The organism is Kitasatospora sp. NPDC058444 (assembly GCF_042721415.1).
Lineage (GTDB): Bacteria > Actinomycetota > Actinomycetes > Streptomycetales > Streptomycetaceae > Kitasatospora.
Genome location: NZ_JBHXLL010000001.1, coordinates 451,147 through 506,323, shown reverse-complemented (window position 1 = coordinate 506,323; position 55,177 = coordinate 451,147). Strand labels below are relative to the sequence as shown.

The window sequence follows — 55,177 nt, the reverse complement described above, 5'->3', positions numbered from 1 at the left end:
CGCCGGGGCGTTCGGGTCGTCCTCGTAGTCACGCCTGGGCATGATCCACCGCCTCCATTGCCTGGGGCACCCACACGTCACGCCCGTTCGCCCACATGTCCTCGATGTGGCCGGCGAAGCGATCGAACACACCGTCGTCCCGAGCTCGCCTGAAACGCATCATCGGGGCGTCGCGGCCGAGCCTACGGACAGCAGCGGCGTGACGCTCATGTCGTCATCGAAGCGGAAGACGCTGAGCGAGTCGATACGGGCCAAGGAAATAGGACAGGGCAGCGTGCGACGGTCCGTCCGCGCTCCCGACCCTCTCACGTGTGCACCCGAGCTCCCGAAACAGCAACGGGAAGACCCCACTACCCGTCGGCGGGCAGTGGGGTCTCGGGCATCTCGCACGGCGCGTCAGACGTCGCCGAACTCGCCGGAGCGGACCGCGGCAACGAAGCTCGACCAGGCGTCGACCGGGAAGGCCAGCGCAGGCCCCTCGGGATCCTTGGAGTCACGGACGGGGACGATGCCGGGCATGCTGTCGGATACCTCGATGCACTGTCCGCCATTGCTGCTGTAGCTGGACGTGAACCAGTCGAGGGTCATACTCGCCTCCGTAGCTCGCGGATCATCGCCACCGAGTCCGCCTGTGAAAGGGCATGCGTTTGCAGCTGACAGTAGGCCGCCAACTCGGCTGTCACCGCCTTGATATCCCGCTCCAAGCGCCCTTGGTGTGCACTCTCGGCGTAGGAGACCAGCGACCGGTCCGGCAACGTCAGGATGGACACCGGAAGATCAAACGCCCTGTTCTCGCCGAGCTCGAACGGGGCAATCTGGAGTCGCACAGTAGGGTCGCTGGCAAACTCAACGAGGTGGTCAAGCTGCGCCGCCATCACAGCGCCCCGCCCCCTACTGGACCGCCCTCATCACCGCCGGCGAACTCCTCACCACCGCCCCCAACCCCGACACCCGCCTCAAGTACGCCCTCACCCACTGCCGCACCCAAGCCGCCACTCGCCCGTAAGCGCAGGAAGTCGGCCCCGCCGACTTCCTGCGCACCCCCACAGCCCCGTCGCACGGAAGACCGGCGAGCTTCGACGTCCTGCTGCCCCAAGTCGGCGTGCCTCGCCTCGGCCCGGTTTCACCCCGATCGTCGACGAGCTCGTGGCCCAGCCTGCGGGCGGGCTCCGGCACTGGATCCTGGCTGCCACCGCCGCCCCGGGCGCGGCGATGAAACCGTTCTCGATCCCCTTTGCTTGAGGGCGAGTTGGGGCCTCGGTCGGGTCCGGTCGCGTCCCGGGTTGTCGACGCGCGCGTGGACCGGAGGCGCCGTCCGGCCGACAATTCCCGCGTGCACGCGCGGTTCGTGCACCAGAATGCCCGCATGGAAACGGACACCGTGGCGGAGCTGGTCACCCAGGCACTGGCGGCGGCGCGCACCGTCGCCGACGCGGACGACCCGGACGACCCTCCCGGCTTGGCCGAGTACGCATCGCTGCTGTGGCGGGTGGCCTCCGCCGACGGGGCGGCGGCGCTGCCGCTCGGCCTGGAGCTGATCGGTTCGGCCGATCCGATCGAGCGCGAGGCAGGCTGCGACCTGTTGCGCGACACCAGTTGTCACCACGAAGCAGTCCGCGTCGGGACGGCCACCGCACTGGTCGCCCTCGCACAGCGGGAGACCGAGGCCGGCGTGCTGCGGTCCCTGGCGCGCGCGATCGAGAGGACGTACGACCCGCGCGCCGTCCCTGTCCTCGTGGCCCTTGCCGGGCATCCTGACGCCGAGGTCCGCGAGGAGGTGGCCCGCTCGTTCGCGGAGGTCCTCACCGGCCTGCCGGACGGACCGGACATCCACGCCCTCATCGGGCTGAGCCAGGACCCGGACCCGGAGGTCCGCAACTGGGCGACGTTCACCCTCGGCGTCCAGGCCGAGGTGGACAGTCCCGCGATCCGGTCCGCGCTCTGGGAGCGGACGGCCGACGAGCACGCCGACACCCGTACGGAGGCGATCCGCGGACTGGCCTGTCGGCACGACCCCCGCGCCGTCCCGCTCCTGGCCGAACTGCTCGACAACCCCGCCGGCGCACACCTCCTCACGTTCAGCGCGGCACAGATCACCGATGTCCTCGAACCGCTGCCGGCCCTCCCGGAGTACGAGCCCGGCGACGACTGGGTCACCGACGCCGTGAACGCCTGCAACCCGGCTCGGCAGGCCCGTCTGGACGCCTTCGCCTGGGAGCTGGTCCGCACGCTCGACCGGCTCCGCCCCGACCTGGGCGCCGCGGTCTCCATGGAACGCTTCGGCTGGGGCCGCTCCCTCGACCTTGACGCCGCCTTCGGGTCGTCGAGCTATGACATCGAGGCGCTGCTCGCCCGCGCGGACGGCGACCCCGCGCGCGCTGCCGAGCTGGTCACGGCCGATCTGTCGAGTACGCTGCCCGATTCCCCTCCCGGCCCTCGGTCCCCGTGACCGACCGCGGCCACCGACGAGTGGTTCCGACGTACCGAACCGGACAGCGGCCACAGCGGCGCACGCGGGAAGTCGGCCCCGCCGACTTCCCGCGCCAGGACACCCCGCCCAGGACAGTGAGGACGCCGACCACCACCGCTGCCGACGCCCCGTGGGCCGTTCGGAACTGGCCGCCGTCGGCGTAGAGCTCACGTGCCGGGCTCCACCGCGCCGATCCGGCGTCAGCCCAGCAGGCCCGCCGCGTGCAGGTGGTCGAAGACGAGCCGGTCGACCGGAGAAGTGCGGTGTCTGTCGCCGTACGCGAGCCAGACCACCTCCTCGATCTCGCTGCTCGCCTCCAGGCGCCCCTGGTACGCCGCCGTGCAGCAGGTCATCCGGACGACGACGCCGGCCGGATGACCGTGGGCCTGGGCCTCGAACACGCCCAGCGGTTCCGCCGACTCCGGCGCGATGGCGACGGTGAGTTCCTCCCCGATCTCCCGGACCAGGGTGGCCTCTCGGCGGGCGCCCCGCCACCGGTACCGCGTCAGTGCGTGTGGTTCGGCCAGCCGGGGGTGGGGGTGCCCATCGACTGGCCCGGCCGCAGGATCGGGATGCCGGTCTGGACGGGGCTGCAGGTGATGACCCGGCCGGCCGCGTCGTGGATGCAACCGGCGTCCGGGTCCGGACCCTGCGGCCGGGTCCCGCAGTCGGTGCACGCGACCGGCGGCTCGTTCTGCGGGGCGGTGCCGGACGAGCCCTTGGGCTTCGCGGCCTGGGCGGCACCGCCCTGCGGCTTGGCGGAGGATGCGGCGGGGGCGGCGGGGGCCTTCGTGGCGGGCTTCCGGGTCGCGGTCGGGGCGTCGTTGCCCGGGTCGTCCGCCGCGGGTTCGGCGGCGGCCTGGACGGGCTCCGGGGTCGCGGACGGGCTCGGCGAGGGCTGCGCCTCGGTCGGCGCGGGTGTCGGTGCGGGCGTCACCGGCGGCTGCGCGGTCACCGACGGCTCGGCGCTCGCCGTCGCGCTCGGCGTGGCCGCTGCGGACCCGGCCGAGGCCGTCGGCCCGTCCCCGCCGCCGGAGACCGCCCAGACCGACCCGCCCACCAGCACCAGCGCCGCCAGTGCGGCCGGGACCACCGTCCGGGGCCGCGGAAACCTCTGCGGCCGCGTTCCCTCGCCCGACTCCGCCGACTCCGCCGTCGCCTCGGTCGCCGTTTCCGCCATCGCCGTTCCCCCCTCACAGCCGCGCCCACTGCACGACGGACCGCCAGATCGTAGCGACGGGCGCGGACACTCGTGTGCCCGGGCCCGTTCCGCCTGCTCGCCTCGCCCGGGACCGGCTCCAGCACGGGAAGTCGGCCCCGCCGACTTCCCGCACGGCTACACGGACGCCCACCAGGTCGAGGGCGCCGCGACCGTGTAGCCCAGCGACTCGTACAGCGGCCTGCCGAGCTTCGAGGCGGTGAGGGTGGCGGGCAGCTCCGCCAGGTGGGCGAGGGCGCCGAGCATGACGGCCCGGCCCACGCCGCGCGACCGGAACGCCGACGACGTGCTGATCCAGTAGTGGCTGCCGACGCCGTCGGCCAGGACGCTGACGCCGGCGCCCGCGGTCTCGCCGTCGATCGAGGCGATGAAGACGTCCACGCCCGGCTGTTCGATCAGTGCCGGAGGGAAGAGCTCGCCGGGGCGGTAGGGCTGGAACCCGTCCAGTTCGAAGCCCTCGATCACGACCTGCTCGGCGGTCCGGAGGTCTTCGGGTCGCTGCACCCGGATCACGTCCAGGGCCGGTTCGGCGACGGGCCCGGGCAGGCGCAGCATGATCGGCATCTGCCAGTTGCGCAGGCCCAGGTGGCCCAGGTCGGTCGAGCTGAACGGATCCTCGACGTAGGCCGTCCCCTTGGCCCCGCGGACCAGTTCGCCCACCTCGGCCAGTTCGCCCGGGTCGAGGTCGGCTTCCTGGATCAGGATCCGCAGGCCCGCGCGCTCGTCGCCGTCGACCGCGACGAATCCGCGGCGCCGGATCACCTGGTGCCCCCGGCTCCGGCCGGTCGCGGTCCAGAAGGCGGCGGAGTTGCGGGCCTGGCCGGTCGGCGCCTCGGCGAGGGACATGGGCTGGTCGGTCGAAGTGGATCCCGTTGTCATTGTGCCTACGCTAGTACGAAATTGACCGATCGTAGGGGCCGGTTCCCGGTAACCGGCCCGGGCCGCCCCGGGGGCCGCGAACGACGGCGGGCCCGGACGCTGTACGCGTCCGGGCCCGCCCAGCGAAGCGGCCGTCAGTGTGCGGCGGCCTCCCAGTCGGGGCCGACGCCGACCGAGACGTCCAGCGGGGCGCGCAGCGGGTAGGCGCCCGCCATCTGCTCGCGGACGATGGACTCGACCTGCTCGCGCTCGCCCGGGGCCAGCTCCAGCACGATTTCGTCGTGCACCTGGAGCAGCATCCGGGAGGTGAGGCCGGCCGCGCGCAGCGCGTCGTCCACCCGGAGCATGGCGATCTTGACGATGTCGGCGGCCGAGCCCTGGATCGGGGCGTTGAGGGCCATCCGCTCGGCCATCTCGCGGCGCTGGCGGTTGTCGCTGTTGAGGTCGGGCAGGTAGCGGCGGCGGCCGAGGAGGGTCTCGGTGTAGCCCGTCGCCCGGGCCTCGTCGACGACCCGGCGCAGGTAGTCCCGCACGCCGCCGAAGCGCTCGAAGTAGGTGTCCATCAGGCCCTGGGCCTCGGCCGGCTTGATGCCGAGCTGCTGGGAGAGCCCGTACGCGGACAGCCCGTACGCCAGGCCGTAGGACATCGCCTTGATCTTGCGGCGCATCTCGGCGTCCACGGCGGCGCGCGGCACCTCGAAGACCTGGGAGGCGACGGTGTTGTGGAGGTCCTCGCCGGAGGCGAAGGCCTCGATCAGCGCCTCGTCCTCGGACAGGTGCGCCATGATCCGCAGTTCGATCTGCGAGTAGTCGGCGGTGAGCAGCGACTCGTAGCCCTCGCCGACGACGAAGGCGCGGCGGATGGCCCGGCCCTCCTCGGTGCGGACCGGGATGTTCTGCAGGTTCGGGTCCTGCGAGGAGAGCCGGCCGGTGGCGGCGACCATCTGGTTGAAGGTGGTGTGGATCCGGCCCTTGGGCGAGACGGTCTTGAGCAGGCCCTCGACGGTGGTGCGCAGCTTGGCCTGGTCGCGGTGGCGCAGCAGGATGACCGGCAGTTCGTTGTCGGTCTGGGTGGCCAGCCAGGTGAGCGCGTCGGCGTCGGTGGTGTAGCCGGTCTTGATCTTCTTGGTCTTGGGGAGGGCGAGTTCGCCGAAGAGGATCTCCTGGAGCTGCTTGGGCGAGCCGAGGTTGAACTCGTGCCCGGCGGCGGCGTGCGCCTCCTCCACCACGCGCTGGATCTCGGCGGCGAACTGGGCCTCCAGGCCGGTGAGCCACGCGCGGTCGGCGGCGATGCCGTAGCGCTCCATCCGGGCCAGCAGGGCGGCGATGGGCAGTTCCATGTCGTGCATCAGCCCGGCGGCGCCGACCTCGGCGAGGCGGGTGTCGAAGAGCGCGGCGAGGTCGAGCACGGCGCGGGCCTGGAGCATCAGCGACTGGGCGTGCGCGGTCGGGTCCTCCTCCGGTGCGTCGAAGGCGAGTTGGCCGCTCTCGGTGGCGGGGGCCGGGGTGAGCGAGCGGCCCAGGTACTCCTCGGCGAGCACCTCCAGGGTGAAGGTGCGGCGGCCGGGCTTCTCCAGGTAGGCGGCGAGCGCGGTGTCGGCGACGACGCCCTCGATCGTCCAGCCGCGCTCGGCGAAGGCGCGCATGACCTGCTTGGCGATGTGCAGGGCCTTGGGGGCGGCGGGGTCGGCGAGCCAGGCGGCGAAGGCCCGTTCGTCCTCCTCGGCGAGCAGGGCGGGGTCGAACCAGGCGGCCGTCTCCCCTGCGGCCAGCGCCACTTCGGTGACCTCGCCGGCGCCGAGCGCCCACTGGTAGACGGCGGCGAGTGCGACGGCGGTCTTGCCGTCGGAGGCGTGCTCGGCGAGCCAGGCGGCCAGGGTGCCGGGGTCGGTGAGGAGTTCGCCGTCCACCTCGATGCCGGGGGCGAGTTCCACCTCCCCGGAGGCCTCGCCGGCGGACGGGTCGAGGCCGAAGACGCGGTCGCGGAAGTTGGCGTTGCGGAACTCCAGGGACTCCATCAGGGTGCCGACGGCGTCCTTGTCGAACGGCTTGCGGTCCAGATCGGCGACGCCGAGCGGGAGTTCGACGTCCCGGACCAGCTCGGTGAGCACCCGGTTGCGCTTGACCGAGTCGAGGTTGTCGCGCAGCTTCTCGCCGATCTTGCCCTTGACCTCGTCGGCGCGGGCGACGAGTTCCTCGAAGGAGCCGAACTGGTTGACCCACTTGGCGGCGGTCTTCTCGCCGACGCCCGGGATGCCGGGCAGGTTGTCGGACGGGTCGCCGCGCAGCGCGGCGAGGTCCGGGTACTGGCGCGGGGTGACGCCGTACTTCTCGCTGACCTTCTCCGGGGTGAAGCGGGTGAGCTCGGAGACGCCCTTGGTCGGGTAGAGCACGGTGACGTGGTCGGTGACCAGCTGGAGCGAGTCGCGGTCGCCGGTGACGATGTCGACGTCGTAGCCGGCCGCCTCGGCGGCGGTGGCCAGGGTGGCGATGATGTCGTCGGCCTCGAAGCCCTCGACCGTCAGCCGCGGGATGTGCATGGCGTCGAGCAGTTCGCCGATCAGGCCGACCTGGCTGCGGAACTCGTCCGGTGTCTTGGCGCGGTTGGCCTTGTAGTCGGGGAACTCGACGGAGCGGAAGGTCTGCCGGGAGACGTCGAAGGCGACGGCGAGGTGGGTGGGCTGCTCGTCCCGGACGGTGTTGGCGAGCATCGAGGCGAAGCCGTAGACGGCGTTGGTGGGCTGGCCGGTGGAGGTGTTGAAGTTCTCCACGGGCAGGGCGTAGAAGGCCCGGTAGGCCATCGAGTGCCCGTCGAGCAGCATCAGCCGGGGCCGCGGGCCGGCACCGCCGCCACCCGTCGCGCTCTTGTCCGTACTCTGCGTAGCCACGTCAACGTCCGTTCCTGCCGATTCCACTACCGGCCTCCGATCCTATGGCCCGGCACCGACAAAAAGGACGCCGCGCCGGTTCGGCCGCGGCTGCTACCTCCGAGTAGGACGGTCGTACGATCACAGGCGGCACGTCCCGACACATCCGCCAACTCGTCCCCCCAGCACCTCCCAGCGGCAGGAGTTCCCCCATGACCGACGCCACGCCCAGCACGGCCCCCGCCCCCGCCCCGGCCCCCGACGCCGGGCACGTCCTGAAGGTCCCGCAGGACGTCCTGGACCACTTCGCCAAGCTCGGCGTGAGCCCGGAGACCTTCTCCGGCGGCCACCTCGGCGAGAAGCTCGGCATCCGGATCGTCGAGGCCTCCGGCGACCGCGTGGTCGGCACCATGCCGGTGGAGGGCAACCAGCAGCCGTACGGACTGCTGCACGGCGGCGCGTCGGCGGCGCTGGCGGAGACGCTGGGCTCGATCGGGGCGATGCTGCACGCCGGTCCCGGCCGGTACGCGGTCGGCGTGGACCTCAACGCCACCCACCACCGCTCGGCCACCTCCGGGCTGGTGACCGGGGTGGCGACGGCGGTGTTCAAGGGCCGCACCGCCGCCACCTACGAGATCGCGATCACCGACGACACCGGCCGGCGGATCACCAGCTGCCGGCTGACCTGCATGCTGCGCGACCTCTGACGGCGGCTCGGCCGCGACCTCCCGTCCGACAACGTCCGTACCGCGACCACGAGTTCACTCCGGACAACATCAAGTCCCTTTTCCGCCCCCTTGTTTGACCTTCCGCCACCTTGGGCAGGCGTTGGTCTGGACAAGGGGGCGTCGACATGTCCGGGCGCGGCCGGAGCGGATCCCGTGCCCGGCCGGCGCGAATCCGGCGCCCGACGGGCACGAATCCCGCGCCCGTAACGCTGTGTAACAAGTAGGAAATCCGATCATTTGCCGGTTCCGTGGCCTCCAGGCGCCACGGAACCATCCGGCCGCGCCCTCTCTGTCCGCAATACGGACGCTCAAGGCCGAAAGCAGAGCATCGGACACAGGCGTCCGATAATCGACGCTGCCAGCTGCAACCCCCATTTCTGGCCCTTACATTGCCCTACCAGCGCGTAAACGCCCGCCATCGCGGGATCGATCGAGCCGGAACGACCACATGCTGAGACAAATGCTCCGTGTGCTCATAACAAGAGAATCACAGCCTGCCCTCAGCACTGCCCGAGCCGCCCAACGGCATCTAGAGTCACGGCCAGTCACCGCGCCATTCGATTGGGCCAGGCCCTCCGCGCACTCCGGCTCCCGCCATTCCGGCGCGGGCGCCTCCCGAACCGAAGGGGACCCTCGTGCGTCATCGTTCAGCAGTTGTCGTGAGCATTGCCGTGATCGGCGCCCTCAGCCTCACCGCCTGCGGCTCCCGCGGAGAGAAGAAGAACGCCGACGGCGGCAGCGGCAACTCCGGCTCCACCACCGTCGTCATCGGCGTCGACGCCCCGCTCACCGGCGACCTCTCCGCCCTCGGCCTCGGCATCCGCAACTCCGTCGACCTCGCGGTCAAGAAGGCCAACGAGACCAACGAGGTCCCCGGCGTCAAGTTCGAGATCAAGGCCCTGGACGACACCGGCAAGCCCGCCCCCGGCCAGCAGAACGCCACCCAGCTGGTCGGCGACAGCAAGGTCCTCGGCGTCGTCGGCCCGCTCAACTCCAGCGTGGCGCAGTCGATGCAGCAGATCTTCGACGACGCCGGCCTGGTCGAGGTCTCCCCCGCCAACACCGGCGTCGCCCTCAGCCAGGGCGAGAAGTGGGCCAGCGGCGAGAAGAAGCGCCCCTTCCAGTCCTACTTCCGCACCGCCACCACCGACGCCGTCCAGGGCCCGTTCGCCGCCCAGTTCCTGTACAACGACGCCAAGAAGACCAAGGTCTTCCTCATCGACGACCAGAAGACCTACGGCGCGGGCCTGGCCGGCACCTTCAAGAGCGAGTTCACCAAGCTCGGCGGCCAGCTCGTCGGCGAGGAGCACGTCAACCCCGACGACCGCGACTTCGCCGCCATCGTCACCAAGGTCAAGAGCTCCGGCGCCGAAGCCGTCTACTACGGCGGTGAGTACCCCGCCGCCGGCCCGCTCTCCCTCCAGCTCAAGGAGGCCAACGTCACCATCCCGCTGATGGGCGGCGACGGCATCCAGAGCGGCGACTTCATCAAGCTCAACCCCAAGAGCCAGGGCGACTACGCCACCGCCGTCGGCCTGCCCGTCGAATCCCTCGACACCGCCAAGAAGTACATCGCCGACTACAAGACCGCCGGCTACAAGGACGCCTACGAGACCTACGGCGGCTACTCCTACGACAGCGCCTGGGCCATCATCCAGGGCGTCAAGCAGGCCGTGAAGGACAACAACGGCAAGGTCCCCGACCGCAAGGCCGTCCGCGACGCCGTCCAGAAGGTCACCTTCGACGGCGTGACCGGCAAGGTCTCCTTCGACGAGTTCGGCGACACCACCAACAAGCAGCTCACCGTCTACACCGTCAAGGACGGCAAGTGGGCCGTGGAGAAGTCCGGCACCTTCAAGGGCTGACCCGCCGACCCGGATCCGCATCCGACTGACGCAGAGTCATCACCCGCACCACCGGCGCCACTTCACCACCACCACCGCGCGGGGGCGCCACGAGTGCCCCCGCGCGCACCCACATCCACCACCCACGCGGACACCCCCGAACGCACTACGGAGGCCCAGCGGTGCACGACCTACCGCAGCAGCTGGCCAACGGCCTGATCCTCGGCGCCCTCTACGGGCTCGTCGCGATCGGCTACACGATGGTCTACGGCATCGTCCAGCTCATCAACTTCGCCCACGGCGAGATCGTCATGGTCGGCGGCTTCGGCGCCCTGACCGCCTACCTCGCCCTCCCCGGCGGCACCACCCTGTGGCTGGCCCTGCCGCTCATGCTGATCGCCGGCATCCTGGTCTCCACCCTCACCGCCGTCGCCGCCGAGCGCTTCGCCTACCGCCCCCTGCGCAACGCCCCCCGGCTCGCCCCGCTGATCACCGCGATCGGGCTGTCCATCTTCCTCCAGCAGCTCGTCTTCTCCTTCTACCCCGACGCCAAGAAGGCCCGCGTCTTCCCCAAGCTCCCGGGCGACCCCTTCAGCCTCGGCTCCGTCACCATCCAGCGCAGCGACCTCTTCCTGATCATCGCCGCCCCGCTGTGCATGCTCGCGCTCGGCTGGTTCGTCACCCGCACCCGCTCCGGACGCGCCATGCAGGCCACCAGCCAGGACCCGGACACCGCCAAGCTGATGGGCATCGACACCGACCGCATCATCGTCATGGCCTTCGCCATCGGCGCCGCGTTCGCCGCCGTCGCCGCCGTCGCGTACGGGCTGCGCAGCGGCCAGGTCGACTTCCGGATGGGCTTCATCCTCGGCCTCAAGGCCTTCACCGCCGCCGTCCTCGGCGGCATCGGCAACATCTACGGCGCCATGCTCGGCGGCCTCGCCCTCGGCCTCGCCGAAGCCCTCGCCACCGGCTACATCCAGCACCTGCCCGGCATGCACCTCTTCGGAGGCGGTGCCTGGAAGGACGTCTGGGCGTTCGTTCTCCTCATCCTCGTCCTGCTGATCCGGCCCCAGGGCCTGCTCGGCGAGCGCGTCGCGGACAGGGCGTGACCACCATGACCACCACCCACACCGAGACCACCCCGGTCATCCCGCTGCCGGCCCGCGCCGCCGCGGCCGTCACCGCACTCGGCGCCCTCGCCACCACCGCCTCCGCCGCCATGTCCTGGACCTGGACCTCCGAGTTCCCCGGCGACCTCACCTACTACGGCTCCCCGGCCGGCCTCCAGTGGCTCGCCCTCGCCGCCGGACTGCTCACCCTCGTCCTGCTGCTCGCCGCCCAGGGCGTCCCCGGACTGCGCTGGGCCGCCCCCAGCCGCAGCAACAACGCCGTCCTGCTCGCCGCCACCGGCGCCCTCACCGTCGCCGTCTACTCCGTCGCCGCCGTCTCCACCGAACTCGGCGGCCTCGCCAACCTCGAACCCGGCGGCTGGGTGCTCACCGCCGGCGGCCTCATCGCCGTCCTCGGCGCCCTCGGCCTGCCGCTCGACCGCCGCACCGCCGTCCCGCTGCGGATCCTGGACAAGCGCCTCTTCCTGCTCGTCCCGGTCGCCCCCGCCGCCTGGTTCGGCGCCCACGCCGTCCCCACCGACAAGCCGGTGGCCCCCGTCCTGACCGCCCTGGCCGGCGGCCTCGCCATCGCGGCCGGCGCCGTCCTGCTGCTCCAGCTCGGCCACCTCGCCAACAGCGCACTGCGCCTCGGCCGCGCCGACCGGCCGCTGCCCCCGCCGCGCGCGCTCCCCTCCTGGGCCGAAGTGCTGCTGATCGTCCTCGCCTTCGGGCTCGGCCTGTTCGCCATCACCTTCGGCATCGACACCGAGTACGGCGAACTCTTCACCGGCTACCTGCTGCTCGTCGGCCTCGCCGTCCCCGCCCTCGCCAGGGCCGGCCTGCTCGCCCGGCTGCGCGCGCTGACCGTCAAGCACCGCCCGGTCACCACCGGCGCCGCCTTCGCCGCGGCCGCCAGCTTCCCCTTCACCCAGACCAGCGACCAGTACACCTCCGTCGCCACCAACATCCTGATCTTCGCCACCGTCGCCCTCGGCCTCAACATCGTCGTCGGCCTGGCCGGCCTGCTCGACCTCGGGTACGTCGCCTTCCTCGGCGTCGGCGCCTACGCCGCCGCCCTGGTCTCCGGCTCCCCCGCCTCCCCCATCCACGTCCAGTTCCCGTTCTGGGCCGCGATGCTCACCGGCGCCGTCGTCTCCATGGTCTTCGGCGTCCTGATCGGCGCCCCCACCCTGCGGCTGCGCGGCGACTACCTCGCCATCGTCACCCTCGGGTTCGGCGAGATCTTCCGCATCACCATGCTCAACCTCAACGGCACCACCGGCCCCAAGATCACCAACGGCTCCAACGGCATCCCGCGCATCCCCGACCTGGAGATCCTCGGCTTCGACCTCGGCAAGCCGCACACCGTCCTCGGCGTCGAACTCGGCCGCTTCTCCAACTACTACCTGCTGATGCTGCTCGTCACCGCCGTGGTCGTCCTGGTCTTCGCCCGGGTCGGCAACTCCCGCATCGGCCGCGCCTGGGTCGCCATCCGCGAGGACGAGACCGCCGCCGAGGCCATGGGCATCAACGGCTTCCGGCTCAAGCTGCTCGCCTTCGCCCTCGGCGCCCTGCTGGCCGGCCTGGCCGGCACCGTCCAGGCCCACGTCAGCTACACCGTCACCCCCGACCAGTACACCTTCGCCGAAGCCCTCCCGCCGAACTCCGCCTTCCTGCTCGCCGCGGTCATCCTCGGCGGCATGGGCACCATCAGCGGCCCGCTGGCCGGCGCCACGCTGCTCTTCCTCATCCCGAAGAAGCTCGAATTCCTCGCCGACTACCAGCTCCTCGCCTTCGGCGCCGCCCTCATCGTCCTGATGCGGGTGCGCCCCGAGGGCCTCATCCCCAACCGGCGCCGGCAGCTGGAGTTCCACGAGGCCGCCCTCCCGGCCCAGGCCACCGGCGAGCCGACCGCACTCACCAAGGCAGGGGCGTGACCGACCCGATGACCACCACCGCCGCACCCCTGCTCGAAGTCACCGGCGTCACCATGCGCTTCGGCGGCCTCACCGCCGTCAACGACGTCTCCCTCACCGTCGGCGAAGGCGAGATCATCGGTCTCATCGGCCCCAACGGCGCCGGCAAGACCACCTTCTTCAACTGCCTCACCGGCCTGTACGTCCCCACCGAGGGCACCGTCCGCTACCGCGACACCCTGCTGCCGCCCAAGCCCCACCTGGTCACCCAGGCCGGCATCGCCCGCACCTTCCAGAACATCCGGCTGTTCGCCAACATGACCGTCCTGGAGAACGTCCTGGTCGGCCGGCACACCCGCACCAGGGAAGGCATCTTCTCCGCCATCCTGCGCGGCCCCGGCTACCACCGCGCCGAAGCCGAGAGCCGCGAGAAGGCCATGGAACTCCTGGAGTTCACCGGCCTCGCCGAGAAGGCCGACCACCTCGCCCGCAACCTCCCCTACGGCGAGCAGCGCAAGCTGGAGATCGCCCGCGCCCTCGCCTCCGAACCCGGCCTCCTGCTGCTCGACGAACCCACCGCCGGCATGAACCCCCAGGAGACCCGGGCCGCCGAGGAACTCGTCTTCGCGATCCGCGACAAGGGCGTCTCCATCCTCGTCATCGAGCACGACATGCGCTTCATCTTCAACCTCTGCGACCGCACCGCGGTGCTCGTCCAGGGCCAGAAGATCGTCGAAGGCGACCGCGAGACCGTCCAGAACGACGAACGCGTCATCACCGCCTACCTCGGCGCCCCGCTCGAAGGCACCACCCCGGCCGTTACGGAGACCGACCAGTGACCGCACTCCTCGAGGTCGAGGACCTCCGCGTCGCCTACGGCAAGATCGAAGCCGTCAAGGGCATCAGCTTCACCGTCGAACAGGGCGAGGTCACCACCCTCATCGGCACCAACGGCGCCGGCAAGACCACCACCCTGCGCACCCTGTCCGGCCTGCTCAAGCCCACCGCCGGACGGATCACCTTCGACGGCCGGGACCTCTCGACCGTCCCCGCCCACAAGATCGTCGCCCTCGGCCTCGCCCACTCCCCTGAGGGCCGGCACATCTTCCCCCGGATGACCATCGAGGAGAACCTCCTCCTCGGTGCCTTCCTGCGCACCGACGCCGCCGGCATCACCGCCGACGTCGACCGGGCCTACGGCCTGTTCCCGATCCTCGGCGAACGCCGCCGCCAGGCCGCCGGCACGCTCTCCGGCGGCGAGCAGCAGATGCTCGCGATGGGGCGGGCGCTGATGTCCCAGCCCAAACTGCTCATGCTGGACGAGCCCTCGATGGGGCTCTCCCCGCTGATGATGCAGAAGATCATGTCCACCATCGTGGAGCTGAAGTCCTCCGGAACGACCATCCTGCTGGTCGAGCAGAACGCCCAGGCGGCGCTCTCCCTCTCCGACCGCGGCTACGTCATGGAGACCGGCCGCATCGTCCTCTCGGGGACGGGAGCCGACCTCCTGCACGACGAGTCCGTCCGCAAGGCCTACCTCGGCGAGGACTGACGCCCGGACGCATGCGGAAGGCCCGGCAGAAACGTTCTGCCGGGCCCTTCGCTGTCACGCCCTACTCGCCGTTGGCCTCTTCCGCCTTCTTGCGGTCCTGGGCCTCGCCCTCCTCGATGACCGCCTCGGCCACCGCCGCCATCGTCATCCGACGGTCCATCGAGGTCTTCTGGATCCACCGGAAGGCGGCCGGCTCGTTCAGCCCGAACTTGGTCTGCAGCACGCCCTTCGCCCGGTCCACCAGCTTCCGGGTCTCCAGCCGCTGGCTGAGGTCCCCGATCTCCTTCTCCAGCGCCCGCATCTCCGCGTACCGGGAGACCGCCATCTCGATCGCCGGCACCAGGTCCGACTTCGAGAACGGCTTGACGATGTACGCCATCGCCCCGGCGTCACGCGCCCGGTCCACCAGCTCCCGCTGCGAGAACGCGGTCAGCATCAGCACGGGGGCCAGGTGCTTCTCATGGATCTGCTCGGCGGCCGAGAGCCCGTCCAGGATCGGCATCTTCACGTCGAAGATCGCCAGATCCGGCTTCAGCTCCTCCACCAGCCGCACCGCCGTCTCCCCGTCCCCGGCCTCACCGACGACGGTGTACCCCTCTTCCTCCAGCATCTCCTTCAGATCGAGACGGATCAGCGCCTCGTCCTCGGCGATCACGATCCGGGTGATCTGGGGCGTATCGGTCTCAAGCGGCTGCGCCTGCTCGTCGGCGGTGCTCACGGGGCTCCTAGTTCCGGCGGGGTACTGCATGCACGAGGGTACCCAGACACGGTATGTTTAGGGCATTCAGGGTCGGGGGCCACCTTCGATTCTGCGGTTGGCCCCGATAGCCCAGCGGTAGAGGCAGTGGTCTCAAACACCATCCAGCGTGGGTTCGAATCCCACTCGGGGTACTTTTCCTTCGTTTCGAAGGATTGTCCGCGATGCATGCCTTCACCACTGTGGGTAAAGAGCACCGGTGTGGCTCAGCTCGCCTTGTCCAACGGCTCCAGCTCAACGGTGAGTCGCATGCCGAGCGCTTCGGCGAACCTCTCCAGGACCACGATCGTGGGCATCGTCCCGCCCGCCTCGAAGCGGGCCACGGCCGGCTGCCGCATGCCGATGGCCGCCGCCAACTGAACCTGGGTCATTCCGAGGGCCTCGCGCCGCAGGCGGACGGCCTCACCGAGTTCGAAGCGGATCCGGGCAGCCTCGTACGCGGCACCGGCTCCGGGGCGGTTCATGATCTCCTCGCGCATGGCCCGCCAGGACGTGCGTTCGCTCATCCCACCCACTCCTCGTCCTCATCGACGGTGTGCTGCTCGGCCACGCACCGACGCATCGCCCGCCTCGCCCGGTCGACCTCGCCGAGCTCCCGCATGCGCGTCTTGCGGAACACCGTCAGCAGGATGATCCTCCTACCGGTTGCGATCCAGTAGGTGATGCGCATCTCCAGTTCGTTCAGATGGAAGCGCAGTTCCCTCAGCTTTCCGTCCAACTGCCGGGTGTGCGGCTCTCCGAGCAGCGGCCCGCGGACGGCGAGCAGTTCGATGGAGAACGCGACCGTTTCCTGGTCGTCCTGGCCCAGCCCGAGGATCCAGTCCCGGACCTCCGGTTCGAGCTCCACCTCTCCCCAAGTCATAACACGGATGTTATGGATGCACCAGGCGCCGCCACCGCCGTTCCGACGCCGGACGGGCGGCGTCCCGTCGAATGGGGGACGCCGCCCGCGGACAGCCGTACGAGAGTCGCTCAGGCGTCCAGGGTTCCCACGTGGTGGACGCGGACGAGGTTGGTGGAGCCGGCCAGGCCGGGGGGTGAGCCGGCGGTGATGACGACGATGTCGCCCTTCTGGCAGCGGCCGAGCGAGAGGAGGGCCGCGTCGACCTGTTCGACCATCTGGTCGGTGGTCGGGGCGAACGGGCCGAGGAAGGTCTCCACGCCCCAGGTGAGGGCGAGTTGGCTGCGGACGGCCGGTTCGTAGGTGAAGGCGAGCACCGGGATGGGTGAGCGGTAGCGGGTGAGCCGGCGGGCGGTGTCGCCGGACTGGGTGAAGGCGATCAGGTACTTGGCGTGCAGGAAGTCGCCGATCTCGGCGGCCGCGCGGGCGACGGCGCCGCCCTGGGTCCGCGGCTTGCTGCCGGTGGTCAGGGGCGGCAGCCCGGCCGCCAGGATGTCGTTCTCGGCGGCCTCGACGATCCGGGCCATGGTCTTGACGGTCTCGACCGGGTACTTGCCGACCGAGGTCTCCCCGGAGAGCATCACCGCGTCGGTGCCGTCCAGGACGGCGTTGGCGACGTCGGAGGCCTCGGCGCGGGTCGGCCGGGAGGTGTTGATCATCGAGTCGAGCATCTGGGTCGCGACGATGACCGGCTTGGCGTTGCGGCGGGCGAGCTTGATGGCGCGCTTCTGGACCAGTGGGACCTGTTCGAGGGGCATCTCCACGCCCAGGTCGCCGCGGGCCACCATGATGCCGTCGAAGGCGTCGACGACGGACTCCAGGTTCTCCACCGCCTGCGGCTTCTCGATCTTGGCGATGACCGGGACGCGGCGCCCCTCCTCCGCCATGATCCGGTGGACGTCCTCGACGTCCCGCCCGCTGCGGACGAACGAGAGCGCGACGAGGTCGGCCCCGGTCCGCAGTGCCCACCGCAGGTCGGCGACGTCCTTGTCGCTGAGTGCGGGGACGGAGACGGCGACGCCGGGGAGGTTGAGGCCCTTGTGGTCGGAGACCAGGCCGCCCTCGATGACGAGGCACCGCACGTGCGGCCCGTCGACGGCGACGACCTCCAGGGTGACCCGGCCGTCGTCGACCAGGATGCGCTCGCCGCGGCTGACGTCCCCGGCGAGCCCGGAGTAGGTGGTTCCGCAGCGGTCCTTGTCTCCCACGACGCCCTTGTCGGTGGAGATGGTGAACTCGTCGCCGCGTTCGAGAAGTACGGGACCGTGGGCGAAGGTGTCGAGCCGGATCTTCGGGCCTTGAAGGTCGACGAGGACGCCGACGCTGCGGCCGGTCTCGTCGGCGGCCTTGCGGACGCGGCGGTAGCGTTCCTCGTGCTCGCTGTGCGAGCCGTGACTGAGGTTCAGTCGGGCGATGTCCATCCCGGCGTCGACCAGGGATTTGATCTGGTCGTACGAGTCGGTGGCGGGCCCGAGGGTACAGACGATTTTTGCTCGGCGCATAGTGCTGAGACTAGGCATTACCGGCGCGTAACCACGACGCGGGTCCGGACTGCGGGATGGCCTTTGGGGTAAGGCGAGTTGAACAATCTGACACACCCTCGGACCGCTGTGCGAGCGCCCCGCTCCACGGCGCTCGCGCACGCCTCCCGAACGCCTCCCGCGCCGCCCTCCGATGCGATTCCGTGAAGGGGTGTTCACCCGTGGTTCACCGCCGCGTCCGCCGCCGCTCCCCGCCCGGCGAGACGCTCGTCACCCCCGGGCGGCTGCCCGGGCGCCCCGGGTCACCACCCGGACGAAGGAGCGGACGAGGGGGAGGCGTTCGGCATGCGACGCGCACTGGGGGTGGTTGCGGCCCTGGCCCTGTTGGGTGGGGTCGCCTTCGCACTGATCCCCCACGACGACGGACCGAAGGACACCAAGACGGTCACCGTCACCGGCCTGATCGGCTCGGAGAAGCGCGCCTTCTTCGAGGACGAGGCGGTCAAGGCGGAGTTGGCGAAGAAGGGCCTGGTGGTCCGGGCGGACTCCACCGGCTCCTGGACGATGAGCGACCAGGCGGCCAAGACCCCGGGGCTCGACTTCGCCTTTCCGGCCAGCTCGGCACCGGCACGGGAGATCCAGCGCATCTGGAAGCTCCAGGACTCCCCGCTGGTGCCGTTCTACTCGCCGCTGGTGATCGTGGCCCACGAGCCGGTGGCCAACGTCCTGAGGGACAACAAGCTGGCCGACCTGGACCCGGCCACCGGCGTCTGGACGTTCCGGATGGACGAGTACGTCAACGCCCTGAAGGGCAACCGCAAATGGGAGGAGCTGAGCGGCGCCGCCGCACACCCCGAGCTGTCCGGCCAGCTGTTCGTGACCACCACCGACCCGGAGAGCTCGTCCTCGGGCGCGATGTACCTCGCGCTGCTCTCCTACATCGCCAACGGCCACCAGGTGGTGTCGGACGCCGCCGGCGTCGCCAACGTCAAGGACGTCCTGCACAAGGCGAACGCGCTGCAGGGCATCCAGAAGAGCAGCAGCGACGAGCCGTTCCGGGACTTCGGGGCGGGGATCGGCAGCCCGCTGATCTTCGCGTACGAGTCGCAGGCCGCCGCCCTGCCGCTCCAGGGCAAGCCCACCGGGGACATGGTGGTGATGTACCCGGACACCACGGTCTACTCGGACCACACCGTCGTGGCCCACACCGACAACGGCCGCACGCTCGCCGAGGTCCTCCAGAACGACGACGTGCTGCGCGGCCTGGAGGCCAAGTACGGGCTCCGGCCGCAGGCCAAGCCGGAGGCCTTCGCGAACCTGATGCGGGAGAAGAAGCCGACGTTCGCACCCGATCTGACCGCCGCCAGGATCAAGCAGGCGACCCTGCCCTCGCTGGACAACCTGCGCGAGCTGACCGCCGCGGCGAAGGGGACCAAGTGACCATCCCGATGAAGCGCCGCGGCCTGCTCGCCGCCGCGCTGGCCGCCGCGCTCGCCGCGGTGACCGCCTGCACCTCCGGCGGCTCGGGCCCCGGGCCCGGCCCCGGTCCCAGCGACCCGCCCGCCCAGACGGCCCGTCCCGGGGTGCTGCGCGTCCTGGCCGGCAGTGAACTCCAGGACCTGGCACCGGTCCTGGAGGACGCCCGGAAGGCCACCGGGGTGACCGTGCAGTTCTCCTGGACGGGCACCCTGGACGGCGCGGACACCGTCTCCTCGGGCCGGGCCGACGGCAAGTACGACGCCGTGTGGTTCCCGTCCAACCAGTACCTGCGGCTCGATCCGGCCGGCAAGTCCAAGGTGGTCTCCGAGACCCCGGTGATGGTCTCGCCGGTGGCGATCGGGGTGCGTTCCTCGGCGCTCGGCGAACTCGGCTGGGGCGACGGCTCGAAGGTCACCTGGGCGCAGGTCGGTGCCGCGGCCGCGGCCGGCAAGCTCCCGTACGGGATGGCCGACCCGTCCCGCTCCAACTCGGGCTTCTCCACGCTCGTCGCGGTGGCCTCGGCCTTCTCCGGCGCGGGCGCGGCGCTGACCGACGCGGACGTGCAGAAGGCCACGCCGCAGCTGAAGGAGTTCTTCAAGGGCCAGAAGCTGACCTCCGGTTCCTCCGGCTGGCTTGCGCAGGCGTACACCCGGGCCGAGTCGGGCGTGGTGGGCGCGCTGGTCAACTACGAGTCGGTGCTGCTGTCGCTGAACAGGACGCTGCCGCCGCCGCAGCAGCTGACCGTGGTGCGGCCGGTGGACGGCGTGGTGTCGGCGGACTACCCGCTCTCGCTGATGTCCGCCGCGGCGCCGGAGCAGCGCGACTCCTTCCAGCGGCTGACCGCGTACCTGCTCAAGGAGGACGTGCAGAAACGGATCTCCGAGGTGACGCTGCGCCGCCCGGTGACGGCGGGCGCGGCCCCGGCGGCCGGGCTGCCCGCGGACCGCCGCAAGGAGCTGCCGTTCCCGGGCACCAGGGCGGTCGCGGACGGCCTGCTGGCCGCGTACCAGAACGAGCTGCGCCGCCCGTCCCGGACGGTGTACGTGCTGGACACCTCGGGCTCGATGGAGGGCTCGCGGATCGCCGCGCTGAAGAGCGCGCTGGGCCGGCTGACCGGGGCGGACGACACCCGCGGGGTGCGCCGCTTCCGGGACCGCGAGGAGATCACGCTGCTCTCCTTCGCCTCCGCGGTGAAGTGGACCAAGACCCACGTGGTGCCGCCCACCGGCAGCCAGCCGGGCCCGCAGGCGGAGCTGGCCTCGATCGACGCGGACGTGCAGTCGCTGGCCGCCTCGGGCGGGACGGCGGTGTACTCCTCGCTGGAGGAGGCCTACCGGGTGATCGAGCGCCAGCAGGCGGCGGCCGGCGACGACCGGTTCACCTCGATCGTGCTGATGACGGACGGGGAGAGCAACGCCGGTGCGACGGACGCCGACTTCAAGCGCTTCCACGACGCGCTGCCGGCCGGGGAGAAGGCGATCCCGGTGTTCCCGATCAAGTTCGGGGAGGCGGCGGTGGGCCAGCTCCAGGGGATCGCGGACCTGAGCGGCGGCAAGCTGTTCGACGGTACGGGCTCGCTGGACGGGGTGTTCGAGGAGATCCGTGGCTACCAGTGACGGTGACGGGCTCGGCCCCCGGGTGCTGCGCTACCTGGAATCGGCCCGGAACCTGGTCGGCTGCGCCGGCGGCGCGGTCGGCCTGGGGCTGCACTTCGCCGGGCTGGGCGGGGCCTGGTGGCCGGGGGTCGTGGCCGGGCTGTACGGGGTGGGCGCGCTGCTGACGCCCGCCCCGGGGCCCCGCGGAGGCCGCCGCGGGGTGTCCGGCGGCGGGACGGGGACGGCCCTCGGGGGGATCGGGGGGACGGGAGTCACCGGACCGCGCGCGCCGGAGCGCGAGGGGCCGGGGCACGGCGGGTCGGAACCCGAGCGGCCGGAACGCGGACAGCCGGAGCGCGAGCGGCCGACGCGCCCGGCCCCCGACCCCGGGCTGGTGGCGCTGGCCGCCTACCTGGACACCGTGCCGCTGCCGCCCTCGGCCGGGGTGGACGGCCTGCTGGCGGCGCTGCACGTGGCCGGCCCGAGCAGCCCGGTGGCGGAGCGGATCGTCCGGCACCGGCTGCCGGTCGCGGTGGCCGGCTACCTGCGGGCGCGGGCCTGGCAGCCCTGGGCGGGGCCGGGCGATCCGGACCCGGCGGTCCAGCTGGGCCGCGAGGTGGACCGGCTCGTGGGCGAGCTGTCCTGACCGGACGTCGGTCGGCCCTCCCCACGGCCCGCCCCCACGGCCCCCACGCCCCCCGGCCCCCACGGCCCGCCCCACAGCCCGTCCCCGCCTCCCCGTCACCCCGCTTCTCCCCCGATCCCGTCACGAGCGAGTCGCCAAGATCTCACCTCTTGGACAGGTCAGGGGGCTATTCAGCACCCCGGCCCGCACGGCACACTTCTACGCGCGTCCCTCTACGCGCGTCGACGCGTGCACGCACACTTTTGTTCACGAATACCAGTTGACGGTCCATCCGCCGTCGCCCCACTCGGGAGAGTCGTCCATGCCCCTGAACCGCCGTGACTTCGTCACCCGGTCCGCCGCCACCGCCGCCGGTGCCGCCCTGGCCGGTGGCGCCACCCTGGCCGCCGCCCCCTCCGCCGCGGCCGCCCAGCCGGACACGGCGGCCGCCAAGGGCCAGCAGCGCAAGCCGCGCAAGCAGGCCTTCACCGTCATGGGCACCACCGACCTGCACGGCCGGGTGCTCAACTGGGACTACTTCACCGACGCCGAGTACACCGACAAGGCCCACAACGCGGTCGGCCTCGCCAAGATCTCCACCCTGGCCAACCAGGTGCGCGAGGAGAAGGGCTGGGACCGCTGCCTGCTGATCGACTCCGGCGACACCATCCAGGGCACCCAGCTGTCCTACTACTACGCCCGGATCGAGTCGATCGACACCGAGGCCAACACCGTGCCGGACCACCCGATGGCCGTCGCCATGAACCTCATGGAGTACGACGCAGCCGCGCTCGGCAACCACGAGTTCAACTACGGCATCCCGCTCCTGAAGGCCTACGAGGACCAGCTGGAGTTCCCGCTGCTGGGCGCCAACGCGCTGAACGCGAAGAACGAGAAGCCGGCCTTCAAGCCCTACGTGATCAAGGAGCTGCGCCTGGGCGGGGGCCGCCCGGTGAAGGTCGGCATCCTCGGCCTCACCAACCCGGGCATCGCGATCTGGGACAAGGCCAACGTCAGCGGCAAGATGGTCTTCCCGGGCATCGTCGAGACCGCCGCCACCTGGGTGCCGCGGATGAAGGCCGCGGGCGCGGACGTCATCGTGGTCTCGGCGCACTCCGGCTGCGACGAGGCGACCACCTGGGGCGACCAGCTGCCCTGGGGCGAGAACGTCTCGGTGGCGCTGGCGGAGACCGTCCCCGACATCGACGCGGTGCTGGTGGGCCACGCCCACAAGGAGATCGCGCAGCGCCTGGTCGTCAACAAGAAGACCGGCCGCACCGTCGTCCTCTCCGAGCCACTCTGCTACGGCCAGCGGCTGACCTGCTTCGACTTCGAGGTCGAGTTCGTCGACGGCGTCTGGAAGGTCGCCTCGGTCTCCTCGCGGCTGCTGAACTCCAACACCGTGCCGGAGAACCCGGAGATCACCAACGCGATCGCGGACCAGCACAAGAAGGTCGTCGCGTACGTCAACCAGCAGATCGGCACCAGCAAGATCGAGCTGTCGATCGCCGACGCCCGCTTCAAGGCCACCCCGATCATCGACCTGATCGGCAAGGTCCAGGCCGACGCCGTCAAGGCCGCGCTGGCGGGCGGGCAGTACGCCAAGCTCCCGGTGCTGGCCCAGGCCGCCCCGTTCAACCGCACCGCCCTGATCCCGTCCGGCCAGGTCAAGCTGCGCGACGCCGCGGGCCTCTACATCTACGAGAACACCCTGGAGGCCCGCATCCTGACGGGCGCCCAGCTCAAGGACTACCTGGAGTACTCGGTCAAGTACTACAACCAGCTCGCCCCGGGCGCCCCGGTCGACAAGGAGGCCCTGACCGGCGCCGAGGCCACCCCGGACTACAACTACGACTCGGTCTACGGCCTGAGCTACGACATCGACATCGCCCAGCCGAAGGGCTCGCGGATCGTCAACCTGTCCTTCCAGGGCAAGCCGATCGACCCGGCCGCCGAGTTCGTCCTCGCCGTGAACAACTACCGCGCCAACGGCGGCGGCAACTTCCCGCACGTCGCCAAGGCCAAGATGGTCTGGTCGAACTCCGACGAGATCCGCAACACGATGATCGCCTGGGTCAAGGCCAAGGGCGTCATCGACCCCGCCGACTTCTTCACCGACTCCTGGCGCCTCGTCCGCGCCGGCCAGCCGGTCTTCTGACCGACGCTCCCCGTCGAAAGGCCGTCGCCCGTCCGGCGACGGCCTTTCGGCCTGTCCGGTGGGAGAATACGGCGCCATGGGCGAGTTCCAGATCCCCGACCGCCACGCCCGGCTGCTGGCCTACGCCCGGAGTCTGACGCCTCCGACCGGGTGGAAGATCGAGATCTCCGGCGACGAGATCATCATGACGGCCGGCCCGTCGGTGATCCACCAGCGCAATCTGCTGCTCATCCGAAGGCAGTTCGAAGCTCACGAACCCAGCGGCCTGATGCCCAGCGAGAACACCGACCTCGCCTCCCCGAACGTCGGCAAGCTCCGCAACCCGGACCTGACCTACATCCCCCTCTCGGCACTCGAGGAGGGCGGCAACCAGGTCCCCGCCGAGCAGGCGGCCATCGCCGTGGAGATCGTCTCCCCGTCGAACCCGGAGAACGACCTGGTCGGCAAGGTCCGCGACTACCCGCTCATGGCCATCCCGCTGTACCTGCTGATCGACCCGCGCGAGGGCGATCTGACGCTCTACTCCGAGCCGTCCGGCAGCGGCTACCACCGGCAGTGGAACGGCAAGTTCGGCGACCGTGTCCCGATCCCGGCCCCCTTCGGCTTCGAGCTCGCCACCGACGGCCTGCTCCGCCACCCGGCCTGAACGGCAGAGCGACACGGGCCTCCCGGCGGCTGCCGCCGGGAGGCCCGCACGTCCGGATTCCCCCGGATCAGAAGGGGAAGACCGCGCGCTCGTGCTGGACGGAGATCCACTTCACGGTGGTGAAGGCGTCCACCGTGGACTCGCCGTTGAGGCGGCCGACGCCGGAGTTCTTCTCGCCGCCGAAGGGCACGCCCGGCTCGTCGGCGATGGTGCCGCCGTTGACGTGGATCATGCCGGTCTCGATCCGCTGGGCGAGCTTCACGCCGCGCTCGACGTTCGCGGTGTGCACCGCGCCGCTGAGCCCGAACGGCGTGTCGTTGGCGAGCCGCACGGCCTCGTCCTCGCCGTCGAAGGGCACCAGCAGCACGACCGGGCCGAAGAGTTCGTTGCGCAGGATCGGCGCGCCCTCCGCCAGGCCGGTGAGCACGGTCGGCGCCATCAGGCTTCCGGTCGTGGTGCCGCGCAGCAGTGCGGTGGCGCCGGCCGCGATCGCCTGGTCGATCTGGGCGTCGAGGGCGTCGGCCTGGACGGGGTTGATCAGCGGGCCGATGTGGGTGGCCGGGTCCTTGGGGTCGCCGACGGTGAGCGAGGCGACCTTGGCGACGAACTTCTCGGTGAACTCGGCCTCGACGGCGCGGTCCACCAGCACCCGGTTGGCGGCCATGCAGACCTGCCCCTGGTGGATGAAGCGGCTGAACACGGCGGCGTCCACGGCGTGGTCCACGTCGGCGTCGTCGAGGACGATCAGCGCGCTGTTGCCGCCGAGCTCCAGCACCGTCCGCTTGAAGTGCGCGGCGGCGACGGTGGCGACGTGCCGGCCGACCTTGTCGGAGCCGGTGAAGGAGATCACCTTGGGCACCGGGTGCTCCAGGAAGCTGTCGCCGATCTCGGCGATGTCGGTGACCACCACGTTCAGCAGGCCGGGCGGCAGCCCCGCGTCCTCGAAGAGCTTCGCGATCAGTCCGCCGCCGACCACCGGGGTCTCCTGGTGCGGCTTGAGGACGACGCCGTTGCCGAGCGCGAGCGCCGGGGCGACGGCCTTGAGCGCCAGGAACAGCGGGAAGTTGAACGGGCTGATCACGCCGACCACGCCGACCGGCAGCCGGTAGAGCCGGTTCTCCCGGCCGGGGGCGGGCGAGGCCAGCAGCCGGCCCTCGGGGGCCACCGAGAGGTGCAGGCACTCCCGCAGCACGTCCTTGACCAGCGACAGCTCGAAGCCGGCCTTCAGCGCGGTGCCGCCGAGTTCGACCATGATCGCCCGGACGATCTCCGGCTCGCGCTCCTCCAGCAGCCGCAGCGCCCGCTCGAAGACCAGCCGCCGCTGGTACGGGTTGGCGGCGGCCCATGCCTTCTGGGCGCGCTCGGCGGCGCGGTAGGCCCGGTCGACCTCGTCGACGGTGGCGACGGTGATGGCGGCGAGCTTGTCGCCGGTGTAGGGGTCGACGTCGACGATGTCCCAGGAGCCGCTGCCGCCGCACCACTCGCCGTCGATGTACTGCAGCGCCAACTCGGAGAAGTACGACATCTGTTCCCTCTCATGCACCGACCTGATGGGGACTCATGGTACTGACGGACTACAACTCCTGGCGCATCGCGTGCAGCAGGTCCCGGGTCGGCGCCGGGTCCAGGCTGTCCGCGACCAGGTCGTCCATCGCCTGCCGGTACTCGGCCACCTCGGCGGGCTTGTCGAGGTAGAGCGCGGTGGTGAACTGCTCCAGGTACACCACGTCCGCCAGCTCGGCCTCGGCGAAGCCCAGGACGGTGAAGGCGCCGCTCTCCGCGCTCAGCCCGGCGTTGCCCAGCGGCAGCACCTGGAGCCGGACGTTGGGCAGTTCGCCGAGCTCCAGCAGCCGGTCCAACTGACCGCGCATCAACTCCGGCCCGCCCCAGGGCCGGCGCAGCGCGGCCTCGTCCAGGACGGCGACCAGCTGCGGCGCCCGCTCGGCGGTCAGCACCGCCTGCCGCCTGAGCCGTACGTCGACCCGGCGCTCGATCTCCTGCGGCCCGTGGGCGTGGCAGCCGGCGGTGACCACGGCCCGGGCGTAGTCGGCGGTCTGGAGCAGCCCGTGGACGAACTGGACCTCGTAGCTGCGGATCTCGGCGGCGGCCTCCTCCAGCCCCAGGTAGTTCTGGAACCAGCCGGGCAGCACGTCGCCGTACTCGTGCCACCAGGAGCTGGCGTTGGCGTCGCGCAGCAGCCCGAGGAGGGTGGCGCGCTCCTGCTCGGCCTCGACGCCGTACAGGGTGAGCAGGTCGGCGACGTCGCGTTCCTTGAAGCCGACCCGGCCGAGCTCCATCCGGCTGATCTTGGACTCGGAGGCCCGGATCGAGTACCCGGCCTCCTCCCGGCTGACACCTCTGGCCTCGCGGAGCTTGCGCAGCTGGGTGCCGAGCAGCAGACGCCGTACGGTGGCGCCCCCGCCTGCCTGAGTCGTGCCCATCGACGTCGTCCTCCGCACTCGCCCAGCCCCCCGGCCGTCGGCCGCAGTCTGCCACCTGGCACCGACGAACAACAGCCCGCTGCGCGGGATCGCGCCGCCCGGCGGACGGCTCCGGACGCCTGGCACCGCCCGACCGTCGGGGAACGCGACGGGACCGTGGCGGAACGCCGCCGAGCCGTCGGGGAACGCGACGGCGCCCGCCCTCCAACTGGTCGGGGAAGAGGGCAGGCGCCAGGAGACCGCGTTGGCCCGGCGACGCTGGCGGGGGCAGCGGGTTGAGCTCCCGGCGATGCGGCGCCGGGCGTTCGGTGGGGGCCGGTCGGACCGTCCGTCCGTCAGACCACCAGGGGGCGGTCCGTGGGCCGGATCGGGGCGGGAAGCGGGGTCTTGCCGCCCAGGTACCTGTCCACCGCGGCTGCGGCCGAACGGCCTTCCGCGATGGCCCAGACGATCAGCGACTGGCCACGGCCGGCGTCTCCGCAGACGTACACGCCATCGACATTGGTGGCGAACCGGCCATCGCGGGCAATGTTACCGCGCGCGTCGAGGTCCGCTCCCAGCTGCTCGACCAGCCCGTTCCGGACGTCCGTCCCGGTGAAGCCCATGGCGAGGGTGACCAGCTGCGCCGGGACGGCCCGCTCGGTGCCGGGCACCGGCTCGAACCGGCCGTCCTTGAACTCCACCTCGACGAGGTGCAGTTCCTGGACGTTGCCGTCCTCGTCGCCGGTGAAGTGGGTGGTGTTGACGGAGTAGATCCGCTCGCCGCCCTCCTCGTGCGCGGAGGTGACCTTGTAGGTCATCGGCATGGTCGGCCACGGCTGGTGTCCGGGCCGCTCCTCGCCGGGCCGCGGCATGATCTCCAGCTGGGTGACGGAGGCCGCCCCCTGCCGGTGCGCGGTGCCGACGCAGTCCGCGCCGGTGTCGCCGCCGCCGATCACGACCACGTGCTTGCCCTTGGCGCTGATCGGGGACTCGACGAAGTCGCCCTCCTGCACCTTGTTGGCCAGCGGCAGGTACTCCATCGCCTGGTGGACGCCCTTGAGCTCGCGTCCGGGCACCGGCAGGTCGCGGGCGGTGGTGGCGCCGGCCGCGACGACCACGGCGTCGAAGCGCTCGCGCAGCTGCTGGCCGGTGATGTCCTCGCCGACGTGCACGCCGGTGCGGAACCGGGTGCCCTCCGCCCGCATCTGCTCGATGCGGCGGTTGATGTGGCGCTTCTCCATCTTGAACTCGGGGATGCCGTAGCGCAGCAGTCCGCCGATCCGGTCGGCCCGCTCGTACACCACGACGGTGTGCCCGGCCCGGGTGAGCTGCTGGGCGGCGGCGAGGCCGGCCGGGCCGGAGCCCACCACGGCGACGGTCTTGCCGGAGAGGCGCTCGGGCACCTGCGGGGTGACCCCGCCGCGGTCCCAGGCCTTGTCGATGATGGTGACCTCGACGTTCTTGATGGTCACCGCGTCCTGGTTGATGCCGAGGACGCACGCGGACTCGCAGGGCGCGGGGCACAGCCGCCCGGTGAACTCCGGGAAGTTGTTGGTGGCGTGCAGCCGCTCGATGGCGCCGACGAAGTCGTCCCGGTAGGCCAGGTCGTTCCACTCGGGGATGAGGTTCCCGAGCGGGCAGCCGTTGTGGCAGAACGGGATGCCGCAGTCCATGCAGCGGCCGGCCTGCTTGGTGATGATCGGCAGGAGGCCGCGCTCGACGTAGACCTCGTTCCAGTCCTTGATCCGGACGTCGACCGGGCGGCGCTCCGCCAGCTGCTTGGGCGTGGTCAGGAAGCCCTTGGGGTCAGCCATTAGCCGCCTCCATCATCTTCGCGGTGGTCTCGGCCTCGGAGAGGCCGTCGCGCTCAGCGGCGTCCTTGGCGGCGAGCACTGCCTTGTAGTCGGTCGGCATGATCTTGGAGAAGCGGGAGACCCCGCTGCCCCAGTCCGCCAGGAGTTCGGCGGCGACGGTGGAGCCGGTCTCCTCGTAGTGCTGCTGCACGGTCTCGCGCAGCCAGTCGCGGTCGGCGGCGGTGGGGGCCTCGATGCCCACCATGCCGTCGTTGACGTTGGCGGGGCGCAGGTCCAGGACGTACGCGATGCCGCCGGACATGCCCGCCGCGAGGTTGCGTCCGGTCTCGCCGAGGACGACGACCCGGCCGCCGGTCATGTACTCCAGGCCGTGGTCGCCCACGCCCTCGACCACCAGGGTGGCCCCGGAGTTGCGGACGGCGAAGCGCTCGCCGGCCTTGCCGCGCAGGTGGACGCGGCCCGAGGTGGCGCCGTAGCCGATGGTGTTGCCGGCGATGACGTGGTTCTGCGCGTCGTTGCCGATGGCCGCCGCCTCGCGGGCCGGGCGGACGACGACCACGCCGCCCGAGAGGCCCTTGCCGACGTAGTCGTTGGCGTCGCCCTCCAGGCGCAGGGTCACGCCGCGCGGCAGGAAGGCGCCGAAGGACTGCCCGGCGGAGCCGGTGAAGGTGACGTCGATGGTCCCCTCCGGCAGGCCCTCGCCCCGGTACCGCTTGGTCACCTCGTGGCCGAGCATGGTGCCGACGGTGCGGTTGACGTTGCGGATCGGCAGCTGGATGCGGACGGCGTCGCCGCGCTCCAGCGCGTCCTCGGCGAGGGTGATCAGCTGGTTGTCCAGGGCCTTGTCGAGCGCGTGGTCCTGGGTGGTGGTGCGGTGCCGTGCGGCGCCCTCGGGCAGCTCCGGCACGTGGAACAGCGGGGCGAGGTCGAGCCCGGCGGCCTTCCAGTGGTCGATCGCGGCCCGGGCGTCGATGTGCTCGGCGCGGCCGACGGCTTCCTCGATCGAGCGGAAGCCCAGCGAGGCCAGGATCTCCCGGACCTCCTCGGCGATGAACTCGAAGAAGTTGACGACGAATTCGGGCTTGCCGGAGAACCGCTCGCGCAGCACCGGGTTCTGGGTGGCGACGCCGACCGGGCAGGTGTCCAGGTGGCAGACGCGCATCATGATGCAGCCGGAGACCACCAGCGGGGCGGTCGCGAAGCCGAACTCCTCGGCGCCGAGCAGTGCGGCGATCACCACGTCGCGGCCGGTCTTCAGCTGGCCGTCGGTCTGGACGACGATGCGGTCGCGCAGCCCGTTGAGCAGCAGGGTCTGCTGGGTCTCGGCGAGCCCCAGCTCCCAGGGTCCGCCGGCGTGCTTCAGCGAGGTGAGCGGCGAGGCGCCCGTCCCGCCGTCGTGCCCGGAGACCAGCACCACGTCGGCGTGCGCCTTGGACACGCCCGCCGCGACCGTCCCGACGCCGACCTCGGAGACCAGCTTCACGTGGATGCGGGCCGCCGGGTTGGCGTTCTTGAGGTCGTGGATCAGCTGGGCCAGGTCCTCGATCGAGTAGATGTCGTGGTGCGGCGGCGGGGAGATCAGGCCGACGCCCGGGGTGGAGTGCCGGGTCCTGGCGACCCACGGGTACACCTTGTGGCCGGGCAGCTGGCCGCCCTCGCCGGGCTTGGCGCCCTGGGCCATCTTGATCTGGATGTCGTCGGCGTTGACCAGGTACTCGGAGGTGACGCCGAAGCGGCCGGAGGCGACCTGCTTGATCGCCGAGCGGCGCTCCGGGTCGTACAGCCGGTCCGGGTCCTCGCCGCCCTCGCCGGTGTTGGACTTGCCGCCGAGGCGGTTCATCGCGATGGCCAGGGTCTCGTGCGCCTCGCGGGAGATCGAGCCGTACGACATGGCGCCGGTGGAGAAGCGCTTGACGATCTCGGAGACCGGCTCGACGTCCTCGACCGGGATCGGCTCGCGCCCGAGGCCGTCCAGCTGGAACAGGCCGCGCAGCGTCATCAGCCGCTCGGACTGCTCGTTCACCCGGTCCGTGTACTGCTTGAAGATGTCGTAGCGGCGGTTGCGGGTGGAGTGCTGGAGCCGGAAGACGGTGTCCGGGTCGAACAGGTGCGGCTCGCCCTCGCGGCGCCACTGGTACTCGCCGCCGATCTCCAGGGCGCGGTGCGCGGCCGGGATGCCGGAGGCCGGGTACGCCTTGGCGTGCCGGGCGGCGGTCTCGCGGGCGATCTCCTCCAGGCCGATGCCGCCGAGCTTGGTGGTGGTGCCGGAGAAGTAGCCGTCGACGAGGTCCTGGGAGAGGCCGATGGCCTCGAAGACCTGGGCGCCGCGGTAGGAGGCCACGGTCGAGATGCCCATCTTGGACATGACCTTGAGCACGCCCTTGCCGAGCGCCTTGATCAGGTTCTTGATGGCCTTCTCGGGCTCGGCGCCCTCGATGAACACTCCCTGGGCGACCAGGTCCTCGACCGACTCCATCGCCAGGTACGGGTTGACGGCCCCGGCGCCGTAGCCGATCAGCAGCGCGACGTGGTGCACCTCGCGGACGTCGCCGGCCTCGACCAGCAGCGACACCCGGGTGCGCTGCTTGGTGCGGATCAGGTGGTGGTGGACGGCCGAGGTGAGCAGCAGCGAGGGGATCGGCGCGTGCTCGGCGTCCGAGTGCCGGTCGGAGAGGACGATGATCCGGGCTCCGTCGGCGATCGCGGCGTCGGCCTCGGCGGCGATCTCGGCGAGCCGGGAGGCCAGGCCCCGGCCGCCGGTGGCGACCCGGTAGAGGCCGGAGAGCGTGACGGCCTTGAGGCCGGGCTGGTCGCCGTCGGCGTTGATGTGGACGAGCTTGGCCAGCTCGTCGTTGTCGATCACCGGGAAGGTGATGCCGACCGAGCGGCAGGAGGCGGCCTCGGCGGCCAGCAGGTTGCCCTCCGGGCCGAGGTTGGACAGCAGCGAGGTGACGAGCTCCTCGCGGATGGCGTCCAGCGGCGGGTTGGTGACCTGGGCGAAGAGCTGCACGAAGTAGTCGAACAGCAGGCGGGGCTTCTCGCTCAGCGCGGCGATCGGCGAGTCGGTGCCCATCGAGCCGAGCGCCTCGGCGCCGGTGCGCGCCATCGGGGCGAGGATGACCCGCAGCTCCTCCTCGGTGTAGCCGAAGGTCTGCTGGCGGCGGGTGACGGAGGCGTGGGTGTGGGCGATGTGCTCGCGCTCGGGCAGCTTGGCGAGCTGGATCTGCCCGCCGTCCACCCACTCCTGGTACGGGTGTTCGGCGGCGAGGGCGGACTTGATCTCCTCGTCCTCGACGATCCGGCCCTGGGCGGTGTCCACCAGGAACATCCGGCCGGGCTGGAGGCGGCCCTTCCTGGTGACCTTCTCCTGGTCGATGTCGAGCACGCCGACCTCGGAGGAGAGGACGACGAGGCCGTCCTCGGTGATCCAGTACCGGGCGGGGCGCAGGCCGTTGCGGTCGAGCACGGCGCCGATCTGGGTGCCGTCGGTGAAGGTGACGCAGGCCGGGCCGTCCCAGGGCTCCATCAGGTTGGAGTGGTACTGGTAGAACGCGCGGCGGGCCGGGCTCATGGTGGCGTGGTTCTCCCACGCCTCCGGGATCATCATCAGCACCGAGTGCGGCAGCGAGCGGCCGCCCAGGTGGAGCAGTTCCAGGACCTCGTCGAAGGAGGCGGAGTCGGAGTGGTCCGGGGTGCAGACCGGGAAGATCCGCGACAGGTCGCCCGGGATGAGGTCGGTGGCGAGCTGCGACTCCCGGGCCTGCATCCAGTTGCGGTTGCCCTTGACCGTGTTGATCTCGCCGTTGTGCGCGACGAAGCGGTACGGGTGGGCGAGCGGCCAGCTCGGGAAGGTGTTGGTGGAGAAGCGGGAGTGCACCAGGCCGACCGCGGACGTGTAGGTGCGGTCCGACAGGTCGGGGAAGAAGGGCTCCAGCTGGCCGGTGGTCAGCATGCCCTTGTAGACGATGGTGCGCGCGGACAGCGACGGGAAGTAGACCCCGGCCTCGCGCTCGGCCCGCTTGCGGACCACGAAGGCGATCCGGTCCAGCTCGATGCCGGCCCGGTCGGCCCCGGCGAGGAACAGCTGGCGGAAGCGCGGCATCACGCTGCGGGCGGTGGAGCCGAGCAGGTCCGGGGTGACCGGGACGTCGCGCCAGCCGAGGACGGTCAGGCCCTCCTCGGCGGCGATGGACTCGATCCGCGCGGCGGCCGCGGCGTCCTTCTCGTCGTCGTCCGGCAGGAAGGCGATGCCGACGGCGTAGGACCCGGCCGCCGGGAGGTCGAAGCCGACCTTCCCGCGCAGGAAGGCGTCCGGGACCTGGGTCAGGATGCCCGCACCGTCGCCGGAGTCGGGCTCGGCGCCGGTGGCGCCGCGGTGCTCCAGGTTGCGCAGGACGTTCAGCGCCTGCTCGACGATGGTGTGGTCGGCGATGCCGGTCAGCGTGGCGACGAAACCGACGCCACAGGCGTCGTGCTCGTTCCGCGGGTCGTACAGGCCCTGAGCAGCAGGTCGCGCATCCGGCACGAGCGCGTACGGCTGGCGGGCGGCGCCGGCCTGGGGCTCGTTGGCGGAGTGCATGGATGCAGACAGCATCGGCTCTCCCGTCGTCGTCTTTCGGCAAGTTGGTGCAAGGAGGGACGACGTTGGCCCTGATGCGATGGTGCGGTGTCGTGCAAGTTCCATGATGCCCACGATCCCGAGAAGCGGAATATCCCGTCCACATGGCGGGACGGCGCGCAGGTCAGGGGGTGTGGGGGAGGGACGCGCCACAGTGCGCGTCCCGACGATTGTGCCCAACGGTCCGCCGCCTGAAACAGGGGCGAAACCGGATCGCCACAGAAGCCGATCATGGATGCCTGCGAATCCATCCCGGGAGCCCGTCCGCGGATGCGAATCCGCGGCTCGGGGGCCCGGATGGTGAGACAGTGCCAGGCGCCGTCGGACGCCCATGTGTGAAACGTCACTCACTGCACGGCATAATCATGCAGAGCGCCGGTCACCCCACGTGCCCACCGATCAGCCATCCGAGCAGGTAGGTCACCCCGGCGGCGGCACCGCCCAGCACCAGCTGCCGCAGCCCGCTGAACCACCAGCTGCGCGCCGTCACCCGGGCCACCACCGCACCGCACAGGAACAGCCCGGCCCCCGCCAGCAGCATGGCGGGCAGCAGCGCGGTCGCCCCCAGCAGGTACGGCAGCAGCGGCAGCAGCGCGCCGAGCGCGAAGCACAGGAACGACGAGCCGGCCGCCACCAGCGGCGAGGGCAGGTCGGTCGGGTCGACGCCCAGTTCCTCGCGGGCGTGCACCTCCAGGGCCAGCTCGGGGTCGGCGGACAGCTGCCGGGCCACCTCGTGGGCCAGCTCCGGATCCACCCCGCGCGAGACGTACAGCTGGGCCAGCTCGGCCAGCTCCCCGTGCGGGTTGCGGCTCAGCTCCAGCCGCTCGACCTCGATCTCGGCCTGCACCAGTTCCCGCTGCGAGGCCACCGAGGTGTACTCCCCCGCCGCCATCGAGCAGGCGCCGGCCGCCAGGCCCGCCAGCCCGGTCAGGATCACCGTCCCGTTGGACGCCGCGCCGCCGACCACCCCGGTCATCAGCGCGAAGTTGGACACCAGCCCGTCCACCGCGCCGAACACGGCCGGCCGCAGCCAGCCTCCGTTGACGTCCCGGTGGTGGTCGGCCGCGGGTATCCGGGGCTGGTGTGCGGCGTCGGCCTCCACAGTGATCGCGCTCATCGTCGTTCCCCTCCGTCGTTGTTCGTCAGCCCCGAACGTAGCCCGCCTGACCTGGGCATTTCCAGCAAAGTAAGGCTGTCCGAACACCACTGAGGCCACCCTTCGCGCAGCTCGCGAAGGGTGGCCTCAGCCAGGGGAAGTCCCAGGTCAGATCGGGTTCTTGGCGTCCTCGCCGACCGTCCCGGCGGCCGCCGCCCCGTCGGCGACGGGCCCGGCCGGCTTGCTCGGCACCGGCTTCCCGTCGGCCTTGCCGGGCTTCCCGGCGTCACCGTCGGCGCTCTTCCCGGCCTTCTCGTCGGCCGCCTTGCCGTCGGCCGCCTTCTGATCGGCCGCCTTCCCGCCCTGCTCGCCCGACCCGGCCTCCTCCGCCGCCTGGTGCGCGGCCGGGTCGATGCTCGCCGGGTCCTCCCGCCCGGGCCGCGTCCGGCCCACGATCACGAAGTACGCCACCGCGCCCAGGAACACCGCGATGGACACCCAGTCGTTCAGCCGCAGGCCGAAGTAGACGTGCGCGTCGTCGATCCGCAGCCACTCGATCCAGAACCGGCCCACCGTGTACGCGGCGACGTACAGCGCGAACGCCCGGCCGTGGCCCAGCGTGAACCGGCGGTCCGCCCAGATCACCAGCAGTGCGACGCCGACGCACCAGAGCGACTCGTACAGGAAGGTCGGGTGGTAGACGCCCTTCACGACCTCGCCGTCGGCCAGCGTCTTGTCGATCTCCAGGCCCCACGGCAGGGTGGTCGACCGGCCGTACAGCTCCTGGTTGAAGTAGTTGCCCCAGCGGCCCAGCGCCTGCGCGAGCGCGATGCCCGGTGCGATGGCGTCGGCGTACGCGGGCAGCGGCACGCCCCGGCGGCGGGCGCCGATCCAGGCGCCGACCGCGCCCAGCGCGACGGCGCCCCAGATGCCGAGGCCGCCCTCCCAGATCTTGAGGGCGTCCCAGGGGTTCTTCCCCTCGGCGAAGTACAGTCGGCCGCCGTCGGTGATCACGTGGTACAGGCGGCCGCCGACCAGACCGAACGGCACGGCCCAGACGGCGATGTCGCCGACGGTGTGCTTGGCACCGCCCCGGGCGACCCAGCGCTTGCTGCCGAGCCAGACGGCGACGACGACACCGAGGATGATGCAGAAGGCGTAGGCGCGCAGCGGGATCGGTCCGAGGTACAGGACGCCCCGCGACGGGCTGGGAATGTAGGCGATATCCATGGCAGTCCCGACGCTACAGGGTCCGACGGCCCCCTCGGACCCCCGTGGGGTCACAGAAGCCGAACAACGGGCGGCGCCGCCCCCTCCGGACGGGGAGGGGGCGGCGCGGCGGAGCGGGCTCAGCCGGCCGTCGGCGACGGGTTGTTGGCCTCCGAGGCGGTGCTGGTCGGCGCCGGGGTCTGCCCGTGCGAACCCGCCGTGCCCAGCTGCTTGCCCTGGTTCGCGGCGTCCACCCAGGCCACCAGGTTGGCCGGGGTGATCTCCTCGCTGCCGTTCTTCGGGTAGATCGGCTGGCCGTTGAGCAGCACCGTCGGGGTGGACTTGAAGCTGGACTTGTCGAAGTCCTGCTGCACCGCGGACACCCACCCGCCGAACTTGTTGTCGTTGACGCAGGCCTGGAACTCGGGCGTGTCCAGGCCGTTGACCTGCTTGGCCAGGCTGAGCAGGACGGCCTTGTCGCCGAAGGCGTCGTTGGTCTCGTCCGGCTGGTTGCGGTACAGCACGTCGTGGAAGTCCCGGAAGTGCCCGGCGTCCTGGGCGCAGCCCAGCGCGTTGGCCGCGGTCTTGGAGCCCTTGCCGCCCACGGCCCGGTCGATGAACGACACGATGTGGTAGTTCGTGTAGATCTTCCCGGCGTCCTCCAGCTGGTCGATGGTGGACGAGAACTCGCGCTCGAAGGTCCCGCAGGCGGGGCAGCGCGGGTCCTCGTAGACGGTGAGGACGGAGGGCGCGTTGCCCGCGCCGACCGGGATGACGAGGTTCTTGTCGCCGATCGTCCCGGCCGGGGCGGCGGTCGGCGTCTCCGGCTTGGAGCGCTGGTTCTGCACCACGACGCCGACGACCACCGCGGCGGCGATCACCGCGAGCACGGAGCCGCCCACGATCAGCTTCTTCTTGCGCCGGGAGGAGGCCTCCTCGGCCGCCCGCTGTTCCTGCATCCGCTCGCGGGCGGTGCGCTTGCCTTCTCGGTTCTTCTCGCTCATTGCCTTGACGTCCACGGTCGGGGGCCTTCGTCGGGTGCGGGGGGATGTGGGGTGCGGGGATGTGAGGTGCCGGGGGGTCGGGGGTCGGAGGTCGGCTCGCCGGAGCAGGGGCGGGCCGGCGTCAGCCCGCCAGCCAGCCGTCCAGCGACAGCCGGGTGCGGGGCCGCCACAGCAGCCACCCGGCCAGCAGCAGGAACCCGGTGTCGCGCAGGATCTCCTGGAGGTACGCCGTCTGGGACTCGTCGACGTGCCCGCCGCCGCCGAAGCAGCCGCAGTCGATGGAGATGCCGCGCGCCCAGGCGGAGGCGATCCCGGCGATGAAGACCAGCAGCAGCACCGCGGAGACCCCGGCCACCAGCCGGACGCCGAGGCCCACGACCAGCAGCAGGGCCAGGGCCAGCTCCAGGAACGGCAGGCCGTAGCCGATGGGCTTGACCAGGCCCTCGGGCAGGATCTCGTAGGCCCGGACGGCCTGCGCGGCCTCCGCCGGATCGGAGATCTTCGCCAGCCCGGCCCATCCCCAGACCACCGCGAGGCCGAGCCGGACGACCGTGCCGAGCCACTCACTCCAGGCCGGCACCAGCCGCCCGGCCCTCGGCTCGGGCGCGGGCTCGGGCGCGGAGCCACCGGGCTGCGCGGTCATCAGGGAAACCCCCTCGGGAAACTCGTTCACTCCCTGAGGAACCGCGAGGGGGGAAGGGTGGTTCCTCCCCCTTCGGGAATGAAGCCGGATGGGTGACGTTCTGTCCGAACGCCCCGAACGTCCGTGCGTCAGCGGCACCCCGCCAACCATCCCGCGTCGAACAGATCGGGGTGCCGGGCCGCCTCCGCACAGGCCACCGCCTCCCGCTCCGCCCGCTCGGCCGCCCGCCTGGCCAGCGCGTGCCCCACCTCGACGTGCACCCCGATCGCACCGCCGAGCACCAGCACGGCCGTCGCCGCCCGCAGCAGGACGGCCCGCTGGAGACTCCGCACCGGCTCACCCCTTCCGCTCGCGTCCGCAACCGTTCGTGCACTCCTCCCTCCTCTCAACGTCCGCCAACCCCGGCTGATGCGTGTCCCCACCCCTTGTTCACCCGTTCGGGTCCGCGGCCCCGTCCGGGGCGCGTGCCGGAGCCGCGCGCCCGCGCCCACACCCCGCAAAGGCCGACGGCCCCCCACTCCCCGAGGAGTGGAGGGCCGTCGGCCGTACGTGTGCCGGTGCGTCAGCGCCTGCGGACGCCCTCCGCCAGCTCTCCGGCGAGGGCCCGCACCGCGTCCAGTGCCGCCGCCTCGTCCTGGCCCGCGGCCAGGATCCGCTTCACGAAGGCCGATCCCACGATCACGCCGTCCGCGAACCGGGCGACCTCGGCCGCCTGCACCGCGTCCGAGACCCCGAGCCCGACGCAGACCGGCAGGTCCGTCGTCGCCCGGGTCCGGGCGACCAGGTCCTCGGCCATCGACCCGACGGCCGAGCGCGTCCCGGTCACGCCCATCACCGCGGCCGCGTACACGAACCCGCTGCCGGCCGCCGTGACCTCCGCCAGCCGCGCGTCCTTGCTGCTGGGGGCGACCACGAACACGGTGTCCAGCCCGTGCTCGTCCGCCGCCTTGCGCCACTCCTCGGACTCCTCCACCGGGAGGTCCGGCAGGATGCACCCGGCGCCGCCGGCGGCCGCCAGGTCCGCCGCGAACCGGGCCACGCCGTAGCGGTCGACCGGGTTCCAGTACGTCATCACGAGCACCGCGGTCTCCGGGTGCGCCGCGGCGACCTCCTGGACGGTCCGCAGCACGTCCTTGATCCGCACGCCGCCGCGCAGCGCGATGTCGTCGGCGGTCTGGATGACGGCGCCGTCCAGCACCGGGTCGGAGTGCGGCAGCCCGACCTCGACCACGTCGCAGCCGCCCTCGATCAGCGCGTCGATCGCCCGGATGCCGCCGTCCACGGTCGGGAACCCGGCCGGCAGGTAGCCGATCAGCGCGGCCCGGTCCTCGGCCTTGGCGGCCGCCAGGACTCCACTCAGCTTGCCGGCACTCAGCTTGGAAGTCATGATCACTTACCCCCCTCGGCGGAGCCCTCGCCCGAGCCGCCGGCCTGCTCGTCGTACAGGCCGAAGTACTCGGCCGCGGTGTGCATGTCCTTGTCCCCGCGCCCCGACAGCGAGACCAGGATGGTCGCCTCCGGCCCGAGCTCGCGCCCCAGCTCCAGCGCCCCGGCGAGCGCGTGGGCGCTCTCGATGGCCGGGATGATCCCCTCGGTGCGGGACAGCAGGCGCAGCGCCTGCATCGCGGCGTCGTCCGTGACCGGCCGGTACTCCGCCCGCCCGGTGTCCTTCAGCCAGGCGTGCTCCGGCCCGACGCCCGGGTAGTCCAGCCCGGCCGAGATGGAGTGCGACTCGACGGTCTGCCCGTCCTCGTCCTGGAGGACGTACGTCCGGGAGCCGTGCAGCACCCCCGGGTCCCCCTTGGTGAGGGTGGCCGCGTGCCGGGGCGTCTCGGCGCCCTCGCCCGCCGCCTCGCAGCCGATCAGGCGCACCCCGGCGTCCGGGATGAACTCGTGGAAGATCCCCATCGCGTTGGAGCCGCCGCCGACGCAGGCCACGACCGCGTCGGGCAGCCGGCCCGTCCGGTCGAGCACCTGCTGCCGCGCCTCGACGCCGATGATCCGGTGGAAGTCCCGGACCATCATCGGGAACGGGTGCGGCCCGGCGACGGTGCCGAACAGGTAGTGGGTGGAGTCGACGTTGGCGACCCAGTCCCGGAACGCCTCGTTGATGGCGTCCTTGAGCGTCCGGCTGCCGGACTTGACGGCCACCACCTCGGCCCCGAGCATCCGCATCCGGGCGACGTTGAGCGCCTGGCGCTCGGTGTCGACCTCGCCCATGTAGATGGTGCAGTCGAAGCCGAACAGCGCGCAGGCGGTGGCGGTGGCCACCCCGTGCTGGCCGGCGCCGGTCTCGGCGATGATCCGGGTCTTGCCCATCCGCCTGGTGAGCAGCGCCTGGCCCAGCACGTTGTTGATCTTGTGCGAGCCGGTGTGGTTGAGGTCCTCGCGCTTGAGCAGGACGCGCGCGCCGCCCGCCTCGGCGGAGAAGCGGTGCACGTCGGTCAGCGGGCTCGGGCGCCCGGTGTAGTCCTTGAGCAGCGCGTCCAGCTCGGCGGCGAACGCCGGGTCGGTCTTGGCCTTCTCGTACTCCTCGGCGACCTGTTCGACCGCGGCGACCAGCGCCTCGGGGATGAAGCGGCCGCCGTACGCGCCGAAGTAGCCGCGCGCGTCCGGCACCTGGGCACCGGGCAGGTAGTCCTTCTCGGACATGGTGGTTTCCCTTGAACGGAGATGAACGACGATGACGTCTTCCCGGCCGGATCCGGCCCGGGAGGCGGGACCCGCTCCCGGCCTCGACCGGGGTGTCGCCCCTGCCTCGACCGGAGTGGGTCCCGTCCGCTACCGGACCGGATTCAGCCGGACGTCACGCGCCATCGCCGCCCCGGCACCTGCCCGGGCTCGCACCCGATGACGTACCGCACCCGACGCCCCAGCACCCGGCGTGCGGGTGCGCGGCAGCCGCGCGGGCGGCAACCGGGGGCGAGTCGGGCGGCGATCTTCATGGGGTCGGTGTCAGTCCTTGTGCCGGACGGCGGGGTGGGCCCCGGCGGCGACCAGGTCGGCGACCGCGGCGCGCGGGTCCTTGCCGGTCACCAGGGCTTCGCCGACGAGCACCGCGTCGGCGCCCAGGTTGGCGTAGTTGATCACGTCCAGCGGGCCACGCACACCGGACTCGGCGATCTTGACGATGCCGTCCGGGATGGTGTGGGCGATGTTCTCGAAGGTGTTGCGGTCCACTTCGAGCGTCTTGAGGTTGCGGGCGTTGACGCCGATGATCCGGGCGCCGGCGTCCACCGCGCGCTTGATCTCCTCCTCGTCGTGCACCTCCACCAGCGGGGTGAGGCCGATCGACTCGGCGCGCTCGATCAGCGACACCAGGGCCGGCTGGTCGAGGCCCGCGACGATCAGCAGCGCGAGGTCGGCGCCGTGCGCGCGGGCCTCCCACAGCTGGTAGGCGGTGACGATGAAGTCCTTGCGCAGCACCGGCGTCTCCACCGCGGCGCGGACGGCGTCCAGGTCGGCCAGCGACCCGCCGAAGCGGCGCCGCTCGGTCAGCACGCTGATCGCCGCAGCACCTCCGGCCGCGTAGTCGACCGCCAGGGCGGCCGGATCCGCGATCGAGGCCAGGGCGCCCTTGGACGGGCTGGAGCGCTTCACCTCGCAGATCACCCGGACCCCGTCGCCCCGGAGGGCGGCGACGCCGTCCCTGGCCTCCGGTGCCCTGGCGGCGAGCTCCTTGAGCTCGTCCAGGGAGACCCGGGCCTGCCGCTCGGCGAGGTCCTCGCGGACCCCTTCGATGATCGAGTCGAGCACACTCACTCAGGAGCCCCCATCTTTTCTGCCAGTTGGTCGGCGCGAGCCGGCGGGCGAGAGCCCACCGGCCCTTCGATGGTATCGGCACCCGGGCGCGGGGGGCGCATCGGTTCGAATCCCGTCTCGCCGACCGGACGCCCGCCCGGGCGGCCGCCAGCTGCGCTTTCACCGGCCCCCCACCGGTTTTCGGACGGCCTTCGCACTGCTTTTCGGACGGTCTTCGGGCCGGACGCGACCGGTGGCCGGGAAGCGACGGCCGGTGGCCGGGAACCGCGCCCCCGGGGGGTCGGCGGTCGGCGGGGCGCCCCGGTGCCCGGGTCAGACCAGTGGCGGTGCCAGCCCCGCCCCGATCGGCGAGTTGCGCACCACCGTGAACACCAGCACCAGCAAGGCGATCAGCGCCCAGCGCCGGGCCCCGACGGTGATCCTGGGCGGCGGCCCGCCGCTCAGCGCGGCCCAGCCCCAGCGCAGCCACACCACCGCCAGCACGCCGAACAGCAGGACGGCGACGGCGTTGTCGTGCAGGGCGCCGGTGAGGTCCCCGTGGGTCAGCGCGTGGACGCAGCGCAGCGCCCCGCAGCCCGGGCACCACCAGCCGGTGGCGGTCAGGAACGGGCAGTCGGGGTAGTGCCCGGGGGTGTTCGGGTCCACCACGGCGACGTACGCGGTGGGGACGGCCACCGCCGCCAGCGCGGTCAGCGGCGGGCTCAGCCGGCGCAGCACGGGCGGCGGGGCGGAGGCGGTGGGGGCGGAGGTCACGCCCCGATTCTGCCCGGGTCGGGCCCGGACACGACGAAACGGCGGGCGTGGCGCGCCCGCCGTTCCGATGTACGACAAACGTGTGGTGCTACGACCTGTCGTCAGGCCGCGGCGACGGCGGCACGGGCCTCGCGGGCCGCGACCTGCTCCTCGACCGACTTGTAGACGTTGGTGCTGGCCTGCTGGCCCATGCCCGCGATGGACATGGCCTTGCCGACCACGCCGCCGGCCAGGACGACCGCCAGGCCGACCCAGACGAGCAGCACCGACGGCAGGATCATCGCGACGCCCGCGACGCCGAAGCCGACGAAGGAGATGACGACGCCGGTCCAGGCGGCGGGGGTGTGGCCGTGTGCTGCTGCTGCCATCTGAGTGGTGCTCCTTGGCTCTCGGGGCCCGGCCGGGCCTGCGGGGCCGCCGGCGGGTTGACGGGTTCCATTGTGCCGGGCCACACACCGGTGGCCCAAAGCGGGTGGTGGGTCTATCGCGTCACATGCGCGCAGCTCACACCGCGGTCGGGTCCTCGCCGCGGTCGAGGGCCTTCCACAGGTCTCCCGGCGTGTCCGCCTTCGCCGGGGCCTTGCGGGTCGGCGCCTCGTAGCGGCTGCCCATGGCGGGCCAGCCCCGGCCGTAGCGCAGGGTGAACAGACCGGCCAGGGCGAGCAGCAGCCCGCCGGCCAGCGCGACCCAGGGCCAGGCGCTGTGCGCGACCTCGGTGGCCGCCGAGCCGGTCAGCGCCAGCTTGCGGGCGGCCTCGGCGTCCAGCGCGGCGGTGTCGCCCGCCCCGGCCACCGAGGCGGCGGCCACGCCGAGCCCGGCCAGCAGGGTCAGCGCGCCGACGGCCAGCCGTCCGACGCCGCGCACCGCGAACACCGCGACGGCCGCGGCGAGGCCCACCAGGGCCAGCCCGCCGGGCAGTTCGGAGATCTTGCCGCCGCTGACAGACACGTCCAGGGTGCCCGCCCGGCCCTCGGCCCAGGTCCGCCCGACCGCGGTCAGCACCAGCACGGCGCTCAGCACGGTCAACAGCAGCATCACGCCGAAGGTGCGGCGGCCGGGGTTGACGGGGGCGGGTGTCTGCTCAGCGGTCACCCGTCCACTATCCCCCGGCCGACGCCCGGGTCCGTACCCGGGGGTGGGGAACAGGGTCCGGCCAGGTACGGGGCGGCGGGCGGGGCGGGGCGGGGGCGGGGGCGGGACGTCAGGTGGGGAAGTCGTCCGTCCGCAGCACCACCGTGCGCCCGCCGAGCGGCAGGAACAGGTCGTTGCCGAACGGCACCCGCTCGGCCTCCCGGTACACCCCCTCGGGTGACGGCGCGGTGTGCACGGTGCAGACCGCCGACACCGGATCGACCACCACGTACAGCGGCACACCGCTGCGCGCGTACGCCCTCGCCGCCTCGGCCAGGCCCGGCCGGGCCACCTCCAGCACCGCCTCGACCCCGGCCGCGGCGAACCGGCCCCGCCCGCCCCGCACCGCGTCCCGGGCGAGCACGGCCAGGTCCGGGGCGAGCACCACCGACTCCCCCGCGCCCCGGGCGGGGCCGCCCGGTGCGGCCGGGAAGTCCACCGCCACCCCGGACAGCACCCGGCCGTGACCCGCCGGCTGCTCGCCGAGCTGTCCGGCGGCGCCGAGCACGACCGCCCAGCGCAGCTCGTCGTACGGCACCTCGGGCATCCCGGCCGCCTCCTCGCACCTCAGGACAGTTCCGGCCTCCGCAGCGTATTGGCGGTGGCGACGGCCCGCAGCACGGCGGCCGCCTTGTTGCGGCACTCGGTGTCCTCGCCGTGCGGGTCCGAGTCGGCGACCACGCCCGCGCCGGCCTGCACGTACGCGGTGCCGTCGCGCAGCACCGCGGTGCGGATCGCGATCGCGGTGTCCGAGTCGCCGGCGAAGTCCAGGTAGCCGACGCAGCCGCCGTACAGGCCGCGGCGGGTGGGCTCCAGCTCCTCGATGATCCGCATCGCCCGGGGCTTGGGCGCGCCGGACAGGGTGCCGGCCGGGAAGCAGGCGGTCAGCACGTCGAAGGCGGTGCGCCCCGGGGCGACCTTGCCCGTCACCGTCGAGACGATGTGCATCACGTGGCTGTAGCGCTCGATCTGCATGAAGTCGACCACCTCGACGCTGCCCGGCTCGCAGACCCGGCCGAGGTCGTTGCGGCCGAGGTCCACCAGCATCAGGTGCTCGGCCCGCTCCTTGGGGTCGGCGAGCAGCTCGGCGGCCAGCTCCGCGTCCTCGTGCGGGGTGGCGCCGCGGTGCCGGGTCCCGGCGATCGGGTGCAGCATCGCCTCGCCGTCCGTGACCTTGACCAGCGCCTCCGGGCTGGAGCCGACCACGTCGAAGCCGCCCTCGGCCCCGCCGTCCGGCCCGGGGAAGCGGAACAGGTACATGTACGGGCTGGGGTTGGTGGTGCGCAGCACGCGGTAGACGTCCAGCGCGGAGGCCGGGCAGGGCGCCTCGAAGCGCTGCGAGGGCACCACCTGGAAGGCCTCGCCGGCCCGGATCCGCTCCTTGATCTCCTCCACCGCGGCCCGGTACGGCGCGCCGCCGAACGGCGAGTGCACCTCGCCGGGGCCGGCCGGGGTGAAGGTGGCCAGGCCCGGGTCGACCGGCTTGAACAGCTCGGCCTCCATCGCGTCCAGCCGGGCCACCGCGTCCGCCCAGGCCTCGTCCACGCCGCTGGCCAGGTCGTTGTGGTTGACGGCGTTGGCGATCAGCAGCACCGTGCCGTCGACGTGGTCGAGCACCGCGAGGTCGGTGGCGAGCAGCATGGTCAGCTCGGGCAGGCCCAGGTCGTCCGGGTTGAGGTCGGGCAGCTTCTCCAGCCGGCGGACGACGTCGTAGCCGAGGTAGCCGACCAGGCCGCCGGTGAGCGGGGGCAGGCCGTCGTCCTCCCGGCGCGGGGTGTGCAGGGCCTGCAGGGCGGCGCGCAGCACCTCCAGCGGGTCACCGTCGGTGGGGATGCCGACCGGCGGGGTGCCGAGCCAGCGCGCCCCGCCGTCCGGGCCGACGGTGAGCGTGGCGGCACTGCGCACACCGACGAAGGAGTAGCGCGACCAGCTGCGGCCCTGCTCGGCGGACTCCAGCAGGAAGGTGCCGGGCCGCTCCTCGGCGAGGCTGCGGTAGAGGCCGATCGGGGTGAGGCCGTCCGCGAGGAGCCTGCGGGTGACCGGGATGACCCGGGTGTCGACGGCGAGCTTGCGGAAGGCTTCGAGATCCATGCGGGGCGGCACCTTCTTGAGTTCTGTGGAGTGACGGGGGTCAGGACAGCGGGAGCACGTCGGCGTCGAAGCAGGTGCGGTCGCCGGTGTGGCAGGCCGCGCCGGTCTGGTCGACCTTCACCAGCAGGGTGTCGCCGTCGCAGTCCAGGGCCACCGACTTGACCACCTGGACGTGGCCCGAGGTGTCGCCCTTCACCCAGTACTCGCGGCGGCTGCGGCTCCAGTAGGTGCAGCGGCCGGTGGTGAGGGTGCGGTGCAGCGCCTCGTCGTCCATCCAGCCGAGCATCAGCACCTCGCCGGTGTCGTACTGCTGGGCGACGGCCGGGATCAGGCCGTCCTCGGTGCGCTTGAGCCGCGCGGCGATCTCGGGGGCGAGGGCGGTGCTGCCGGGAGCAGCGGGTGTGGTGGACATGAACCCATTGTGTCAGCCCACCCCACCGCCCCCGGCCGTCACGGGCGCAGCTGCCCGGTGAGCTTGGGGCCGCCCTGCTTGTTGCCGGCGGCCAGGGTGCAGGTGTAGTCGCGCCAGCCCTGCTGGTAGTTGGCCATGGCAGGGCCGAACTGGCGGCCGTAGTAGGTCTTGCCGTCACCCTGGCGGGCCTTGGCGGCGGCTTCGACCTCCTTGCAGCCGTCGCGCATGGCAAGCGCCAGCGGGATGTCGCCGGTGATGCCGTCGGCCAGTTTGAGATCGGCGATCACCTCGCCGTCGTGCTCCCCGGCACAGGGGCGCTCCTCCGGCTTGGTGATCACCGGGCTCAGCTGCGGGTGATCGAAGCAGGCACCGACCGGGAAGAACGCGTACGGCGGCTGCGGCGTGGGCGTAGGGGTGGGTGTCGGCGTCTGGGTGGCCGTGGAAGTCGGCGTGGGCGGCGGCGGCGCGGCGGCCGGCTTCTTGTCGTCAGGCCACAGCACCGCGGTGGCCACCACCGCGAGCAGGACGACCAGCACGGCGGCAACGGCGAGAACCAGGCCGCGGGACGGGCGGGGCCCGCCTGCGGACGGCGACTGCTCGGAGGTCATGGCCACGAGGATGGCCCACCCACCCCTTCCCCGGCAGGCAGTTCGCCGAACTCCCCTCATCCGGGCTGCCGCCCACACCTGCAGCGATGCCACGGGACACGCCCTCAGGAGAACAAAAGCTATTCAGATGGACGGAATTCCGGTGTGGCCTCTCGGCATGCCGAGAGGCCACACCGGAGTCATCCCTGCCATGAGTCGAGGGAAATGCTCGGACCATCGCCGAGGTAGCCGGTCAGTGCCCCCTTGGTGGTGGAGACGAATTCGTCCGGTACGGCATCGACACCCTCACCACCGCCCAGCAGGAACTCGCCCGCCTCCGCGACGCCGAGCTGCGCACCCGCGCCCAGCAGCTCGCCGCCTCCGGCGGCCGGATCGTCACCAGCGCCGCCCGCGCACTCGGCGGCGGCGCCGGCGGCAAGGGAAGGTTCGCCAGCGCCGGCGGACGCCACACCGGAGCGCTGGACGAGGCCCTCACCATCGCCACCCGGGACGGGATCCGCCTTCTCGGCCAGTAGTCGAAGCCCGATCCGGATGTGTTCGTCGGCGCTTCCCCGGGTCGGGGAAGCGCCGACCACCGATGTCAGACCGCTGACAGGTCCTTCAGCAGGACCACGCTCTCGTAGTTGGTCACATCCCACCGCCACGTCCCGACTCGCGCGTACCCCCGCCTGCGGTACCAGCCGACCAACTCGACGGCGTCGGCCGACGTATCGATGACAGCCACCGTGGAACCGAGTGCAACGATGCGTTCCTCCGCCAAGGTCAACAGCCGCCGCCCGAGGCCCGCCCCCTGATACGCGGGATCCACGGCGAGTTGCCAGAACGAGCCCGCCCCAACGGGAGCCGGGTACCCGTCCAGGGCAGCGTACGGGGCCGCCACCGTCACAGTTCCCACCACATCGGCCCCTTGTAGGGCCAGCCAGCATTCCCCCCTTCTCAGTCGGCTGCCCGTGTCCTCCACAGACTGGTACGACGCGAAGAAGACCCGACCAGCCGCCGCGTGATCGGCATAGGCACGATGGAGCAGGCGGGTGAGGGCCTCCACCGAGTCGTCCTCAGAGAACCTCCGCACGACAGGAGCGGCCAAGGGGCCGAGGGGCCCCGAGAAGCGGGCTGAATGAGTGCTCACGGAATCAAGTGTTCACCGGAGACCGGAGGGCCGCCCACCGCGTCCTGCCGCTACCCCGAGGCGAAGAGCGGCAGGAGTCTCGAGTGTGGCCTCTCGGTGCACCGAGAGGCCACACCAAACCGAAGCCACGCCCGCCTCCACCGTCCCCGAACCGTCTCGCAACCGGACAGGGAATCCGACCGGACCGTCACATCCACCGCATCGAGGCCGTCGATCGGCGTCCACTCGTGTTCCACGATCGAGTAGGTGAGGGAGTCGCGCCAGGCGCCGTGGACGAAGACGTGGTCGCGGATCCGGCCGTCCTCGGTCATCCCCGCCATGGCTCGGGAGCTTGACCACCGGGTCACCCCGGTGCCCCTCGACTGGGGCGGTCCGGTCAGGGGCGGACCGGGTCAGGCCGCCGGCCGGCGGGCCGGGCGGGGCAGGCGGCTGCGGAGCGCCCACGCGGCCGCCGCGAGGGCGAAGCCGTAGACGGAGACCAGCCCGTGGCCGTTCTGCTGCGCCAGCCACATCGCGAGGCCCAGCGCGGGCACGCCGGCGGCCAGGGCGAGTTCCTTGGGGAGGCGGGTGCGGGTGAGGAGGGCGAGGGCGAGGGTGGCGCCGAGGAAGTAGGTGGCGCCGGAGCTGCCGGCGAAGTTGCGCGGGTCGGTGCTGGGGCCGCCGCCGAAGCCGAGCAGGGTGTCGATGCGGCCGGGCAGCAGGATGCCGGCGAGGAAGAAGCCGAGGGTGAGCGGACCGCCCCAGTACCACTGGGCGAGCGCGGCGACGGCGGCGAGGGTGACGAGGTTCCACAGTCCGCCGAGGAGGCCGCCGTTCTGCATGAACACCGAGGTGAGCTCGCGCCACCAGCCGGCCTTGGCGGGGTCCGCGTCCAGCGCGTCCATCGCGCCGGACCAGCCGAGCTGGAGGAGGACGCCGGCGACGGCGAGCGCGGTCAGGGCGATCGCCGCCCACGGGAGCGGGCGTCCGCGCAGGGTGTCGCGGCCCACCGCACCGAGCCCGCAGTTGACCATCATGACCATCAGTGCGGCTGTGGTCACGTTGAAGACGATCGCCCCCATGACTGGCCCCTCCCCCGGCTCCGGCGTTTTCCAACACCGTTCGAAAATCCGACAGGGCAAAGCTAGCACAGCTTTCGAACAGTGTTGGAAAACGCTGTACGGTGAGACGCATGAAGCTCACCAAGGACCGCATCGTCGACGCGGGCATGGCCGTCTTCGCCGAGGTCGGCTACCAGAACCTGTCCATGCGCCAGGTCGCCGACCGCCTCGACGCCCACGCGGGCAGCCTCTACTACCACGTACGCGGCAAGGACGAGCTGCTCGCCCTGATGGCCGACCGGGTCTGCCGCCAGGCGTACGACGCGGGCACCGAAGCCCTGGACGCCCTCGCGGCCACCGCCCCCTGGCAGGACCGCGTCCGGGCACAGGCCACCGCCCTGCGGCTGAGCATCAAACAGCACCCCGGCGGCGCCCAGCTCCTCGCCGAGAGCCCCGGCATGCTCAGCACCGGCGCCCTCTCCCTGATGGAACGCCTGCTGCGCACCCTCCTCGACGCCGGCCTGCCCGCCGAGCACGGCGGCATCGCCGCCGACACCCTGCTCAGCCACGTCACCGGCTTCGTCCTCCAGGAGCAGAACCAGCCGGCCTCGCCACCGCCCGTCACCGCCGAGCTCTACGCCGAACTGTGCGAGCGGTTCCCGCTGGTCATGGGACCGTCGATGCCGCGCCTGAGCCAGGACGAGAAGTTCGCCCGGAGCGTCCGGCTGCTCTGCGCCGGCTTCGCGGCCCTCCTCGTATGACTCGGACGAAGCGCCTCCGACTCGGATGAAGCCCCTAGGCTGACGGCATGTCGAACCACGCGCTCGCCGAACGTCACCGGCTCGCCCAACTGCTCATCGCCGCCGGGCCGGAGGCCCCCACGCTCTGTTCCGGATGGACCACCCGGGACCTGGCCGCCCACCTGGTGATCCGCGAGCGCCGGCCCGACGCGGCGGCCGGGATCCGGGTCGGGGCGCTGGCCGGGTGGACGCAGCGGGTGCAGGACGGGTACGCCGAGCGGCCGTACGAGGAGCTGGTGCGGCTGTTCCGGGCCGGCCCGCCGGTCTACTCCCCGTTCGCCCTGCCCGGCGCCGACGAGGCGGCGAACACCGTCGAGTACTACGTCCACGCCGAGGACGTCCTGCGCGCGGCCGAGGACTGGACCCCGCAGCCCGTCCCGCCGGGCCGCGCCGAGGCGCTCTGGCGCCGCCTGCCCCTCATCGCCCGCCTGGAGGCCGGCCGCCGCTCTCCCGTCCGCCTGGCCCTCGTCCACCCCGACGGCCGTTCCCTCACCGTCGGCCCCGCGGGCGCTCCGGCCGTCCGCCTGACCGGCGAGCCCGCCGAGCTCGTCCTCTTCACCTACGGCCGCGGCGCCCGGACCACCCTGGACGTGGACGGCGCCCCGGACGCCGTCGAGGCCCTGCGCCACGTCCTGCCGCTGCCCCCGAGGTAGCCCGCGCGGCCGCAGGCGGCGTCCCGTCGGCCCGCCGCCTCCGGCTGCGGACGGCGGGGCCCGGGTGCAGACTCGCAGGTGGCCGGGGTCCGATCCGGGCCGGCCGGTCACCCTCCGTCGAAGGGCACCCGCACATGCTCACCACCGACTTCCCCATCGGCTCGCCCTGCTGGATCGACCTGGGCACCCCGGACATCCCCGTCACCGCCCGGTTCTACGGCCAGGTGTTCGACTGGTCCTTCCTGGAGGTTCCCGGAACCGGCGGCTACGGCTTCCTGCAGTCGAAGGGCAGGACCGTCGGCGCCCTCGGCAACCTCGACCCGGGCGCGCGGTCCGCCTGGACGACGTACTTCCGCACCCGGGACGCGGACGCCACCGTCAAGGCCGCCGAGCAGGCCGGCGCCACCGTCCGGGTGCCGCCGACGGACGTGATGCAGGAGGGCCGGTTCGCCGCCCTCACCGACCCGACGGGCGCCGAGTTCGCCGTCTGGCAGGCCGGCAACACCACCGGGCTGGACGTCGTCTCCGAGGAGGGCGCGCTGGTCTGGTCCGAGCTGCACACCTCCGGCCAGGACATCGCCTTCGCCTTCTACGAGAAGCTCTTCGGCTGGCGGATGGAGAACTTCGAGCCCTCGCCGGGCATGACGTACCGGGTGCTCTCCACGGCCGAGGGCGACCAGCAGGAGACCAGCTTCGGCGGCATCGCCCCGACGATGTCCCCGGAGCAGCCCTCCGCCTGGACGCCGTACTTCGCCACCGAGGACGTGGACGCGGTGATCGCCAGGGCGACGGCGGCCGGCGGCTCGGTGCTGATGCCGGCCTCGGACGTGGAGAACGTCGGCCGGCTGGCCTGGCTGGCGGACCCGAACGGCGCCCCCTTCGCGCTGATCAAGGGCGAGCCCCGGGAGTGACCGCGGGAGCGGACGCACGTGCCGAGGGCCCGCGGTTCCGGGAGTTCCGGAGCCGCGGGCCCTCGGCACGCATGAAGCCTCAGCGCGAGGCCTCAGCACGGAGCCTCAGCGCACCGGGTGACCGGCCTCGCGCAGCGCGCCCTTGACCTCGCCGATCCGCAGGTCCCCGAAGTGGAACACGCTGGCGGCCAGCACCGCGTCCGCGCCCGCGTCCACGGCCGGCGCGAAGTCGGCGAGCTTGCCCGCGCCGCCGGAGGCGATCACCGGCACCGAGACGGCCTGGCGGACGGCCCGGATCATCTCCAGGTCGTAGCCGTCCTTGGTGCCGTCCGCGTCCATCGAGTTGAGCAGGATCTCGCCCGCGCCCAACTCGGCCGCGCGGCCCGCCCATTCGACGGCGTCCAGGCCGGTGCCCTGCCGCCCGCCGTGGGTGGTGACCTCGAAGCCCGAAGGGGTTTCCACGCCGGCGGGGCAGCGCCGGGCGTCCACCGAGAGCACCAGGACCTGCCGCCCGAACCGCTGGGCGATCTCGCGGACCAGCTCGGGCCGGGCGATGGCCGCGGTGTTGACGCCGACCTTGTCGGCGCCGGCCCGCAGCAGCTTGTCGACGTCCTCGACGGCGCGGATGCCGCCGCCCACCGTCAGCGGGATGAAGACCTGCTCGGCGGTGCGGCGGACCACGTCGTAGGTGGTCTCCCGGTCGCCGGAGGAGGCGGTGATGTCGAGGAAGGTCAACTCGTCGGCGCCTTCGGCGTCGTAGAGCTTGGCCATCTCGACCGGGTCGCCGGCGTCGCGCAGGTTCTGGAAGTTGACGCCCTTGACCACCCGCCCGGCGTCCACGTCCAGGCAGGGGATGACACGTACTGCGAGGGTCACGGCCGTTCGCCTTCCAGGGCTTCCGGAGCCTCCAGGGCTTCCAGGGTCTTTGCCAGCCCGGATCGGTACGCGTCGAGTTCGACCTCGACCAGCATCCGGGAGTCGATCAGTCCGTCGACCACCACCATGGTGGCCACCGGGCGTGCGGCGTCGAAGAGTTCGCGGTGGGCGCGGCCCACCTCCTCGGCGTCGCGGACGTGGGTGATGTACATCCGGGTGCGGACCACGTCGTCGGTGGTCAGACCGTACGCGGCCAGGGCCTTGAGCCCGACGCCGAACGCGGCGAGGGTCTGCCGGTACGGGTCGCCCTCGTGCTCGATCCGGCCGTCCACCCAGGAGGTGGAGCCGGCCACATGCACGTGGTCGCCCGCGGCGACGGCCCGGGAGTAGCCGAACTCGTCCTCCCAGGGGGAGAATCCGCCGACCCGACCACGCACGACACCGCCGCGCACGACGCCACCGTGCACGCCCTCGCCCCGCGCACCCTCGCCCCGAGCGACGCCGTCCCGCGCACCCTCGCCCCGAGCGACGCCGTCCCGCACGCCCTCGCCCCGTACGACCCCGTCGCGTACGATCCGACCGTCCGTCATCCTGAAACCGCCTCCAGGGCCTCTTCGAGGGTGAACTTCTGCTCGTAGAGTGCCTTGCCCACGATGGCGCCCTCGACACCCTCGCCGACGAGCGAGGCGATGGCCCGCAGGTCGTCGAGCGAGGAGACGCCGCCGGAGGCGACCACGGGCTTGTCCGTCGCGGCGCAGACGTCGCGCAGCAGCTGGAGGTTGGGGCCGGTCAGGGTGCCGTCCCGGTTGACGTCGGTGACGACGTAGCGGGCACAGCCCTCCGCGTTGAGCCGCTCCAGCACGTCGAAGAGCTGGCCGCCGTCGCGGGTCCAGCCGCGGCCGCGCAGGGTGGTGCCGACGACGTCCAGGCCGACGGCGATCTTGTCGCCGTGCTCGGCGATGGCCTTGGCGACCCACTCCGGGGCCTCCAGGGCGGCGGTGCCGAGGTTGACCCGGGTGCAGCCGGTGGCGAGCGCGCGGGCGAGCGACTCGTCGTCGCGGATGCCGCCGGACAGCTCGACCTTGACGTCCAGCTGTCCGGTGACCTCGCGCAGCAGCTCGTAGTTGGAGCCGGTGCCGAAGGCGGCGTCGAGGTCGACCAGGTGGAGCCACTCGGCGCCGGCGTTCTGCCAGGCGAGGGCGGCGGCGAGCGGCTCGCCGAAGGAGGTCTCGGTGCCGGAGGCACCCTTGACCAGGCGGACGGCCTGGCCGTCGCGGACGTCGACGGCGGGCAGCAGTTCGAGGCTCATCAGAGATCCAACTCTCGGAAAGTCAGAGGGTGTTGACCCAGTTGGTCAGCAGGGCGGCGCCGGCGTCGCCGGACTTCTCGGGGTGGAACTGGGTGGCCCACAGCGGGCCGTTCTCGACGGCCGCGACGAACGGCTGCCCGTGGGTGGCCCAGGTGACCAGCGGCGGGTTGATCCGCGCGCTGTGGGTCTCCAGTTCCCAGTGCCGCACCCCGTAGGAGTGCACGAAGTAGAAGTGGGTCTGCGGGTCGAGGCCGGCGAACATCCGGCTCTCCTCGGGGGCGTCCACGGTGTTCCAGCCCATGTGCGGGACGACGGGGGCCTCCAGCGGCTCCACGGTGCCCGGCCACTCGTCGCAGCCGGCCGTCTCCACGCCGTGCTCGACCCCCTTCTCGAAGAGGATCTGCATGCCGACGCAGATGCCCATGACCGGTCGGCCTCCGGAGAGCCGGCGGCCGATGATCCAGTCCCCGCGGACCGACTTGAGTCCGCGCATGCAGGCCTCGAAGGCGCCCACGCCGGGGACGAGCAGGCCGTCCGCGGCCATCGCGGTGTCGTAGTCGGAGCTGACCGTGACGTCCGCTCCGGTCCGCTCCAGGGCGCGCTGCGCCGAGCGGAGGTTGCCGGAGCCGTAGTCGAGGACGACGACGTTCTTGCCCATGTTCAGGTGTCCAGTCTCTATGCGGCGAGCGGCGGGTCTACAGGCGCAGCAGGCCGGAGGCCAGGCACATCACGGAGCCGAAGGCGAGCACCAGGATGACGCTCTTCGAGTGCTTCTGCTTCCAGAAGGAGATGACTCCGCCGGCCAGGAAGAGGCCGACGAAGATGAGGATCATCGCGGTATTGCTCACAGCGCACCCTTGGTCGACGGAAGGATTCCGGCCGCGCGCGGGTCGCGCTCGGCGGCGTAGCGCAGCGCCCGGGCGAGCGCCTTGAACTGGCATTCCACGATGTGGTGCGCGTTGCGCCCGTACGGCACGTGGACGTGCAGCGCGATCTGCGCCTGGGCCACGAAGGACTCCAGGATGTGCCGGGTCATCGTGGTGTCGTACGAGCCGATCATCGGCGCGATGCCCTCGGGCTCGGCGTGCACCAGGTACGGCCGGCCGGAGAGGTCCACGGTGACCTGGGCGAGCGACTCGTCCAGCGGCACCGTGCAGTTGCCGAAGCGGTAGATGCCCACCTTGTCGCCGAGCGCCTGCTTGAAGGCGGCGCCGAGCGCGAGGGCGGTGTCCTCGATGGTGTGGTGGGTGTCGATGTGCAGGTCGCCGTCGGTCTTGACGGTGAGGTCGAACAGGCCGTGCCGGCCGAGCTGGTCGAGCATGTGGTCGTAGAAGCCGACGCCCGTGGAGATGTCGGTCCTCCCGGTGCCGTCGAGGTCTATCTCGACCAGGACCGAGGTCTCCTTGGTGGTGCGCTCGACGCGTCCGATGCGGGACATGGGGGTTACAGCTCCTTGCTCACGGTGCGGACGGCGTCCAGGAAGGCGTCGTTCTCGGCGGGCGTGCCGGCGGTGACGCGCAGCCACCCGGGGACGCCGTTGTCGCGGACCAGGACCCCCTGGTCGAGGATGGCCCGCCACACCGCGTGGGTGTCGGCGAAGCGGCCGAACTGGACGAAGTTGGCGTCCGAGTCGGTGACCTCCAGGCCCATCCCCCGCAGCGCGTCGACCAGCCGGTCGCGCTCCTCCTTGAGCCGTCCGACGTACCCGAGCAGGGTGTCGGTGTGCTCCAGGCAGGCCAGCGCGGTGGCCTGGGTGACGGCCGACAGGTGGTACGGCAGGCGCACCAGCTGCACCGCGTCCACCACGGCCGGGTCGGCGGCCAGGTAGCCCAGGCGCAGCCCGGCCGCGCCGAAGGCCTTGGACATGGTGCGGCTGACCACCAGGTTGGGGCGGCCCTCGATCAGCGGCAGCAGCGAGGCGCGGTGCGAGAACTCGACGTACGCCTCGTCCACCACCACCAGGCTGGGCCGGGCGGCCTGCGCGGCCTCGTACAGCCGCAGCACGGTGTCGGCGTCCACGGCGGTGCCGGTCGGGTTGTTGGGCGAGCAGATGAAGACCACGTTCGGCCGGTGCTCGGCGATGGCGGCGACGGCGGCGTCCACGTCGATGGTGAAGTCGTCGTTGCGCGGCCCGGAGATCCAGCCGGTGCCGGTGCCGCGGGAGATCAGCGCGTGCATCGAGTACGAGGGCTCGAAGCCGAGGGCGCTGCGGCCGGGGCCGCCGAAGGTCTGCAGCAGCTGCTGGAGCACCTCGTTGGAGCCGTTGGCCGCCCAGACCTGCTCACGCCGGACGGGGAAGCCGGTGGTCTTCGCGAGGTACGCGGCGAGGCCCTCGCGCAGTTCGACCGCGTCCCGGTCGGGGTAGCGGTTCAGCCCGCGGGCGGCCTCGGCGACGCGCTCGGCGATCCGGGCGACCAGCTCCTCGGGCAGCGGGTACGGGTTCTCGTTGGTGTTCAGCTGGACGGGCACGTCCAGCTGCGGAGCGCCGTACGGGGACTGGCCGCGCAGCTCGTCCCGGATCGGCAGGTCGTCGATCCGGGTCGCCGGGGCGGCCGAAGGGATCGAAGGACCCGAAGGAGTCGAAGGAGTCGGGGAAGCCGGAGAAGTCGGAGAAGGAGTCACGAGCCGGGAACCGTCCAGTCGAAGCGGGCCTTGATCGCGTCCCC

At 72.0% G+C, this 55,177-nt stretch carries 58 protein-coding genes and 1 tRNA gene (2 of these 59 running past the window's edge); 17 read left to right on the top strand and 42 right to left on the bottom strand.

Features of this window, described 5'->3' with window-relative positions; genetic code table 11:
• From ACFWP2_RS02325 to ACFWP2_RS02315, 3 genes are all read right to left on the bottom strand, one after another.
• Positions 1-42 carry the beginning of an NUDIX hydrolase gene (locus tag ACFWP2_RS02325; protein WP_380447379.1) on the bottom strand. The gene continues 426 nt to the left of window position 1, outside the view, so the window shows 42 of its 468 coding nt (coding positions 1-42); the start codon lies at positions 40-42; the stop codon falls past the left edge of the window.
• 354 nt (positions 43-396) lie between these two features.
• On the bottom strand, positions 397-588 hold the full coding sequence (locus ACFWP2_RS02320; RefSeq protein ID WP_380447377.1) for a DUF397 domain-containing protein: 192 nt from the start codon (positions 586-588) through the stop codon (positions 397-399).
• Entirely contained in the window at positions 585-878 is a 294-nt protein-coding gene (locus tag ACFWP2_RS02315; protein ID WP_380447375.1) for a Scr1 family TA system antitoxin-like transcriptional regulator, read from the bottom strand. Before ACFWP2_RS02315 ends, ACFWP2_RS02320 begins: the two co-directional genes overlap by 4 nt.
• Before the next feature lie 488 nt (positions 879-1,366).
• On the opposite strand from ACFWP2_RS02315, the gene ACFWP2_RS02310 reads away from it, so the two are divergent.
• On the top strand, positions 1,367-2,449 hold the full coding sequence (locus ACFWP2_RS02310; RefSeq protein ID WP_380447373.1) for a HEAT repeat domain-containing protein: 1,083 nt from the start codon (positions 1,367-1,369) through the stop codon (positions 2,447-2,449).
• Between the two features lie 221 nt (positions 2,450-2,670).
• Here ACFWP2_RS02310 and ACFWP2_RS02305 read toward each other — a convergent pair whose 3' ends face one another.
• The 4 genes from ACFWP2_RS02305 to polA form a co-directional block, all read right to left on the bottom strand.
• Positions 2,671-2,871: a hypothetical protein gene (locus ACFWP2_RS02305; RefSeq protein WP_380447371.1), complete on the bottom strand. Its 201-nt coding sequence runs from the start codon at positions 2,869-2,871 to the stop codon at positions 2,671-2,673.
• A gap of 104 nt (positions 2,872-2,975) precedes the next feature.
• Positions 2,976-3,650, bottom strand: coding sequence for a hypothetical protein (locus ACFWP2_RS02300; protein WP_380447369.1), 675 nt, complete (start codon positions 3,648-3,650; stop codon positions 2,976-2,978).
• Between the two features lie 156 nt (positions 3,651-3,806).
• A complete protein-coding gene (locus ACFWP2_RS02295) occupies positions 3,807-4,568 on the bottom strand; it encodes a GNAT family N-acetyltransferase (protein ID WP_380447367.1) in 762 nt (253 codons plus the stop codon).
• A gap of 134 nt (positions 4,569-4,702) precedes the next feature.
• Complete coding sequence (gene polA / locus ACFWP2_RS02290) at positions 4,703-7,390, bottom strand: DNA polymerase I (RefSeq protein WP_380447512.1); 2,688 nt, start codon at positions 7,388-7,390, stop codon at positions 4,703-4,705.
• A 257-nt stretch (positions 7,391-7,647) separates the two neighbouring features.
• Here polA and ACFWP2_RS02285 point away from each other — a divergent pair, with 257 nt between their 5' ends.
• From ACFWP2_RS02285 to ACFWP2_RS02260, 6 genes are all read left to right on the top strand, one after another.
• The gene (locus ACFWP2_RS02285; protein ID WP_380447365.1) at positions 7,648-8,142 is read left to right on the top strand and encodes a PaaI family thioesterase; all 495 of its coding nucleotides are present in this window, start codon (positions 7,648-7,650) and stop codon (positions 8,140-8,142) included.
• 656 nt (positions 8,143-8,798) lie between these two features.
• Positions 8,799-10,028 carry an ABC transporter substrate-binding protein gene (locus ACFWP2_RS02280; protein WP_380447363.1) on the top strand — a complete coding sequence of 410 codons (1,230 nt, stop codon included), beginning with the start codon at positions 8,799-8,801 and terminating at the stop codon, positions 10,026-10,028.
• A gap of 161 nt (positions 10,029-10,189) precedes the next feature.
• Positions 10,190-11,119 carry a branched-chain amino acid ABC transporter permease gene (locus ACFWP2_RS02275; RefSeq protein WP_359819021.1) on the top strand — a complete coding sequence of 310 codons (930 nt, stop codon included), beginning with the start codon at positions 10,190-10,192 and terminating at the stop codon, positions 11,117-11,119.
• Positions 11,120-11,124: 5 nt separating this feature from the next.
• A complete protein-coding gene (locus tag ACFWP2_RS02270; RefSeq protein ID WP_380447510.1) occupies positions 11,125-13,056 on the top strand; it encodes a branched-chain amino acid ABC transporter permease in 1,932 nt (643 codons plus the stop codon).
• A gap of 8 nt (positions 13,057-13,064) precedes the next feature.
• Positions 13,065-13,874 (top strand): ABC transporter ATP-binding protein, encoded by an 810-nt coding sequence (locus ACFWP2_RS02265; RefSeq protein ID WP_380447508.1) that lies wholly within the window; start codon positions 13,065-13,067, stop codon positions 13,872-13,874.
• Complete coding sequence (locus ACFWP2_RS02260; RefSeq protein ID WP_380447361.1) at positions 13,871-14,587, top strand: ABC transporter ATP-binding protein; 717 nt, start codon at positions 13,871-13,873, stop codon at positions 14,585-14,587. Before ACFWP2_RS02265 ends, ACFWP2_RS02260 begins: the two co-directional genes overlap by 4 nt.
• 61 nt (positions 14,588-14,648) lie before the next feature.
• On the opposite strand, the gene ACFWP2_RS02255 is transcribed toward ACFWP2_RS02260, so the two are convergent.
• Positions 14,649-15,305 (bottom strand): ANTAR domain-containing response regulator, encoded by a 657-nt coding sequence (locus ACFWP2_RS02255; RefSeq protein WP_380447359.1) that lies wholly within the window; start codon positions 15,303-15,305, stop codon positions 14,649-14,651.
• Between the two features lie 100 nt (positions 15,306-15,405).
• On the opposite strand from ACFWP2_RS02255, the gene ACFWP2_RS02250 reads away from it, so the two are divergent.
• Positions 15,406-15,478, top strand: a tRNA-Leu gene (locus ACFWP2_RS02250).
• A gap of 72 nt (positions 15,479-15,550) precedes the next feature.
• On the opposite strand, the gene ACFWP2_RS02245 is transcribed toward ACFWP2_RS02250, so the two are convergent.
• From ACFWP2_RS02245 to pyk, 3 genes are all read right to left on the bottom strand, one after another.
• Complete coding sequence (locus ACFWP2_RS02245; protein ID WP_380447357.1) at positions 15,551-15,850, bottom strand: helix-turn-helix domain-containing protein; 300 nt, start codon at positions 15,848-15,850, stop codon at positions 15,551-15,553.
• Entirely contained in the window at positions 15,847-16,206 is a 360-nt protein-coding gene (locus ACFWP2_RS02240; protein WP_380447355.1) for a type II toxin-antitoxin system RelE/ParE family toxin, read from the bottom strand. Before ACFWP2_RS02240 ends, ACFWP2_RS02245 begins: the two co-directional genes overlap by 4 nt.
• Positions 16,207-16,316: 110 nt before the next feature.
• A complete protein-coding gene (gene pyk, locus ACFWP2_RS02235) occupies positions 16,317-17,747 on the bottom strand; it encodes a pyruvate kinase (RefSeq protein ID WP_380447353.1) in 1,431 nt (476 codons plus the stop codon).
• Between the two features lie 324 nt (positions 17,748-18,071).
• Here pyk and ACFWP2_RS02230 point away from each other — a divergent pair, with 324 nt between their 5' ends.
• The 5 genes from ACFWP2_RS02230 to ACFWP2_RS02210 all read left to right on the top strand — a co-directional run bounded on the left by ACFWP2_RS02230 (position 18,072) and on the right by ACFWP2_RS02210 (position 24,229).
• Positions 18,072-19,166 (top strand): hypothetical protein, encoded by a 1,095-nt coding sequence (locus ACFWP2_RS02230; protein ID WP_380447351.1) that lies wholly within the window; start codon positions 18,072-18,074, stop codon positions 19,164-19,166.
• Positions 19,163-20,821: a VWA domain-containing protein gene (locus tag ACFWP2_RS02225; protein ID WP_380447349.1), complete on the top strand. Its 1,659-nt coding sequence runs from the start codon at positions 19,163-19,165 to the stop codon at positions 20,819-20,821. Before ACFWP2_RS02230 ends, ACFWP2_RS02225 begins: the two co-directional genes overlap by 4 nt.
• Positions 20,808-21,446, top strand: a complete 639-nt coding sequence (locus tag ACFWP2_RS02220; RefSeq protein ID WP_380447347.1) for a hypothetical protein — start codon at positions 20,808-20,810, stop codon at positions 21,444-21,446. The genes ACFWP2_RS02225 and ACFWP2_RS02220 overlap by 14 nt, the downstream gene beginning before the upstream one ends.
• 301 nt (positions 21,447-21,747) lie before the next feature.
• Positions 21,748-23,583: a bifunctional metallophosphatase/5'-nucleotidase gene (locus tag ACFWP2_RS02215; RefSeq protein ID WP_380447345.1), complete on the top strand. Its 1,836-nt coding sequence runs from the start codon at positions 21,748-21,750 to the stop codon at positions 23,581-23,583.
• A gap of 76 nt (positions 23,584-23,659) precedes the next feature.
• On the top strand, positions 23,660-24,229 hold the full coding sequence (locus tag ACFWP2_RS02210; protein WP_380447343.1) for a Uma2 family endonuclease: 570 nt from the start codon (positions 23,660-23,662) through the stop codon (positions 24,227-24,229).
• A gap of 67 nt (positions 24,230-24,296) precedes the next feature.
• Here the strand turns inward: ACFWP2_RS02210 and ACFWP2_RS02205 are convergent, their stop codons facing one another.
• From ACFWP2_RS02205 to ACFWP2_RS02095, 23 genes are all read right to left on the bottom strand, one after another.
• A complete protein-coding gene (locus ACFWP2_RS02205; RefSeq protein ID WP_380447341.1) occupies positions 24,297-25,754 on the bottom strand; it encodes an aldehyde dehydrogenase family protein in 1,458 nt (485 codons plus the stop codon).
• Between the two features lie 49 nt (positions 25,755-25,803).
• Positions 25,804-26,670 carry a helix-turn-helix domain-containing protein gene (locus ACFWP2_RS02200; RefSeq protein WP_380447339.1) on the bottom strand — a complete coding sequence of 289 codons (867 nt, stop codon included), beginning with the start codon at positions 26,668-26,670 and terminating at the stop codon, positions 25,804-25,806.
• 335 nt (positions 26,671-27,005) lie between these two features.
• Complete coding sequence (locus ACFWP2_RS02195) at positions 27,006-28,466, bottom strand: glutamate synthase subunit beta (RefSeq protein WP_380447337.1); 1,461 nt, start codon at positions 28,464-28,466, stop codon at positions 27,006-27,008.
• The gene (gene gltB, locus ACFWP2_RS02190) at positions 28,459-33,045 is read right to left on the bottom strand and encodes a glutamate synthase large subunit (RefSeq protein WP_380447506.1); all 4,587 of its coding nucleotides are present in this window, start codon (positions 33,043-33,045) and stop codon (positions 28,459-28,461) included. The genes ACFWP2_RS02195 and gltB overlap by 8 nt, the downstream gene beginning before the upstream one ends.
• 418 nt (positions 33,046-33,463) lie before the next feature.
• A complete protein-coding gene (locus tag ACFWP2_RS02185) occupies positions 33,464-34,201 on the bottom strand; it encodes a VIT1/CCC1 transporter family protein (RefSeq protein ID WP_380447335.1) in 738 nt (245 codons plus the stop codon).
• Between the two features lie 147 nt (positions 34,202-34,348).
• On the bottom strand, positions 34,349-35,410 hold the full coding sequence (gene lgt, locus ACFWP2_RS02180) for a prolipoprotein diacylglyceryl transferase (protein ID WP_380447333.1): 1,062 nt from the start codon (positions 35,408-35,410) through the stop codon (positions 34,349-34,351).
• A gap of 119 nt (positions 35,411-35,529) precedes the next feature.
• A complete protein-coding gene (locus ACFWP2_RS02175; protein WP_380447331.1) occupies positions 35,530-36,393 on the bottom strand; it encodes a DsbA family protein in 864 nt (287 codons plus the stop codon).
• Positions 36,394-36,514: 121 nt separating this feature from the next.
• Positions 36,515-37,036: a MauE/DoxX family redox-associated membrane protein gene (locus ACFWP2_RS02170; protein WP_380447329.1), complete on the bottom strand. Its 522-nt coding sequence runs from the start codon at positions 37,034-37,036 to the stop codon at positions 36,515-36,517.
• A 128-nt stretch (positions 37,037-37,164) separates the two neighbouring features.
• Positions 37,165-37,368, bottom strand: a complete 204-nt coding sequence (locus ACFWP2_RS02165) for a hypothetical protein (protein WP_380447327.1) — start codon at positions 37,366-37,368, stop codon at positions 37,165-37,167.
• A 230-nt stretch (positions 37,369-37,598) separates the two neighbouring features.
• Positions 37,599-38,423, bottom strand: coding sequence for a tryptophan synthase subunit alpha (gene trpA / locus ACFWP2_RS02160; protein ID WP_380447325.1), 825 nt, complete (start codon positions 38,421-38,423; stop codon positions 37,599-37,601).
• Between the two features lie 2 nt (positions 38,424-38,425).
• Positions 38,426-39,688, bottom strand: a complete 1,263-nt coding sequence (gene trpB, locus ACFWP2_RS02155) for a tryptophan synthase subunit beta (protein ID WP_380447323.1) — start codon at positions 39,686-39,688, stop codon at positions 38,426-38,428.
• Positions 39,689-39,831: 143 nt separating this feature from the next.
• Positions 39,832-39,981: a tryptophan biosynthesis modulator TrpM gene (gene trpM / locus ACFWP2_RS02150; RefSeq protein ID WP_188296911.1), complete on the bottom strand. Its 150-nt coding sequence runs from the start codon at positions 39,979-39,981 to the stop codon at positions 39,832-39,834.
• Between the two features lie 10 nt (positions 39,982-39,991).
• On the bottom strand, positions 39,992-40,798 hold the full coding sequence (trpC, locus tag ACFWP2_RS02145; RefSeq protein ID WP_360351984.1) for an indole-3-glycerol phosphate synthase TrpC: 807 nt from the start codon (positions 40,796-40,798) through the stop codon (positions 39,992-39,994).
• 312 nt (positions 40,799-41,110) lie between these two features.
• Positions 41,111-41,551: a DUF2752 domain-containing protein gene (locus ACFWP2_RS02140; protein WP_380447320.1), complete on the bottom strand. Its 441-nt coding sequence runs from the start codon at positions 41,549-41,551 to the stop codon at positions 41,111-41,113.
• Positions 41,552-41,652: 101 nt separating this feature from the next.
• Positions 41,653-41,919: an HGxxPAAW family protein gene (locus tag ACFWP2_RS02135; RefSeq protein ID WP_380447318.1), complete on the bottom strand. Its 267-nt coding sequence runs from the start codon at positions 41,917-41,919 to the stop codon at positions 41,653-41,655.
• A 136-nt stretch (positions 41,920-42,055) separates the two neighbouring features.
• Positions 42,056-42,643, bottom strand: a complete 588-nt coding sequence (locus tag ACFWP2_RS02130) for a TIGR02234 family membrane protein (protein WP_380447316.1) — start codon at positions 42,641-42,643, stop codon at positions 42,056-42,058.
• Positions 42,644-42,752: 109 nt separating this feature from the next.
• Entirely contained in the window at positions 42,753-43,229 is a 477-nt protein-coding gene (locus ACFWP2_RS02125; RefSeq protein ID WP_380447314.1) for a Uma2 family endonuclease, read from the bottom strand.
• Between the two features lie 20 nt (positions 43,230-43,249).
• On the bottom strand, positions 43,250-44,773 hold the full coding sequence (locus tag ACFWP2_RS02120) for an anthranilate synthase component I (RefSeq protein WP_380447312.1): 1,524 nt from the start codon (positions 44,771-44,773) through the stop codon (positions 43,250-43,252).
• Between the two features lie 40 nt (positions 44,774-44,813).
• Entirely contained in the window at positions 44,814-45,185 is a 372-nt protein-coding gene (hisI, locus tag ACFWP2_RS02115) for a phosphoribosyl-AMP cyclohydrolase (protein WP_380447310.1), read from the bottom strand.
• A 38-nt stretch (positions 45,186-45,223) separates the two neighbouring features.
• Entirely contained in the window at positions 45,224-45,793 is a 570-nt protein-coding gene (locus ACFWP2_RS02110) for a hypothetical protein (RefSeq protein ID WP_380447308.1), read from the bottom strand.
• Positions 45,794-45,972: 179 nt separating this feature from the next.
• Positions 45,973-46,368 (bottom strand): hypothetical protein, encoded by a 396-nt coding sequence (locus tag ACFWP2_RS02105; RefSeq protein WP_380447306.1) that lies wholly within the window; start codon positions 46,366-46,368, stop codon positions 45,973-45,975.
• Positions 46,369-46,373: 5 nt separating this feature from the next.
• Positions 46,374-46,838 (bottom strand): GNAT family N-acetyltransferase, encoded by a 465-nt coding sequence (locus ACFWP2_RS02100; RefSeq protein ID WP_380447304.1) that lies wholly within the window; start codon positions 46,836-46,838, stop codon positions 46,374-46,376.
• Between the two features lie 476 nt (positions 46,839-47,314).
• Positions 47,315-47,962, bottom strand: a complete 648-nt coding sequence (locus ACFWP2_RS02095; protein ID WP_380447302.1) for a hypothetical protein — start codon at positions 47,960-47,962, stop codon at positions 47,315-47,317.
• A gap of 131 nt (positions 47,963-48,093) precedes the next feature.
• Between ACFWP2_RS02095 and ACFWP2_RS02090 the strand changes: the two genes are divergently transcribed.
• The 3 genes from ACFWP2_RS02090 to ACFWP2_RS02080 all read left to right on the top strand — a co-directional run bounded on the left by ACFWP2_RS02090 (position 48,094) and on the right by ACFWP2_RS02080 (position 50,326).
• Entirely contained in the window at positions 48,094-48,723 is a 630-nt protein-coding gene (locus tag ACFWP2_RS02090) for a TetR/AcrR family transcriptional regulator (RefSeq protein WP_380447300.1), read from the top strand.
• A 47-nt stretch (positions 48,724-48,770) separates the two neighbouring features.
• On the top strand, positions 48,771-49,415 hold the full coding sequence (locus tag ACFWP2_RS02085) for a TIGR03085 family metal-binding protein (protein WP_380447298.1): 645 nt from the start codon (positions 48,771-48,773) through the stop codon (positions 49,413-49,415).
• Between the two features lie 134 nt (positions 49,416-49,549).
• A complete protein-coding gene (locus ACFWP2_RS02080) occupies positions 49,550-50,326 on the top strand; it encodes a VOC family protein (RefSeq protein WP_380447296.1) in 777 nt (258 codons plus the stop codon).
• Between the two features lie 105 nt (positions 50,327-50,431).
• On the opposite strand, the gene hisF is transcribed toward ACFWP2_RS02080, so the two are convergent.
• Together hisF and ACFWP2_RS02070 are read right to left on the bottom strand one after the other, a co-directional pair.
• Positions 50,432-51,202, bottom strand: coding sequence for an imidazole glycerol phosphate synthase subunit HisF (hisF, locus tag ACFWP2_RS02075; RefSeq protein WP_380447294.1), 771 nt, complete (start codon positions 51,200-51,202; stop codon positions 50,432-50,434).
• On the bottom strand, positions 51,199-51,555 hold the full coding sequence (locus ACFWP2_RS02070) for a Rid family hydrolase (protein WP_380447292.1): 357 nt from the start codon (positions 51,553-51,555) through the stop codon (positions 51,199-51,201). Before ACFWP2_RS02070 ends, hisF begins: the two co-directional genes overlap by 4 nt.
• On the opposite strand from ACFWP2_RS02070, the gene ACFWP2_RS02065 reads away from it, so the two are divergent.
• Positions 51,556-51,840, top strand: coding sequence for a hypothetical protein (locus ACFWP2_RS02065; RefSeq protein WP_380447290.1), 285 nt, complete (start codon positions 51,556-51,558; stop codon positions 51,838-51,840). It begins immediately after the preceding gene.
• Here ACFWP2_RS02065 and priA read toward each other — a convergent pair.
• The 6 genes in view from priA to hisD are tightly spaced (at most 56 nt apart) and all read right to left on the bottom strand, a layout consistent with a single transcriptional unit that may run on beyond the window.
• Complete coding sequence (gene priA / locus ACFWP2_RS02060; RefSeq protein WP_380447504.1) at positions 51,789-52,514, bottom strand: bifunctional 1-(5-phosphoribosyl)-5-((5-phosphoribosylamino)methylideneamino)imidazole-4-carboxamide isomerase/phosphoribosylanthranilate isomerase PriA; 726 nt, start codon at positions 52,512-52,514, stop codon at positions 51,789-51,791. The two genes, ACFWP2_RS02065 and priA, sit on opposite strands and share 52 nt — an antisense overlap.
• Positions 52,515-52,533: 19 nt before the next feature.
• Positions 52,534-53,169 carry an imidazole glycerol phosphate synthase subunit HisH gene (gene hisH / locus ACFWP2_RS02055; RefSeq protein WP_380447288.1) on the bottom strand — a complete coding sequence of 212 codons (636 nt, stop codon included), beginning with the start codon at positions 53,167-53,169 and terminating at the stop codon, positions 52,534-52,536.
• Positions 53,170-53,206: 37 nt separating this feature from the next.
• The gene (locus ACFWP2_RS02050; RefSeq protein WP_359908297.1) at positions 53,207-53,359 is read right to left on the bottom strand and encodes a hypothetical protein; all 153 of its coding nucleotides are present in this window, start codon (positions 53,357-53,359) and stop codon (positions 53,207-53,209) included.
• Complete coding sequence (gene hisB / locus ACFWP2_RS02045; RefSeq protein ID WP_380447286.1) at positions 53,356-53,949, bottom strand: imidazoleglycerol-phosphate dehydratase HisB; 594 nt, start codon at positions 53,947-53,949, stop codon at positions 53,356-53,358. Before hisB ends, ACFWP2_RS02050 begins: the two co-directional genes overlap by 4 nt.
• 5 nt (positions 53,950-53,954) lie before the next feature.
• Positions 53,955-55,073 (bottom strand): histidinol-phosphate transaminase, encoded by a 1,119-nt coding sequence (locus ACFWP2_RS02040; RefSeq protein ID WP_380447502.1) that lies wholly within the window; start codon positions 55,071-55,073, stop codon positions 53,955-53,957.
• Positions 55,074-55,129: 56 nt separating this feature from the next.
• Positions 55,130-55,177, bottom strand: partial view of a histidinol dehydrogenase gene (hisD, locus tag ACFWP2_RS02035; RefSeq protein WP_380447284.1) — the 3' portion only. Its footprint extends 1,260 nt past the window's final position; the window shows 48 of its 1,308 coding nt (coding positions 1,261-1,308); the start codon falls outside the window, past its right edge; the stop codon is at positions 55,130-55,132.

What these genes read in the sequence shown, in the direction of transcription:
- ACFWP2_RS02240 (WP_380447355.1), bottom strand. Translation starts at nt 16,206, where the DNA reads ATGACTTGGGGAGAGGTGGAGCTCGAACCGGAGGTCCGGGACTGGATC.
- ACFWP2_RS02245 (WP_380447357.1), bottom strand. Translation starts at nt 15,850, where the DNA reads ATGAGCGAACGCACGTCCTGGCGGGCCATGCGCGAGGAGATCATGAAC.
- ACFWP2_RS02320 (WP_380447377.1), bottom strand. Translation starts at nt 588, where the DNA reads ATGACCCTCGACTGGTTCACGTCCAGCTACAGCAGCAATGGCGGACAG.
- hisH (WP_380447288.1), bottom strand. Translation starts at nt 53,169, where the DNA reads ATGGGCAAGAACGTCGTCGTCCTCGACTACGGCTCCGGCAACCTCCGC.
- ACFWP2_RS02110 (WP_380447308.1), bottom strand. Translation starts at nt 45,793, where the DNA reads ATGACCTCCGAGCAGTCGCCGTCCGCAGGCGGGCCCCGCCCGTCCCGC.
- ACFWP2_RS02270 (WP_380447510.1), top strand. Translation starts at nt 11,125, where the DNA reads ATGACCACCACCCACACCGAGACCACCCCGGTCATCCCGCTGCCGGCC.
- trpA (WP_380447325.1), bottom strand. Translation starts at nt 38,423, where the DNA reads ATGACTTCCAAGCTGAGTGCCGGCAAGCTGAGTGGAGTCCTGGCGGCC.
- ACFWP2_RS02310 (WP_380447373.1), top strand. Translation starts at nt 1,367, where the DNA reads ATGGAAACGGACACCGTGGCGGAGCTGGTCACCCAGGCACTGGCGGCG.
- gltB (WP_380447506.1), bottom strand. Translation starts at nt 33,045, where the DNA reads ATGCACTCCGCCAACGAGCCCCAGGCCGGCGCCGCCCGCCAGCCGTAC.
- ACFWP2_RS02085 (WP_380447298.1), top strand. Translation starts at nt 48,771, where the DNA reads ATGTCGAACCACGCGCTCGCCGAACGTCACCGGCTCGCCCAACTGCTC.
- polA (WP_380447512.1), bottom strand. Translation starts at nt 7,390, where the DNA reads ATGCTGCTCGACGGGCACTCGATGGCCTACCGGGCCTTCTACGCCCTG.
- ACFWP2_RS02210 (WP_380447343.1), top strand. Translation starts at nt 23,660, where the DNA reads ATGGGCGAGTTCCAGATCCCCGACCGCCACGCCCGGCTGCTGGCCTAC.
- ACFWP2_RS02265 (WP_380447508.1), top strand. Translation starts at nt 13,065, where the DNA reads ATGACCACCACCGCCGCACCCCTGCTCGAAGTCACCGGCGTCACCATG.
- ACFWP2_RS02300 (WP_380447369.1), bottom strand. Translation starts at nt 3,650, where the DNA reads ATGGCGGAAACGGCGACCGAGGCGACGGCGGAGTCGGCGGAGTCGGGC.
- lgt (WP_380447333.1), bottom strand. Translation starts at nt 35,410, where the DNA reads ATGGATATCGCCTACATTCCCAGCCCGTCGCGGGGCGTCCTGTACCTC.
- ACFWP2_RS02065 (WP_380447290.1), top strand. Translation starts at nt 51,556, where the DNA reads ATGCACGTGGTCGCCCGCGGCGACGGCCCGGGAGTAGCCGAACTCGTC.
- hisB (WP_380447286.1), bottom strand. Translation starts at nt 53,949, where the DNA reads ATGTCCCGCATCGGACGCGTCGAGCGCACCACCAAGGAGACCTCGGTC.
- ACFWP2_RS02200 (WP_380447339.1), bottom strand. Translation starts at nt 26,670, where the DNA reads ATGGGCACGACTCAGGCAGGCGGGGGCGCCACCGTACGGCGTCTGCTG.
- ACFWP2_RS02135 (WP_380447318.1), bottom strand. Translation starts at nt 41,919, where the DNA reads ATGGCAGCAGCAGCACACGGCCACACCCCCGCCGCCTGGACCGGCGTC.
- hisI (WP_380447310.1), bottom strand. Translation starts at nt 45,185, where the DNA reads ATGTCCACCACACCCGCTGCTCCCGGCAGCACCGCCCTCGCCCCCGAG.
- ACFWP2_RS02125 (WP_380447314.1), bottom strand. Translation starts at nt 43,229, where the DNA reads ATGCCCGAGGTGCCGTACGACGAGCTGCGCTGGGCGGTCGTGCTCGGC.
- ACFWP2_RS02170 (WP_380447329.1), bottom strand. Translation starts at nt 37,036, where the DNA reads ATGACCGCGCAGCCCGGTGGCTCCGCGCCCGAGCCCGCGCCCGAGCCG.
- ACFWP2_RS02120 (WP_380447312.1), bottom strand. Translation starts at nt 44,773, where the DNA reads ATGGATCTCGAAGCCTTCCGCAAGCTCGCCGTCGACACCCGGGTCATC.
- ACFWP2_RS02185 (WP_380447335.1), bottom strand. Translation starts at nt 34,201, where the DNA reads ATGAGCGCGATCACTGTGGAGGCCGACGCCGCACACCAGCCCCGGATA.
- ACFWP2_RS02205 (WP_380447341.1), bottom strand. Translation starts at nt 25,754, where the DNA reads ATGTCGTACTTCTCCGAGTTGGCGCTGCAGTACATCGACGGCGAGTGG.
- trpB (WP_380447323.1), bottom strand. Translation starts at nt 39,688, where the DNA reads ATGTCCGAGAAGGACTACCTGCCCGGTGCCCAGGTGCCGGACGCGCGC.
- ACFWP2_RS02295 (WP_380447367.1), bottom strand. Translation starts at nt 4,568, where the DNA reads ATGACAACGGGATCCACTTCGACCGACCAGCCCATGTCCCTCGCCGAG.
- trpM (WP_188296911.1), bottom strand. Translation starts at nt 39,981, where the DNA reads ATGAAGATCGCCGCCCGACTCGCCCCCGGTTGCCGCCCGCGCGGCTGC.
- ACFWP2_RS02175 (WP_380447331.1), bottom strand. Translation starts at nt 36,393, where the DNA reads ATGAGCGAGAAGAACCGAGAAGGCAAGCGCACCGCCCGCGAGCGGATG.
- ACFWP2_RS02090 (WP_380447300.1), top strand. Translation starts at nt 48,094, where the DNA reads ATGAAGCTCACCAAGGACCGCATCGTCGACGCGGGCATGGCCGTCTTC.
- ACFWP2_RS02080 (WP_380447296.1), top strand. Translation starts at nt 49,550, where the DNA reads ATGCTCACCACCGACTTCCCCATCGGCTCGCCCTGCTGGATCGACCTG.
- ACFWP2_RS02215 (WP_380447345.1), top strand. Translation starts at nt 21,748, where the DNA reads ATGCCCCTGAACCGCCGTGACTTCGTCACCCGGTCCGCCGCCACCGCC.
- ACFWP2_RS02195 (WP_380447337.1), bottom strand. Translation starts at nt 28,466, where the DNA reads ATGGCTGACCCCAAGGGCTTCCTGACCACGCCCAAGCAGCTGGCGGAG.
- ACFWP2_RS02230 (WP_380447351.1), top strand. Translation starts at nt 18,072, where the DNA reads ATGCGACGCGCACTGGGGGTGGTTGCGGCCCTGGCCCTGTTGGGTGGG.
- ACFWP2_RS02285 (WP_380447365.1), top strand. Translation starts at nt 7,648, where the DNA reads ATGACCGACGCCACGCCCAGCACGGCCCCCGCCCCCGCCCCGGCCCCC.
- pyk (WP_380447353.1), bottom strand. Translation starts at nt 17,747, where the DNA reads ATGCGCCGAGCAAAAATCGTCTGTACCCTCGGGCCCGCCACCGACTCG.